Below are 57671 nucleotides of genomic sequence, written 5' to 3' on the forward strand. Positions count from 1 at the left end.
GTTCCAGCCTAGTCTCCACTTTGCTCACAAACAGCTTGTTTCGGTGAAATTGAACGCTGGTGCCGAGTTCAAGCCATCTATGGCTCACAACGGAATAGCTGATACTACTTTGCTCGTTGATACCGTCTATCCCGTTCTCGGATTTGACCTTGTAATCTCGCAAGTCTTTTTGAATCGCATAGTTGTACTCTTGCAACTCCAATGGATCGCCGAAGTCGGGCACACCAATATAGAGCTTGGTCCCTTCGGTGGAGCTTACGGGAATCAACGGTGCATGGAAATGAGAGGCCAACCGCCTCATAAACCCCCAATCCGTTTCCTGGTACTGAACGAGCAAGCTGCCGATCGCTTTGCCGTCCGTTGCTTCATCGATCAGGTCCGATGCCGGATACGCCTTGAGAATATTTCTGAACAATTGATTGTAAGTCATGTGTTCATCTTGAAAAGATCGGCTCTCTTTGCGAATATCCATCCCAACTGAGGAGCTATGAGCTTCAATCGTAATACTCCGCACATCCCGGATCGCTTGAACCGACATATTCGTAATGATGCCCTGGAACAAATAAATCGTTCTGTCTTTATCCTTAACCGTAACCTGGAGGACCTCGTCCGCCTCAACTTGTTCCACATACTTGTCCAGCACTTCCTCGGATACGATCCCGGTAACCGAAAGCTTGGCATGATCATTCACTTGTTTGACCATCCGAAGATCGGTAATCCGATCGAACGGATACTGGGAAACCGAAATATCTGCCGATGAAATGATCGTCTGATTCATGTTTCATCCTCCTCTTCCTTAGCGACAGTGATCGTCCGAATGGCCTGATACGCTACATCCCTCCAGTCTGGATACACCTTGTAGTCACAGCAGAATGTGCCCATAAGCACCTGACCTTCAAACTCCAGGAAATACATAATATTGAACAAATATCCTTCGATAACCGTACTTTTAAACTCAAAGAAACCTACAGTCTTCCCACCGATCGCTTCAATACCACTCTCATAAAATATGTGGGTTGGATTAACCCTCTGAATCATGGCCTTCATACCGTTAGTCAGTTCCTCTACCAGCTCATCCTCGAGCTCGTGGTCGATTCTCTTGAATGTAAAGTCGACACTGCCCATTTCATCACTTCGGATAATTTCCGGCCGCTGCTCATAAGGATATTTAATTGAGCTGTACTTTAGCGGCATTTCCCCGAACTCTTGCGGTAGGTATATGAATAACTTGTTGTCGAAGAACGACTGCCTTGTAAATTCGAAATACCGTTGACCGATTCTTACGGGACCTGAAACAATGGAGCGGGGATGCAGGGATTGCTCCGCCTCATTCATCATTCGTGCAATTTTTTCGTCCATGAATGACATAATAAGCCTCCTCCTCTTCCTACTAATTCTCCGTAATCATCCGCAAGCCACAGGCCGCCACTTCGGGTGTTCCCCTTGGATACGAGGGCAGGTGGTTGCGGAATTTACAATTGTGAAATTACACCATCTATCCCTATATTTCGGATGTAAAATCGGATAAATTAACCCACTCCCCATACAAATCGCCCCATTTCCCACAAAAAAACCTGACCTCGGAGCTTCCTCCTAGTCAGGGTCGGGACGGCATGGGTCTGGATAGCACAAAAATCTCCTCCAGGCCTACAGTATTATGTTCATGATGGCAGCGGCCGTTAGTCCGGACATCGCAGTGCATATCACAATAGCCTTGCGGTAACCCATCCGATCGCCAAATTTGCCCAGATAAGGACCTGAAAATGAGGATACCCGCAAGGGCATCGTCGGAGTCTACACACTAACGGGAAAACCTCCCGTTAATGTACCCGCTCTTGGCCCTTGGATCGGATTTAGCTGGAAAAGCTCCATCTATTTTGCGGCCCAATTGCCGATATACACCATTTCAGGCGAATTAGCAGGAGGTTTTCCAGCTAATTCGCCTCTGTAGCCGTATAGGCGCCAAATTAACGGGAGGAATTCCCCTTAATTTGAACCAAAGAATTAGCTGTAGGACAAGAGGGTGAAGAGAACTCTCGCCTTCTGTCCCAACAAAAAAAGGCCGCCCGTTAAAGGCGACCTCTTGTGTCTACTCCACTTATTTCCCCAGATAAGCGTTCAGCATCCAGGAATGTTTCTCCAGCGCCGACAGGATTCCGAGCAGCAAGTCCCCAGTCGCTTCGTCCCCGGCTTCCTCGGCCGCTTGCATGCCTTGTTTCAGCTCGTCCGAAACTACGGCAAAGTCGCTCACGATCGCAGACACCATAGCCTCCGGTGTTTCGCCTCCTTTGGCTTCGGACAAGGTGGCAAGTTCCAGCGATTCGCGCAGGGTGGCCACGGGTTTGCCGCCGATAGACAACAGGCGTTCGGCCAGTTCATCGATATATTCGGCTGCTTCATTATACAGTTCTTCAAATTTCGCATGAAGGGTGAAGAAGTTCGGCCCTTTCACAAACCAGTGGAAATTGTGCAGCTTTGTGTACAGCAAAGTCCAGTTTGCGATTTGCAGGTTCAATTGTTTCTCCAGCGCCAGTTCGTTTTGCGTCATACTTTGTTGGGACATGATCATTTCCTCCATTCAAATATAGTGATAAAGTAAAAGAAACAACTTCAATTCAGATATCTTAAATTTAGACTTATTCTAAATCTAAATCATGTATTTATCTTACCACTGTCCTCCAATTTCCGCAAGCTTTTTATACATAAATTTCCCGTGAAAAACTGCTCAATCTACAGTCTGTGCACATCGTAACCCGGTTATGCAAAAAAAGAAGCCGCCCCCTCCGGGTCCGCGGCTCCTTCTCTAATCCCGAATATGCAATTTAAGCTGTTCCAGGGTTCGTTCCAACTGGCGAATTCCGTCTTCGACCACCCGCCGGTCCACCGAGTTGACGGTGTCGATCTGCGGCTGCTTCCGCAGGGCGGCAATGGTTTTTTTCTCCTCTTCCCAGTACGCTTGGCGGCGCTGGATTTCTTTATATTTATCCAGTAAGTCCGTAATAATATCGTAAAAGCGTTCGTAATCCACGATAACGTCGTCGAGAAAGCGGTCAACCTCCTCTTTTTCATAACCGCGCATTTTCACATCAAAATCCTTCTCATGAATGGCGAGCGCATTCAGCTTAATACCAAGCTGTTTAAACAGGCCCTTCTGGTCCTCCAGCTTGCGTCCGTAATCATCCTGCATTCGGTATCCCTCCGTACCTTCGCTTGCATAATTTTCGAAATTCACATTATATAATGTACCATACTTGCTGTCATTTTTCGACGAATGCCCGCCGAGTAATCCTCCCCACCTCATGATATAATACAGGAAGCAAGGATATTCCAGTAATTCTATATTCCAATTACATAAGCGAAATGGGGTTCAATCAACTTGTCTCAACTATCCAACCCGAAGGGCCAAGCCTCCCGGTGGACCAATCCCTGGGTGATCCTCGGCAACGTTTCGGTCGGGACCTTTATGTCGACGTTGGACGGCAGCATCGCCAATGTGGCGCTGCCCACGATTGCGGGCGCATTGCATGCCGAGCTTCATGTCGTTCAGTGGGTGCTTACCGCTTATCTGCTGACCATTTGCGCCACCCTGCCCGTGATGGGCAAAATCTCCGACATGTTCGGACGCAGCCGGATTTATAACATCGGCTTTTTGATCTTTGCCGTCGGCTCCGCCCTCTGCGGTCTCTCCGATACCCTGGGGCTGTTGATCGGTTCCCGGATTCTGCAAGCGCTGGGAGCCGCCTGCCTTATGTCCAACAGCCAGGCGATTATCGCCGAAGTCTTCTCCAGCAAAGGGCGGGGCCGGGCCATGGGCATCACGGGCACCATGGTCTCGCTCGGTTCCTTGACCGGCCCGGGAATCGGCGGGATCCTCGTCGAGCATCTGGGCTGGACTTCGATCTTCTGGATCAACGTCCCGATCGGCCTGATCGGCTTTATCGCCGGCTGGTTCATTTTGCCGAAGGACCGGGATCGTAAAGCCGCCCAGCCGTTTGACTATACGGGATCTGTTCTTTTTATGCTGGGGATGGTGGCGTTTCTCTTCGTCATCTCGGGCGGACAGGACTGGGGCTGGCTGTCTCCGGCCGTTATCCTGGGGGGCGGGCTGTCTCTGCTCGTGCTGGTGTTATTTTATTTATGGGAAAAACGCTCCCGCCATCCGATGCTCGACTTTAGCCTGTACAAGATTCCCGCTTTTGCCATCGGCAATGTGACCGCGCTTCTGTCTTTTGTGGCCCTGTTCTTTACCAATGTGCTGATGCCTTTTTACATGCAGGATGTACTCGGCTTCACCCCCGCCAAAACCGGATATACCATGATGGTATATCCGCTCGTCATGGCTGTCGTCGCCCCTGTTTCCGGGTGGCTGTCCGACCGGATCGGTTCCTTTGCCCTGACGACGGCCGGCCTGATCATCAACGCGCTGGCGTTCGGGCTGCTGAACACCTTGTCGGCGGATGAAACCGCCTGGATGGTCGGCCTGCATCTCGGGCTGTTCGGCCTGGGAGGTGGGTTGTTCCAATCGCCGAACAACTCCAGCGTGATGGGCTCCGTCCCCCGGGATCGGCTCGGCACCGCGGGAGGACTAAACGCACTGGTCCGAAATATCGGGATGGTGCTCGGCACCTCCTTGTCCATCTCCTTGTATTCTTCGCGTCTCAGCGCAGTACGCCCCTATGCTCCGGGAGAGCAGGGAGCCTTGAGCGCGCTGCATACGGTGTTTTGGACAGCGATGGCCATCTGTCTGTTAGCCCTGCTGGTATCCGTGCAGCGCCGGCGAACAAAACCGAAAAAAGATAGTATGCCCGCGTAATTTTTACATTCGACAGAAATCACGTTTCTTTTTATAATAAGATTTAGCGTTGTAAAAAACGGTTTGGTGGTGAGTTCAATTTTATATATCTACACATTGGTGCTCTCGTTTTTGATTGTATATGTTCTGATTCCACCCCTCGGCAAACTCGCCTTCCGCCTGGACTTTGTGGATAAACCCCGTGAGGATGTCGAGCGCAAAATACACCGGAATCCGATTCCGCTGACGGCCAGCTACGCGATCTTCATCGGTTTCTTTACGTCCTATCTTCTGTTTACCAGGGAATTCACCTGGGAGACCGGGGCCCTCTTTCTGGGCGGTATCCTATTGCTGGCCATCGGAACGGTCGACGATTGGTTCAAGACGAAGGGCAAGGATTTTCCGGCGCTTCCCAAGCTGATCGTTCAGGTATCCGCGGCCGTGCTGGTGTTTACCTCCGGCATCGCATTCAGCGGATTCGTGAATCCTTTCAATGGGGAATACGTCCTGCTGCCTACCTGGCTGCAATTTATCCTGACGATCCTGTGGATTTTCGGAGTCACCACGGTCATCAATTTTTCGGACGGGCTTGACGGTCTGGCCGGGGGATTGGCCGCGATTTCCGCCGTCACCCTGTTTGTGGTCGCGTTAGCCAAAGGGCAGACTACTTCGGCGATGCTGTCGATGACGCTGATCGGCGTCACCCTGGCCTATCTGCGGTACAATAAACCGCCGGCCAGAGTATTTATGGGCGACGCGGGCGCTACGTTCCTGGGTTTCATCTTGGCCGTTATCGCTCTGGACGGGGCTTTCAAGCAAGCGACCGTACTCTCGCTGTTCATCCCCGTGCTGGCTTTGGGCGTGCCGATTTTTGACAACCTGTTCGTCGTCATCAAACGCTTTCTGCAAGGAAAATCCATCTATCAGGCCGATGCGAGCCAGGTGCACTACCGCTTGCTCCGTGCCGGATTGAATCATAAACAAGCCGTGATGTTTCTGTATCTGATCAGCACGTGCCTGGGTTTGTCCTCGATTATCCTGCTGCTGCTGCAGGGATAGAAAAAAAGCCGATCTCCCATGTGAATGTGGAGATCGGCTTTTTTTGTGAACCACGCAGAGATGCCCGTTGGCAAATCAATCCTTCGGCTGATCGGTTTGTTTTTTGTAAGATTGATTCAACATGAACTGCCCTTCCGATTGAAGCTTTTGCAAGGCTTCCTCCAGGGAAATTTTTGTCTCCAGCACGCTCTGCAACTCCTTCTGCATGAGCTCCTGAAATCCGGCGTAAAACTCGGCCGGAGTATCGTCAGCCGTCACGGAGCTGGTCACCAAGGGCCGAAGCGCATAGAACGCGTCCAGATCAATCTCCCCTTGTTCGTAATGCCCCATTCTCGCCAAAATATTGCCGTCCATCGACTTGCCTTTCACTTTGGCGTACTCATCCCCGCTTACATATTTAATGAACTCCCAAGCCGCGTCCGCATTCGGCGAACCGTTCCGGATGGCAAAGATCTCCTTGAGCCGAATATCATTCGACGAATCTGGTCCTTGGATCTACCGGCCCGGCCACGACGCCCAGAGGAAAGGCGCTAGACTTGGGATCTCGGTTTTTCGCCCGTTTCAGATCATTAAGCAAATACAAGTCGTCCACCGTCATCGCCATGTTCCCTTGGATGAACGGGTCGGTTTCGGACTCGGCTTGTCCCGGCTTGCCCGTTGCCGCACTCTTCGAATACACGTGACCGGAGCCGCAAGCATCCACCGCCAACCGCATGATTTGTTTCCAAGCGTCCGATGCAATGACGACCTTCTTTTGGTTTGGATTCACCGTGGTTAAACCTTCCGTTGAAGCCATGCGATCCGCCAAAGCGTCTACCGTAGCCCCATCTCTCAAGCCGAATCCGTAAATACGTTTGCCGTCATTGTTTTTTAAAGGAAAGCGTCCGGCCAATTCCAAAAGTTCGTCCCATGTCATTTTCTCCCGGGGCAAGGCGATCCCGTTCTGTTCAAATAATGCCTGATTATAAAAAACAGCCGTTCCGTAGAACCTCGGACTTAATCCGTACATTTTTCCTTGTCCCTTCTCCTGGAGCAGCTCCGTAATCGTAGGATAAACACTTTGGAGGTCATAGTGATCCCTTTGAATAAGCGGATCGAGTTCCATAAGCAAACCTTTCCCGATATATTTCTCGTACTGCTCGGCTTCAAGCAACAGCACATCCGGTTGTTCTCTCTCGATAAAATCCATCTCCGCTAATGATAACGATACCATTTCTTTTGAACATATGAACCGGTGCCTCCAGTCTGTTATTACTTGGATACCCGCGAATGTTTTAATGATCCAAGCAGCTCAGACATGATGTTACCATAAAAGTAATAAAATTCTATGGCAAAACTCTCACGGAACTTAAGGAATAACGGCGGAATAAAAAAAGACAAAGAAAAAAGGCACCTTAAGGTACCCATATATTTAAAAGTTATGATGTTTTGTTCGTTTCCCCGGCGGTCCCGATTTCCTTCGGCTTTTCCTCTTCAAAATCGCCGCGGGCGCCCTTTTTAAATTCCTTGAGCATCGTTCCGAAGCTGCGGCCCAGTTCCGGCAGTTTGCTCGGACCGAATAATATTAACGCGGCGATAACCAGCAACAGCAAATGAGTTGGCCGCAACAAATTTTCAAGCACAATTATCACCTCTTTAGGCTGTCTTTTTTAAAATTATACTACTTTATACAGGATAAAGGAAAACTATTTCTGCAAAAATCCGATTAAAATCTGCCAATCCTCATAGAAAGTCCGCCGAAAGAAACCAAAAGCCGCTGACGGGCATATGCTGAGACATCAATGTATGCAAAGGAGCGAGCACCATGAACATGTACAGTCTGTGGGCTGTCATCGCCATCGGATTGGCCTCCAACCTGGACAATGCGGGCGTCGGAATCGCCTACGGTGTCCGAAAAATTCATATTCCCTGGTATTCCAATCTCGCCATCGCGGTTATTTCCTTTCTCGCTACCCTGCTTTCGGGCTTGTTCGGAAACTGGATGACCCTGTGGGTTCACCCCGGGATCGGCCAATGGGTCGGAACGATCGTGATCGTCACCGTCGGGGTCTGGGTCCTGCTTCAACCTTTTGTGGAAAAGAAAGCGGTCCCCCAGGACGAGGAGCCCCCGATTCTGACCCGGCTGCTCCGCAATCCCGAAGAGGCGGACCGGGACAGCTCGAAATCGCTCAGCATCGGGGAATCCGTGCTGCTCGGCGTGGCGCTGGCCATGAATGCGCTGGCCGGGGGATTCAACGCGGGCATCACCCACTTGAATGTGTTCTACACCTCGCTGTCCGTCGGGCTTTTCAGCTTCATCCTGCTGGCCGTTTGCTCCGGATTCGGAGAGAAATACGCCGCCGAGAAGCTCGGCAATCGGGCCACCGTCATCTCCGGGCTCCTGCTTATTTTTATAGGAATCCATCAAATTTTATAGAGGTTCCCGGATCCGGCGCCAGCCTCATTCGCACCGCCATGAGCGGCCTATTGGGGCGATGCAGCCGCGGTGGCGGGCCATTGCGGCTTTCTCGTCCGTGAAAGAAGCCATTAAGAGGGGGCTAGTGCCCCAGCAGACATCATTATAGGAGCTGGCCGGAATTAAGCGGGCCCCCAATTCGGAATTTGGGCCGCCATCTCCCGCAAATAAAATACCGAAAGTAAGTAACCGAAAGTCCGCTATTCCCTGCCTTCCGGGAGGCTTTTTTTGCCCATTTAGCTGGGGAAAGCTCGCGCTAATGGGCACTCCAAGTTGGCTCTACTCCTCCAGCAACCTAGTCCTTTCCTCCCGTCATGACCTCCACCCCACGCTCCTGCAGCCCCTTCACCCATACCTGAGGACAGGAGGCATCGGTAAGCAGCACGGAGATCTCCTCCAGCGGGCAAATCTTGGCAAATGTCGTCACGCCAAATTTGGTGTGATCGGCCACGATGAGGGACTCCTCCGCCCGCTGCATCATTTTGCGGGACACCGCGGCTTCTTCAAGATCATAGTCGGTAACGCCGTCGGTCAGCGAAACGCCTCCCACCGAAATAAATGCCTTATTGGCCTTGAATTCGTCCAAAATCCGGTGAACAACGGGGCCGGTAGCCGCTTGAACCCGAGGATCGATCTCCCCGCCGGCGAATAGGATCCTTCCCCGAAACTCATTTAAGGCGCAGTTCAAAATGGGTACCGAATTGGTAATGACGGTCACCTGAGCCCGATCTTTGATCGCCCGCATAATTTCGAGAGTTGTGGTGCCATTATCAAGCAAAACCGTTTCCCCGTCCTTGATCAAAGCGGCCGCAAGTGCGCCGATTTCCCGTTTTTCCCGCTGCTGCATCAGCGATCGCTTAAGGAAGGGGGGTTCCGTTTGCTCGGCGCGCATCTGAACGGCTCCGCCGTACACTTTCCTCAAATGTCCCTCTTTCTCCAGCCTTTCCAAATCACGGCGCACGGTTTCCGTGGATACTTTGAGCTGTTTGGCCAGCATATGTACATGAACCTTTCCCTCCTTGTCCAATTGGCCGAGGATGGTGGTCCTTCTATCCTCAAAAGTTAATGACATCGCTCTCCCACTGCTCCTTTTGCCTATATGACTTCGCGCTTGAAATTGTTATGTTGTGGTTTTCTGTTGTTTTTAATCAGTTTATTCTCCGTTTCAGATCTTGTCAAACGGCGTTGAGCGGTATTCACGGCTAAGAAATTCATTGACAGGTTTTCCGTCCGGCGATAAAATCTCTTAAAACAACAAAAAACAACAAGATACAACATCATTACAAGTATAAATGATTGGGAGGATCAACGGATGAATCAGCGTTTGACTTTTGGGGAAGACGGCACATTTACCATCGTACAGTTCACGGATTTACATTGGAAGAACGGCAATGAAATAGATCGGCAGAGCCGGGCTCTTATGGAGCTCGTCCTGGACAAAGAGCGGCCGGATCTCGTTGTGTTTACGGGAGACGTCATATATACCGGTCCCGTTCCGGACGGAGTAGCCGAGTGCGAAGATCCGGCCGGGGCGCTGCGGGAGGCGGTTGCCGCGGTCGATGAACGCCAAATTCCATGGGCCCTCGTGTTCGGCAATCACGATACCGAGCAAGGGATCACCCGGGAGGAACTGATGCGAGTCGTCATGGAGCATCCCCACGCCTTGGCGGTGCCCGGGCCGAAGACCCTTCCCGGCGTGGGAAACTATGTGATGGAGTTAGTGGATGCGAAAGGACAGCCGGCGGCCAATCTCTATTTTTTGGATTCGGGGAGCTATTCCGCTCACCCGCATATTCCCGGCTACGGCTGGATCACCCGGGAGCAGATTCAATGGCTGACCGCGGAATCGTCCCGGCTGAACCCTCCCGAAGCGGCGGATAAAACGCCGGCGCTGGCCTTTTTTCATATCCCGATCCCGGAGTATAAGGAAGTGTGGGAAACCCAGGTGTGCTATGGTGATAAGCATGAACCGGTTTGCTGTTCGCAGGTCAATTCGGGGCTTTTCGCGGCTTTCGTGGAAATGGGCGATGTAATGGGGACCTTTTGCGGACACGACCATGTCAACGATTATTGGGGGACTCTCCACGGGATTCGACTGTGTTATGGCCGGGCGAGCGGCTATCATACCTATGGCAAGGAAGGTTTTCCGCGCGGGGCGAGGGTCATAAAATTGACTGCGGGCACCAATAGCTTTGAGACTTGGCTGCGGCTTGACGATGGCAGCGCTGTCCGCGAACAATCCGTTCATCAGCCGGAAGCACCTCACCGATAGGATGTGGGCAACCTGCTGGCTGTTCCTCTTCCTCGAGCACATTTTCTTCTTATTGGCGCTTCACTTATAATAGAAAATATAATATAAATTCGCCAATCGTTGGATGGAGGAGGATTGGGCTTGATTTGGTTGCATGCCTATGAAGCGGAATTAAAGCTGGTCTTTGATGAGGCAGAAAAGAGGCTCTCCGTTCTACCCGAATCATTGCGGCAGCCGGCCTTAGAGTTTCTTGATAAATTTCATGTTCTAAAAGAAAAGTCCTCAAAAAATTATATCTGCTACCTTCTGCCTTTCTGGCTGGAAAAGCCGGCGGGGATCAGTACGGCGGACAGTCGCCGGATGGCAGTGGCAAATATTTTCGGCATGATGTATTACCATCTGTTAGATGCGGCCATGGATAAACCCGATTCCGCCATGACCGGGCGATTACCGATGGCCCAGTTGGTTCATTTGGAGTTCATACAGATATACAGCCGTTATTTTCCGGGAGATTCCCCGTTCTGGAATTATCATCGAAAATACGTAACCGAATGGGCTGAATCCGTATCCAGAGAAGCCATATCCGATTACTTTCATGACGATCCGGTGCGGATGGCGCACAAAGCCGCTCCCGTCAAACTTTCCATCGCCGGAGCGCTGCTGCTGACCGAGCGCGGCGAACTGATCCCGCGAATCGAACAAGCAGTGGATACCGTTTTGATGACCCTTCAGCTACTGGATGACTGGGACGATTGGGAGAAAGACCTCCGGGAGAACAGTTACAACGCTTTGGTATCGGTGATTCAAACCGAACTGAGTATCCCCCGGGAACGCCGCCCCACTGTCGAAGAAATGAGACAGGGTATAACGGTTCATGGGGGGTTGTCCCGGCTTGCGGAACAGGGAAACCGGAATCATGATTCCTTAACGGACATTCAGGACGTGGTGCCCGATCTGTTCACTTTCCATGCTGATCTCCGAGCCAATCTTAATGACGGAGCCGTAGAGATTGAGCAGGAGCGAAACGCTTTGCTCCGAGCGGGAGGATTGAGATACTGGCTGGACAAAAATATGAGTTGAAAGTAGATTTCATGATAGATACATGATATACTTACTAGGAAAATATAACCATTTTTTTCATGAGAAAGGGTGATCTTATGACATCAGGAGCTCTCCTTCAAAACAAGATTATTGAAAAAGCATGGCATGACCCGAGTTTTAAAGCAAAACTTCTCGCAGATCCTAAAGCCGCAATCCAGGAGGCACTCGGTGTAATTCTCCCGGATCATATCAAGGTAAAGACTGTAGAAGAGAATTCCAATGAATTCTATCTTGTACTGCCTCCAAATCCTTCTAATGTTATTAAGTCTGAAGTTAAGCCTAATGCGGTTTGGGGATAATTTCCCTATTTTTTAATTCCTGACCTGGAGTAGCGACAAGAGGACATCATACCGGACCCAATGCATTTTTTATTGCTGGAAACCGGACAATGGCCTCGGTCCCTACTCCTTTTTCACTTGTAAAGCTGATCTTCCCGTTCATGATTTCGATGATGCGGAAGGTCACCATAAGTCCCAAGCCTGTCCCTTTGGTCTTGTTGGAGAAATAAGGCTCACCCAACCGGGACAGCACTTCTTCATCCATTCCCTCTCCGGTGTCCTTAATGTGGATACTAACCTCCCCATCCTTTTCATAAGCCCAAATTTGAATCTCGCCTTCTCCGTGAAGAGATTCGATACTATTTTTGATAATATTAATAAAGGCTTGCTTGAATTTTGAGGAATTCCCTTTAATGTACAAATCCTGCGGAATGTGGACGGAAATTTTGCCTCCTTGAAGATTGGCCATCGGAACCAAAATACCTTCGATATGAATAAACTCATTTAGCACATTTAACTCGGTTACCTTACCGACCTCCGGCTTTGCGAATGTCAAAAAGTCGGTAATTATACCGGAAGCACGGTCCAATTCCTCCAGAGCCATACTCAAATAAACCTTGTCCGCAGAGTTCTGCTTCGCCACCAGCAACTGCAAGAATCCCCGGGTTACTTGCAGCGGGTTACGCACTTCATGGGCGACAGAAGCGGCCAGTTCACTGATAATTTCCATCTTTTCGGAACGTTGAAGCTCGTTGTTGAACATTTCCAATTGTTTCGAGTATTCCACTACTTGCTCGTGGTTTCGTACAAACCGCTTTCCAATAATAATAATTAGCGATATGACAAAACAAACCAGACCCCACTTCCAAAGAAAAAGATCATAGTATGTGGATTTAAAGAAAAACCAGGAAATTTCTATCAGCCCAAGGACCGCAAAAACAACAAAGCCAATCGAAAATATAATAGCCTCCTGATTCCCGCGAATCATATAAATGGTAGATACGGTAATTAGAAGGATAAACTGTACAATCATTATTGCACCAAGTACATTCATGGAGGCGAATTTGTAAAAATTGTAGAATTTATTATGGCTCAACATATTAATCAACATAAAAAGTAGACAAAACAGGGAATAACCCACTTGAAACTTTCTGTATTTGGTAATGATCGCTTTATATCCCCGTCCAATGATACTTTCAAAGAAACTGGTGAACGATGGCAGTAGGGCTAAAAGCGAGATGTCGAATAATGCAACATAAATATTACCGAACTTGCCGTATAGAGAATATAGAAATGAAGAGTACGTTATTACCAAAATTCCACTGGATAGGATGATAATACATAGCGAAAACCAGCTGGAAATGTGCTCATTCCTTAAAAACAAGGAACAGATCAGCATGACTACAGCAATAAATATCAAGGCACAACCGATGATAAAATCCGTCATGTTATTCTTGATATATGAGGTTTGCATCTCTCCAAAATCGCCTAAAAGCACTTCGCCTTGCAGCCCGATGCGCGATCCGGAATTTATCCCCACAAAAATAGAATCACCTTCAACTGAGCGATCCAAAGGCAGAAGAATTGTATTGGTTTCATATTTGTATTTGCGCTTTGACTCATAGATCATTCCGTCCCTAGACAAAATAACCACATGGGAACCGTAAAGTTTATTGAAAAGAAGTGCCGGCGTCCCCGACTTATACTGCGGTATTTTAAATTTCACCCACATTACCATAGTCCCGTCCGGCGCTTGAGGAGTGAGGTCGTCCTTTTGCACTCTCGTCCAGCCCGGCAGGGACTCCAATTCCTCCACGCTCATATTCGGATCAAATCGATCCGCCCAGGTGACTTCCCATTCTTTGATCGCCCGGTCGCTTCCATGTTTGGAATCCGGCACTTCCAATAAAAACGCGCAAAAAGCCATCACAACCAGCACAAAAATGATGGCTATCGCTTTAAAAAAAGCTTTCATTCCAGCACCCCTGCTAATGAAATAAAGAGCTACTTCCTACTCAATTCGATACGTCAAATCCGCAAACCTTCAATTATATGGAAAATTAAGAACTTTTTTAAATCTGACAAGCATTAAAATTATTGTACCTTTAATGATGCGTTTAATCTACGAATACTTTTGTAGTGATGCAAATAACTTCCATTTTACTAGGAAACACGAAAAACGGCTCCAGCAAAAATAGGCCCTGGATATCCGTAGGTAATGGATCCCAGAGCCTAAAGAAAGATTTATGATTTTGACATGGATGTCTTCCGCGTTATTTAGGCCATCTCGATTTCGATTCGCTTTGCCCCTCCGCTGCGGATGTCCTCCGCCAGACAACCGGAGATGACGGAACCCTCGAGGTTCAGCGTCGATCCGTCGGCTTTATGCACGGCGATGCTGCGGATCACTGCCGCGTCGCTGCCATAGGTGTCCTTTTTCCCGGGATTTCGGTAGGTCACCTGCGTCTTGCCCAAGAAGGTGAAGGTCACCTCGCCACGTTCGTCAAACAGCCAGCCCGGCAAAGCGGGGTTGAAGCAAAGCTGAAGTTCGCCGCCGCCCGAAATGCGGAACACCCGCTTGCCCGCCATCATCGTGATCCACATGCTGATAAACTCCGCGGTGGAGCCGCTTAGACGGGCGACAAAGCCCCGCCCGTGCACCTGGGGATCGGGATTGACGCTGGAAGCGATGAACGAGGAATTCTCCAGCGTACTGCGCCCGTAAACCTCCGGATCCAGGAACGGGATGAGCGAGGTTTGGATTTCCTCGAAGAACTGTTCCTTCAGCCCCGCTTTCAGCAACGCCAACAAATATTTGTAGCTCATGTGCAGGAAGACCGATTCCCGTTCCAACCATCCCGGCGTAAACGCGCGAATCCGGCCGATTTCATGCGATTCCCCGTCCAGGCTGACCGAGGTTTTGTACATGCGCAGCTTGTCGTCAAACAGGTCGCTGCCGCGAATCAATTCGTAAGCGCGCTCCGCTTCCGCCGGGTCCTCCAGCGTCTTCATCCAGCGGGCCGGCCCCTCCAGGAAATGAGGCAGCGGGCGGACGGCAAATTTCTTCACCACCGCTTTAGGCAGCCCGTAGCCGCTAATCACGGGGTTCCCCTGGCCGTCCAGCACTGGTTCGTACGCTACGGCCTCAAAGGCGAAGTAGGTCGGCGCGAGCCCGTTCCCCAGCGATACGGCTGCCGCGATCCCGGCGTCGATTTTGTCCAGCATTTGGCGGACAGCCGGAAGGAGATTCGCAAGCCGAAGCACGCGCTCCTCCCCGGTGATCCCGTAACGGATGCTCTCCCGGTAATGCTCGCGGGCCGAGGCCGCCTGGTCCCAATAAGAGAAGGAGTCCAGTTCGCCGTTTAGATGACGAGAGAGCAGGGCGGTCACGGTCTGCAACAGGTCCGCGATTTCCTCAGGTACGGCGATCTCCCGCAAGGCGGCTTCTTCCGCGGATTCCGACACGAACTTCAGCATCCGCTTCAGCTCGAAAGTTTCACTCATGCCGGAACCGAAGAGGCCCGGCAGCCCGTTCATGGCATCGTTCCAGCCCGGCTTGTTCCCCTCCATCTCGATCCCCATGCCGAAGGGATCAAGGGTCGCAAATTTGACCAGGGAAAGGGACAGCAGCTTCACGAACAAGTTGGTACGGTAGATTTCCCCGCTGCCGTTGTTCGTTTTCAGCCAGTTCGTGCTCTTCACCGTCAATCCCTGCCGCTGCATTTTTTCCTCATCCGGCACCATGGCGCCGTACTGCCGGACTTGCCCCCCGCTAAGTACGTACTTTTCGCTCCGCGGTAGAACCCGGGCAGGGCTGTCAAAGTACATATAATCTTTCTCCTCGTACAGCAACGCGGCTTTCCGGTCGGGGAATATATCGAGATAACTGTCGATTAAATCCATATTGTAAGTCCAGTGATCGGACCAGTAACCTTCCCCGAAGGTCGCTTCGATTTCCTGTTCGGCCAGGGACAAGATTCCGGTCAAAAACGCCTCTTCCTCCACTTGCAGAGAAACCTGGTGCTGCGCCACATAGGAAATCAGCTTGCCCGGCGTAAATTTGCCGAGACAGAGCGCCCGGAGCTCCTTCCGGGTATTGCCGGCGGCTTTGGCCAGCCATTGTTCCAGTTCCGAAGAACGGCTTTCCGGTACGCGGAAGCTCGTTCCCTCGACACCGAGCGGATTGTATCCGTCAGCCTGCATCAGGCTGAAAAACGTTTTGATATTGAAGGTACCGACGCGCGGATTGAAATAAATATCGCTGCGGCGGTTTTGGTTGGCGTCCCGGAAGTTGCCGTTGCCTTGGGAATAATACTCGGGCGCGATCGAGAAAAAGTTGTAATCCCGTTCCAGATCCCCGTGCTTGCGGGAATACAGGTGGATAACAAAGCCCTCTCTGCCATTCTCGAAAATAAACGGGTAACCTCCGCGGAGAAAATTGTCCAAATAGCTCTGCTTGACATAAGCGTCGAACAGCGGCATGGCTGTTCTGGTGGTCACGTCGGCCGTCAAGGTTTCCGTCAACTCCCGGGCTTCCTTCCGCTTCTGCTCGATATAGGCCGGTACCGCGATCAGAGGCGCCTTTTCATTCAGCCGTTCCACACTGTCAATATGACCGACCAGGGTGAAAATGCGTTTGGACGCCCCCGGCGCCAGTTCCACGGCTACACCGGAAAAACCGCACGGTACTTTGTTCGTGCAGTACTGCGTCTGTTTCGCCAGCTCGGCAAGCGGCATCCCGGCAAAACGCTCGGGATAAGCAAGCGACGTATTGCTGCCGAAAATCAGCTCAAAATCGGCGAACGGTCGGATCAGATTGCCCTGTTCATCGAAAGACAGGTAAAAGTGGCCGCTGCGGATTTCGCTCACTTCCGCTTCGTCGTGCGTACTGGAGCGGTTCCGGTAGTAGGGAATCCCGTTCTCCAGATTATCGACCTCCATCCAGCTCCGCAGCAGATTGCCGATTTCTTTGTATCCCGCATTTTCCACACCATAGGGCAGAATTTCCGGCAACCCGTCAAGCACCTCAAGGCGCAGCGGCCGATCCGAATCATTGGTAATTTCCACTTGCCGCACCAATGCCGCGTAATCGTCGTTCGGGATATGGAAATAGGCGACTTTCGTGCTTAGTCCCTTGCCCTCATGCTTCTCTTCAATGCCTACCTCATTGGCTAAAATCCGCATGCTGCGCTTCGCCAAAGGATCGGGAGCCATGCTTTGAAACGGCTCGTAAATCTCCGAGCTCCCCGTCTCCTTGATAAAGGTTCTGAATCCTTTCATCGAAACGGATTGATAGGTGATGCTCGCCGGGGAGAATTCCATGATCGGGCTGTTCTTGTCCCGAATCCCTAAGCTGCATACCGCCTGCCCCCGGTTTACGTAGAAGGTCCACATCGGAATCCCTTTGAGTCCCGCCAGCCCCGGCAGGAAGCTGGAAAACGGCTTGGCCTTATCGAACTGATGAATGACAAACGCATCCTGCTCAAACTTGTAATTTGACATCCGTACTCCTCCATACTTTTGTTTTCAAATCGCTTTTCAACCTTTTGTGTGCGTCTCGAAGAATCGCGTGGCGAGAGGGCCGAAACCGGTTTCGATTTCTTTCGAAAAAAATCAGGGGCCCGCGTTAAAGGAAGCGGCAAGACTCCCTGATTACAAGCTCTACCGGCAACATTGCGGTTTGTACTTCATTCCCGCCTTCTATCGTATAGATTAACATGTCGGCCGCTTTGCTGCCAAGTGCATAAGTATTCTGCCGGACGGTGGTTAATGAGGGCGTCAAAAATTTGACCATTTCAATGTCGTCGAACCCGATCAACGAGATGTCGTCCGGTACGCGGAGCCCCCGTTTTTTCAGGGTCATCATAGCTCCGACCGCCAGGTTGTCCCCGGCGGCAAACACCGCCGTGGGGAGCCGATCCGTCAGCAGCAGCTCCTCCATCGCAGCCTGGCCGCTCTCCATCGTATAATCATAGCTGCCTTGAATCACATACTGCGGTTCGACGGGCAAACTTAAGTTTTCCATCGCGCGAAGGTAACCCTGAAGCCGCTTCTCGCCCGCAAAACTATGCCCGCCGCCGATATGGGCGATCCGCCGGTGGCCGAGCCGATGCAGGTACTCCACAGCCTGCATGGCGCCTGCGATATTATCGGAACAGATCGTGCTCTTTGTGTCCGACTCCTGATCCAGAAGCACGCACGGAATGTTGGAATCCAGCAGTTCCTGAAAATACGGATCCCCGTAATCCGGCAGGATGACCACGACGCCGTCCACACCGCGAATTTTGCAGTGCTCCACGTACCCGCTTTTTTTCCCGCCGATATCCTTGGTAACGAACATCAAATCATAGCCCTTCGAGGTGGACACCTTCTTGAAGCCTTCGATGACCCCGGCGAAATAAGGGTGTAATATCCCCGCTCCCGAAGGCTCGTTAAAAAGCACTCCAATCGTCCAGGAGCGCTTGGTCGTGAGCGAACGGGCATGCGCATTCGGGAGATAACCCAGCTGCTCCGCCGTCTCCAATATTTTGCGCCGCGTTTTGGGACTGACATCGGAATAATCGTTAAACACTTTCGACACCGTGGTCGGGGAGAAGCCGGTGATTTTGGCTATATCGTAAATGGTTACCACTTGAGTTTTCATCTCCTGCCTCAGGCTCGGAATACCGCTTTCGAGGGTTCTTGTGAAATTGTATCCGATCCTGTTGCGAAAAAGCAACCGCAATTACGTCTCCCGTTGAGGCCCGGTTTCCCTTGTTTCATCAAGGCGACGAGCGTTTAAGAATAGGCAAACAGACCAATGCGAAAAAGGAGGAAATTTCCGTGTACGAGCCTCGCGAACGTAAAGAAGTCAACAGTGTCGATGTGGAGCGCAGGGACGTCCAGGAAAGATCGGAGCCCAGCATGGTTGCCGCAACCTTTATTAAATATGCGGCATATCTTATTATCTTTTTCGGATTCCTTTATTTTCTGGTCAAATATGTATTTCCAAAGTTTTAAAGCGGATACCGGACTGTATAAAAAAGAGGCTGAGCGACATCCTTCAGGATGACGGGCAGCCTCTTTGCCGTGGTTTATCGGTACAGTCCAGTTGGACGGATTCACTTCAAAGCCGATCGAACGACTGCCCGCCGAGTCATCGGGTGGTTGCGGTTCATCATTCCCTGGTGAATCAACGCGAAATCCACCTACGCTTATATATTGTACCAGTCGATCTCCCTTAGATACGACTTGGCTTTTCCCGGATCGACCTTGCTATAGTAGTTCTTCCATCCCTGGATTTTCGGGTTGAGTTCCTTCACCAGATCGTTCAGCGTCTTGACCAATTTGTTTCTTGGCGCCGTCTCTTTCTTAACCTTCTCTCGCATCTTCTTCATCGCTTTATTGGATGGAAAGCAGCGCAGAATGCGCGCGGTTCCCCCATCTTTGCTTATGACCGGAAGCCGTCAGAAGTGATGCCCCAGAAAATCGAACCCTGGGTCATCTTCCCAGATGTTCACTTGTAAGAAAGGCGAGAATTACGCTAACGGTCGCCACAGCCGTTATTTGTCCTGAAAACGCCGACTTCCCATTCTAACGGTCGCCACAGCGCTTATTTCGCAAAAACAGGCTGTTAGGGCGGGAATCCGGGGAAATAACGGCACTCACGACCGTTAAAATTTCGAAAGGGCTACTTTTCGTTAAATAGCGGCTGCTACAGCCGTTAGACTTCCCTCAGGCCTAGTACCCGCCGGAAAGCCTGACCTTTTGCAGGAATTCATTCTCGATTACATCAATGCAGGTAAAGTCTGTCTCAGATCGTGTGCGGATTAGTGCAATGCAAGTACTAGCGTTGCATTAACCCGAGGGGCTAATGGCTGTAACAGCCTCCCTTTAAAGCCGGGCGGGTGGATAAGGGCCTTTTGCGCCGCTATTTTGTCGAATTCGTCCCTTCAGCGTGAAATAGAGGTCCTTTAGGGCCTTATTCTTGGGACAAGCGGGCCGAAATAACGGCCCAAAACGCCGCTATTATAGTGGGCGGCAAGAGAGATTGTGGATAGGCAGCACCATGTCAGGTTTAAAACCTGATATGAAATAATCGATTCATATATACCCAATTATGGGATAAATCGATGTAAACACCTGTTGATTTGTTCGCGATGCAATGGCTTAACGCGACACTAGTGAAAAGAAAGCAGATGAAGGCTCTCCTTTCCCCCGGATCAATACGGTGATTTACGAAAATTCACGAGTAAGGCCGCTCGTTTGAAATTCAGGAATTGGGGTAAACTCCAAGTAGATGACAGAATCCAGGAGGCGAACAAGGATGCCGAATGAACCGAGCACAAATCCGGGGGAACAAGCCTATGAAAGATATAATTTGCTGAAAGAACACCGGGCCGAGAATGATATTCCCGGCGATGATCTGCTTCCCCACGATACGCGGATTACCCAAAGCTTAAGCGAATCCGGCGACGAGTCGGCCGGAGACGCGGAGTATGGCGCCGGAGCATTGGATCCGCTGCCGGATGTTCCGGATGCCGACGCCATCCAGCAGGACAGCCCCGTCGACCCGTCGGCGCCCGATCCGGACGCCATGCACGGTACGGATCTGCTCAACGGCTACGATGGTGACGATAGCCAGTGACTTCTCCCCATCCCGGACGTGCGGGATGGGGTTTTTCTTTTATGGCTTTTTAAAGCACTTTACATAACCACCGCCGGAAACGGAAATCATTAGTATTATGGCTAGGTGAGAGGCGGTTCTTTTGATGGATAATTTTCGAAATCAACACCGCAGCCGGCGGTATCAGGCACATGTGAGCATGTTCGGCACAACGCAACTTCATTTCAGAAACCCTTATATAGTCGCTTGCTGGTCCTTGGCCTTTCCGGGCTTCGGTCATCTGCTGCTGAACAAATACCTCCGCGGATACGCTCTGGTCATCTGGGAAATGTTCATTAACCAGAAAATTCATTTGAATCTGGCCATGGTTTATTCCTTTAACGGCCAGTTTCAGGCAGCCAAAGAAGTATTGGACCCCAAATTCACGATCATGTACATTCCCGTATATCTATTCGCCATATGGGATAGTTATCGGACGGCTGTAGACCTTAATAAAGTTTATGTACTTGCCCACCGTGAGAATGCTCCCTTCAGTACGTTCAGCATAGGAGTTCTTGAAATCAATTACCTTGATGAACGCAAACCCTGGTTGGCCGCCTTTTGGTCTGCGTGCATTCCGAGTATGGGCCAGCTCTATCTGCATCGAATTGTGTTGGCTGTTTTCGTGTTGATCTTTACCATTCTTATCATTGACAGATCGAATTTTATTTGGTCACTGCATTTCTTAATTCTCGGAGATCTGCGGCAATCATCCGCTGTGCTGGATACCCAATGGCTGCTGTATATTCCTTCGTTTTATTTGTTCAACATCTACGAGGCCTATATAAACGCCGTAGAGAACAACAAATTATTCAACACGGACTTAAAAAACTATCTGCGACGCAACTACCAGCCAAAAGGCCGATTTTTTCAGTACAAGGAGTAGAGTGGGTTGATACAGATTTTTGCCACATTCCAGTATTCGGTGTTCACGGAAATCCTGATCTCAGAGCTTGAAGAGAAGGGGGTTACCGATATTTATGCCGTTCCGCTCGATTCACGCAAGCAAGCTCCGAGATTGATGGATACCCTCCACCGTAGTGACGGGGTGTCCTTCCTGGATAAAGCCTTTGTCTTTGCTTTTCTGTTCTCCACTATTGGAGCGAGCAAAGGATTTGTATGGGCATGGGGGCCCGTTATGTGGGGCTTAATCGGGGCGGCGGCCGGTTTTATCCTCGGGCTGCTGATCAGTGTGTTGACCTATTGGTTAAAACAACGCAAGCATAGAAACAAGCGAACGGACAAAAGAAAGAGTGAGATCATCCTGATAGTAACCTGTGAGGAGAGCCAATCAAAACTGGTGGAGGATCTTCTTTGGGACCATATGGCTCTAGGATTAGCCAAAACAAAATAAGAAGGCGGAATCGGGTTGATATCTTTCGAAGAAATCGAACGTTTAAGGAAACAACTTGCGGATTTGGAGCAGCAATTCTGGCTGAACCATGTCTTGTTTTCGATGCAGTGGTGGATTTTACTTGCCACCTTTATTGTCCCCTGGGTCATTTGGTGGATGGCCGTCGATAAGCGGAATATTAGAACGATCTTGTTGTACGGGCTGGTTATTATGACTTTGATTAATATCATGGATCATACCGGTCTTCAATTGATGTTATGGTCATACGAATACAAATTGACCCCATTAATACCTATCTTGTCTCCGGCAAATCTTTCGCTCCTGCCGGTGCTCTATATGTTGATGTACCAGTACTTCAGAAGCTGGAGATCGTTTATAACCGCACATATCGCGAGTGCCGCCGTCATCAGTTTTGTGGGAGAACCGATGTTTGTTGAACTGGGCATCTATCACATGTTGAACTGGGAGCATTACTACTCCTTTCCTATCTATATCGCTATGGCAGCCCTTATACGCTGGTTTCTCGAATGGCTGCTAAAAAAGTGCCTACCCAATCCGGAAAATAGGCTCGAACTGTAAAAAGCCTGCGCATTTGCAGGCTTTTTGCTCGTCAACGTCCAGCTAAACTTATTGAATCATCCCCGTATATTTAATCTTCACATCCGCCTTGACCTGGAATTCGGCTTCCGGATAAAGCTGCTGCCATTGCTTGAGCTCGGTGTCATTGTTCCAATGTCTCGAGATATAGCGCAAGCCCCACCCGAAAGGATCAACGCCGATGGACTGGACTTTTTTCAACAGCTTCATGCTCTCTTCTTCCCACTGCTTGCCGGCGACCTTCGATATTGCACGCATTTCGGGACCGCCAATCACCATGCCTTCTTCGTTGGACTCAAGCATCGCTTTGCCGGTCAGGCTGTACTCAATGACAGCCTTTCCGTTTTTCCCGGTGCAGATGCGGTATTTGGGCCTGGAGCTCTCCAGATTGTAGTCGATTTTATTTCCCGCGGTCTCTACGTGAAAGCTCGAACGCAAATTCCGGGTCCGTAGCAAATTCAGGATTCTTGTCTCTTGCGGAGACAACATCGCTACCATTTTCTTTTTATCAAAAAGCGCGACCTTGTCGATCACCAGCATATCCGGCTTTTTCGCTTCAACGACCGGCATTAGAGGATCCATCCCGTTTTCCGTGATCCTGCGATGCAGGTCAAAGGAATACACCGTCGTTATAAACGGTGATTCCGTCCCTTCCGTCCCCAGGCTTAAAATAAGGGCATTGCCGGGAAGGCGTTCGCTTTTGGTCTGCATATTGACCACCTCTTTGGCCGAAGGCTTGCCGACCGCGACGTACATGATCAATTGGATGTCCCGGCGTCTGGCGGACCAGTCGGTCATCGGAACGATATTATCCCGCGCAAAAGATTCACCGTAAATCAACGCCTTGCAATGACTGAAATCCGGTTCTTTATCGATCTTGGATTTGATTAAGCGGATGGCTTCCGGTACGCTTTCGGCGACTTCCGTAATGACTACTGCTTCCTGGGTCCGCTTTGTCGGGTCTCCCTCCGGAATCGCCATTTTCAGCGTCACTTCAAACTGGTCTCTTTTCCGAGGGTCCTCGGGACGGTCGACGCCAATGGCCAGCACGAAGGACCGTTTGTCGATATCTTTGAACTGGCAGCCCGTCAGCACCCCGCCGAGCAGAATCACGACCAGGAAACAGATTCCCTTTCTCATGTTCGTTTCGCACTCCTTCTATGGGCGATAAACAGGAAAAGCAGCAGCAAAAATTCATTGGCAAAACGAATATTCAAAAACCACTGCCCCATTTGAGCCAGGCGGACCTGGTTCATGAATGTCATGAGCAGCAGCGTCACCAGGCAGACGGGACCCAGAATCCACCAGTCGCCTTTCTTGCTTCCTTCTTCCGCCTCCTTTGACCTGAACACCCCTTTAAACAGCTCAAGCCCGACATGCCAATGAATCGACATGCTTATAAGGGACAGCGACAAGTAAGTCGTATAGAACAAAAACAGCAACCGCTCGATGATAAACAGTTCCATCCGGATCGAATCCGCCGTGGAAAACCAGCTGTAAACATGGTCTTCCACTCCGATCGTTCCGTGATAGCCGACCGGAACAAGAAAGGTGACCAGCAGAATGACAAAGGAGGTGACCGGAATCACCCATAATAAACGGGTGTTTAGATTGCGAAAGTTCCGGTTGAACACCACCAGATTCATATAGCCGGAAAAGATAAAGGTAGCCCCGGCCACCGCGGAATAATTCGGCCGGGTCCATAAATGGGTGACGATCTGCATTACGGCGTCCCAACTGAATCCCGGACTGGTTAACGATTTGACCAGAATATAAACGATCAGCGGTGTGACAAGCAGCAGGATCGTCTCCAGCGCATACAGAATCGATTCCGACGAAAGCCGCGCACAGAAAGAGGAAAGGAGCAGAAAACCGATCATGACAGCATACGGGGAAATGTCCGGGCTGATAAAGCGGAGCGTAATATCCACGAAAGAAAGCATCGTGATGATCGCCGCGCCAAACCAGAATATTGAATAAAGGAGCAGCAGCGGGGCCGAAAAAAAACGCGGGAGATGCCGGTTAAATATTTCCGGGAGCCCCTTCCCCTGAAAACGGGACATTAACCGCGTAAATACATACAGAATCACCGTTCCCACAGCGGTTGCGATAAATATGGCGATCAAGGCCCCCCGAAATCGCGCCGAAATAAGAATACGGGGCACAAAGTTGATGATATTGATCAACGCGTTCATCAGAAACAAATAGTAAATATATTTTCCGTTAACCATTTCTCCGCTCACCCTTTGACTTGAATTCCAATACGGTCATTTTGAGATAGGGCCGACCGAAGCTGCGGATCCCCGAAAGATACAAGACCAGGCCGACCAACGCTACGACAATCCCGACCAGCCCGAATGTGATGGCGAACAGGACGATAATATATTTGATCACGCGAATGGTGTACCCCATCATACTTAATGGGATAATGAAATTCGAGATCGCGACGGCCGAGACGAGAATAATCATGATATTGCTGACCAGCCCGGCTTGGGTGGCCGCTTGGCCGAGAATCAGCCCTCCTACCGTCGTGGCCGTTGGACCGATCGCCTTGGGCAGCCGTAAACTCGCCTCCGTCAAAAACTCCATCATCAGAAGCATCAGGAAGACTTCCATAAAAGACGGATAAGGAACCGCCGCCCGGCTACCCGCGATCAGCAGCGAAATTTGTACTTTCAGAATCTCCGGATTGTAAGAGGCAAAGGTGACATAGAGCCCGGGCAATGTCAGCGTCATAAACAACCCGATGTAACGGATCATCTTCAAGAACCATCCCACCAAAGGCACCTGGATTTTATCATCCATCGCCGTGAAGAAATCGGTGAAGATCGTCGGAGCCAAAATGGCAAATCCGGTCGTATTCATCAGTACGGCGACCTTGCCTTCGGCGATGTTGAACACAACCCGGTCGGGGCGCTCGGTGACCACCATAGCCGGGAACACGCGAAATTTCTGCGTGCTTATATATTTCTCCAGTTCGCCGGCCGACTGCAAAATATCCACCTTGACCCCTTCGATCTTCTCCCGCATTTCCCGGAGGACCTGCTGATCCACCCGGTCGGTGTCATAAAGAATCGCTACCGAGGTTTTGGACACATTTCCGACCGTGAGCATCTCGATTTTTAAAGCGGAGGACTGATATCTTCGGCGAATGAGGTTGATGTTCGTTTCAATGTTTTCGCTGAGGGCATCCCGCGGTCCCTGGACGATCGACTCGTTGACCGCTTCGCTGACCCCGCTTGACTCCGTTTTCATCGCTTCGAACAGATAGCATTCGGATTCGATCGTGATGGCAATGTAACCTTTAAGCACGTACTCCATCAGTTGCTCCAAATCCTTCGGCCTAACGGTACCGGGAAAGGAGGCGATATAATTTTTAAAGGCCTGGACGTCGGCCATCTCATAGCTGGGTGTCACAATAAACCGAAAGATGGTGTCCGAATTCGTCAGAGTCCGCAAATATTGCACGCGAAACTCATCGCCCGGCCCCAGCCGCCGCTCCTCAAAATCGACCTGCCCCGACATTTTTTCCCACAGCCACGTGTCCGCCGGCTCCTTCGTTTTCGAACTCACGCCCGGTTCCCTCCTCTTCTGTTGGCGTTAGGTTTCAAGCTAAGCCTTATTTTGCTAGCCTCAGCCGATTTTCATACTACCAAGGGACTTTCTTTCCCACTTGAGGAAAATAAAAAAAGCCCCGCAAAATGCGAAGCTTGTCAAGTGTCCATGGGTTGTCCGAAACGGTACGGCGAGGGAAGCGTTGCCCGGCATACCCGGTTTCTGCCCGAAGCTTTGGCTTCGTACAATGCCCGGTCCGCTCTATCCACCAACAGATGGCTGTCGATATCGGGGTATGTCGCACTTCCCGCGGAAACGGTAATCTTCAATTCCGTCCCGTCGGGTACCCGGAACCCATGATTTTCTACGTTTCTTCGGAGACGCTCGGCGATAATCCGGATTTGTTCGGAATCGCACGCATCGACGATCACGGCGAACTCCTCGCCGCCTTTGCGGGCAATCTGGTCTCCCGGCCGGAAGGTTTCGCGGAGCACGTCCGCGATCTGCGCCAGCACGGCATCGCCCGCGGGATGCCCGTAGGTGTCATTGACCTTTTTAAAATAATCGATGTCCAGCATAAGCAATGTAAACGGAACGCGATAACGATTGGAGGTTTCTATTTTCTGCTCCAACATCAAGTCGAAGGCTCTTGCATTATACAGGCCGGTCAAAAAGTCGCGGTGCGCCGCCTCCCGCATAATGCGCAGCAATTCATCCGAGCGCTTCAAATAGGTCAGCATGGAGAAGGAAAACAGCCCGCTGGTGTAAAAGATCAGAATAAAGACGGCAATGGCCAGCCATTTCCCCCTGTCCTCCAATAGAATAAAAAAAACCACCACGGTAACCAAAGTAGACAGACCGACGGCCCAGTTCCATCTCCGAAGGGACAAACGGTATTCCCTCAAGATGGCTATGGCGATCAAGTAGGTCAACAGCGCGTCGATCGCGCCCAGAATAGAGGCGAAATTAAAACCGCTCAAAAACAATAAACGATAAATTAAAATAATGAAAGTCGTGATTCCCCCTCCGGCCCATCCACCAATGAATACGGAAATAAGGATAGGGAGCTGCCGAAGATCGGTGAAGACCGAGGAATTTAGGGGAAAAGCGATGTACATTAGAGAAACGCCGAAAAGGCCGAGAGCCGTCCCGAGCAGGAGTTGTATTTTTATAGTTTTGTACTTACCCATCTCGCCGGAGGAACGCCATTTTCCCCAGACGATATAACCGAAAAAAAGGAAAGTGGTCAGAAAAGTGAAGTTGCTGATCAAACTTTGAAGCATAGGCTATACCCCCACTTGTAAAACCCGTTATAGCGAAATTCAAACGGACAAAGTAAGCATAACATATAAATCTGGAAAAAACCCGTTAAAAATACAATAAAATTTAACATAATTCGATAATATTCGACAAATTACCTATAAAATTCGACATGATTCTTAGGGTCTCTTCATTCGCCGGTCACCCATGCTATAATGGCAGCAACAGGATTTAAGGAGGAAGAAAATGGAGGAAAGAGGATTGGGGCGGGAGGAGCAGGAGCCGATCGAAGTTTGCCTGCTGGCCGGAAAAATTATGCTGCAAAGCGGTGCGGAGACCTACCGGGTGGAGGATACGATGACGCGGATTGCCGAAGCTTTAGGATTGACCGGCTCGCACAGCTATGTCACGCCAACGGGAATTATGTTTCAGTCCGACGACATGCGATGGGCCAAACTGGTCCGCATTATGGAAAGAACGACCGACCTTCAGAAGGTCGCCGAAGTGAACGACATCTCCCGTAAATTGGCAAATCGCGATCTGACGGCGGCGGAGGCCCGGAAACGGCTGGCGGCCGTCGAATCGTCCGGCCATGCCTATTCCGTTCCCCTGCGGATTGGAGCCGCCGCCATCTCCAGCGGTTGCTTTACCCTGATGTTTGAGGGCGGCCTTCCCGACTTCCTTCCGGGGATCGTTTGCGGCGGACTTGGATTCTCGGCTTTGATTCTGCTGCATCGCCTGGTGAAGGTCAAATTTTTCGCGGAATTTACGGCCTCCTTCCTGATCGGCATCTTTGCGTATCTGCTGATTCGGGCGGGAATCGGCGCCGATCCGGGTAAGATCATTATCGGCTCGGTTATGCCGCTCGTGCCCGGCCTGCTTATAACCAACGCCGTGCGCGACCTGATGGCCGGACATCTGGTTTCCGGCTTGTCCCGGGGCGCCGAGGCCTTTCTGACCGCCTTTGCGATCGGAGCGGGCATCGCGGTCGTCTTTACGATTTTATAATGGAGAAAAGAGGATTGTGCTGGTGATGAATTTGGCGCTACACCTGGTTACAAGCTTTATCGCGTCAGCCGCCTTCGGCATTATATTCAACGCCCCCAGACGCACCCTTCTGCAATGCGGCGCGTCCGGCATGCTGGGCTGGGCTGTCTATGTGCTGCTGGACGAACGTCTGGATACCGTTTTGGCCACCGTCGCCGCGACTTTTATTGTCGGCGTCGTCAGCCAAATTTTCGCCCGGACGCACAAAAAACCGGTCATTCTGTTTAGCGTCTCGGGAATTATTCCGCTTGTGCCCGGGGGGTTGGCCTACGACGCGATGCGGAATTTTGTCGAGAACGACTATAATACGGCGGTTCAATTGGCGGCCCAGGCCTTTTTGATCTCCGGTTCGATCGCCATCGGCCTGGTCCTCTCCGAGGTATTGAACCAAACCTGGCGTAGGCTGTCCGGCAGGTGAAACCTCTATGAATCATCGAATTATAACTTACATCCAATTACAGAAAGAAGATGAACCGAAGCGATGATCGCCGATATTTTACTGGACGTCGTGCTGCCCATTTTCGTGCTGATCGGGCTGGGTGCCTTGATGCAGCGGGCATTTCGGCTGGACCTGTACACCCTGGCCAAAATTAATTTCTACTATATCACTCCCGCCGTCGTGTTTCTCAGTATGTACCATTCGGAGATGTCCCCCGAACTGCTCGGGAATGTCACCGTTTTCTATATCTTGTACGTGCTCCTGCTTTATGCGGTAAGCGCCCTTGTCAGCCGTCGGCTGAAATTCAGCCGCGGGTTGAAAGCGGCATTTACCAACAGCCTGATTCTCGACAATTCCGGCAACTATGGACTGCCGATCAACCAACTGGCTTTTAAGGGAGACGCCCTGGCTACCTCGCTCCAGGCGCTGATCATGACTTTCCAAAGCCTTGTGACCTTTACATATGGCGTCATGTCGGTCCAGCGGGCGAAATCCGGCGGAACGTTGAAGGCCTCCTTGATCGGCTTTCTTAAAATGCCGGTACCTTACGCTCTTGTGCTGGGGCTTGCTTTTCACGTGCTGCATCTGCCGCTGCCGGAATTTATCGGCAAGCCGCTATCCTATGTGTCCGACTCGATGGTCAGCGTCGCGCTGCTGACCCTGGGGGCGCAAATCGTCAAATACCCGCTGCGGCTGGACAGGTTCGAGGTTTATCTCAGCGTAGCCTTGCGCCTTCTGATCGGCCCCGCCATCGGATTGCTGCTCATTTGGCTGCTCGGTCTTCACGGCGTTCCCGCCCAGGCCCTGCTGATCGCTTCCGGTATGCCGACGGGGGTCAACAGCACAATTTTGGCGGAAGAATACAATAACGAACCCGATTTCGCTTCCCAAACGGTACTGATCTCCACCCTATTAAACATCATCACCATCACCGCGCTCATTTCCCTATCCCAGTATGTGGCCTGACGAACAAGGGCCGATATCGCGCCTTACGCACGATATCGGCCCTCCTCCGCATGGCAGACTTGCGTTTCACGCTCCATCCCCCGTCTGCACGCTCTTTACGCTTCGGCTTTCGCATTCATTTCATAAGCGGTTTGATGCAATTCTCTGATCATTCTCCGCAAAAATTGACCCTCTTGTTTTCCCAATCCATATTGGTTTTCTTTGGCGATCATCGCGCCAATCCGTTTCTTCAGCATCTCGCTCCGGCGTACCAACATTTCATCATAAGCCAAGTCAAGTCATCTCCTATCCGTTTTTTGTAACGGTTTTTTATAACACAACTATTAGTATAGAGATTGCTGCTCCGGAGGGAAAACCGATTCAGCACCGCTAAAATTGGATTATTTTTAATGCCGTTGGTTTCCCGCGCGCTCCCCGGACCTATTCTTATTTATCCTCCAAGATCCTGCCGGATGGTCGTATTTCCTTCATTCTGGCTGCAAATCGCCAGGCCCGGGACTTCCCAAAAACCAGGATTCGGGAAATGGCTTTTTGGGACTCAGCCATAAGCCGACAATGCCATGGGTTTAGTTTCCTTGCATAGGGTGCAGGGTAAAAAGTTAAGTAATAACAGCAGAGGAATAAAACCATGCTGCACCCATCAAGGAGGTCACCTATGAATTTTCTTAAAGGTAAAGGCTGCCTGGTCCCATTGATTGCCCTCGCGGTGATCGTCGTTATCCTAATCGCTTTGTTCGCCGGCAACTATAATAAGTTTGTCGCGGCTGACGAGAATGTGAATCGGGAATGGAGCAAAATCGACGTCCAACTGCAGCGGAGATACGACCTCATCCCAAACCTGGTCAATACGGTCAAAGGCTATGCCGCCCATGAAAAGGATGTCATTCAGGCGGTTGCCGACGCCCGGGCTGCCCTAGGCGGTGCACGAACACCGGATGAGCTGGCCCAAGCCGATCAGCAATTGTCCGGCGCGTTAAGCCGGTTGCTGGTCGTGGTCGAGAATTATCCGACTCTTAAAGCGGACGCACAGTTCCAACAGCTGATGGATGAACTGGCCGGAACGGAGAATCGGATCGCGGTGGCCCGGAACGACTACAATGCCGCCGTCGCCAGCTACAACAACATGCGGAGAAGGTTTCCCGGCAACTTGCTGGCGGGGTTGATGGGTTTTGATGCGCGGGCGTACTTCGAAACAACGCCGGAATCCCGGACCAACCCGGAGGTTGATTTCGGAACGGATGCCGGTACCTCCTCCGTGCCCTTCCCTAAACTTACGGCCATAACGGGTACGGGAGCATGAGACATTTCGCGGGATTGCCCGGGCTAAAACCGGGGTCCGTTCTATATGGCCTGACCTGCGCGGTTATGCTCTTCACTAGTTTGCTCTGGGGATCCGGCTTCTCGTCAAGCGCGGCAGCCGCCCCAGCCCCGGACATCCCCGAACCGCGCGGGGACATTTACATCCAGGATTTCGAAGGTCTGCTGGCCGAGGATCAGGTGCGGCTATTAACCGCGCTGGGACGGGCGCTGGAGGACCGGACCGGCGCGCAGATTGCCGTACTGACGGTTCCCACTCTACATGGATCCACGGTAGAAGAGTACGCGCTGCAGGCTTTTCGCAAATACGGATTGGGCGGCAAGGAGCAAAATAACGGGGTCCTGCTGCTCCTGTCCATGGGCGGCGGCGAGCCGGGAAATCGGCCGCTCCGGATTGAAGTCGGCTATGGACTTGAAGGCGCGCTTCCCGATGGTAAGGTCGGGCGAATCCTCGATCAGGTGACGATCCCTTACTTGAGAGAGAATCAACCCGGAACCGCGATTGTCGAAACCTACAAAACGCTATATAACGAAGTTGCCCGGGAGTACGGCGTGGAGGACGAACTGGCTCCGCAGGAGGTTGCCGTCCCGCAGACCTCGGCCGGAGAGGCCGGCGGAGGCCGCTTCTCCGCCGGCTGGCTGCTGCTGATCGTCGCTTTTCTCGCGGTGGATTTTATTTTCTTCCGCGGGATGATAACGATGCTGCTGATTTCGATGCTGGGTCGCGGCGGAGGACGCGGCGGCGGGGGTTACGGTGGAGGCGGCGGCTTCGGTGGAGGCGGCTTCCGGGGCGGAGGCGGCGGTACTTCGGGCGGAGGCGGCGCAAGCCGGAGATTTTAGAGACTCTCGTCTTCCGGTATAATATCCTATGGATATGAAACCGACGAAGGGGAGAGAAAACAAAAATCCATGACACAGAGTGAAAATACGAACCAACCGCAACACAAAGCCGTCTTTTTCGATGTTGACGATACGCTGTACGATCACTTGATTCCTTTTCGCCAGGCCCTCCAGGAGGTCCTGGCTACCTCCGCTGAATTCCCCTATCCCGAGGCTTACCATCGCATGCGCTTCTATAGCGATAAGCTGTCGGCGGAAGCCGGCGGCACTCCGACGCATGGGCGGGCCCTCGAAGAAATGCGCACGCAGCGGTTTGTTCTTGCGCTGCGCGAGTTTGGCCTGGAACTGTCCGCAGCCCAAGCGGCCGAAGTGCAAGCAGCCTATTTGCGCAGGCAGTTTGACATCTCGCTGTTTGAGGGAGCTCTCGGTTTGATCACCGCCCTGATGGAGAGAAGCCACACCGTCGGGATTATCACCAACGGACCGCCGGAGCACCAAATGAAAAAGATCACGGCCCTGGGGCTGCGTGATCTCATCCCGCCTGAGCGGATCTTTATTTCGGGCGCCGTCGGCATCACCAAACCGGACCGTCGGCTGTTCGACCATGTGGCGGACAAGCTGGGTCTGTCCCCTGCGGACTGCACGTATATCGGCGACTCCTGGCGGAACGATGTCGTCGGGGCGCTAGATGCCGGATGGAAGGTCCTTTGGTTTAACCACCGGGGCGCGGCGCCGGAATCGGCCCATCGTCTGCCGCCCCGAGTCACCAGTTACGCGGAAATCGAACGGGAATTGCTCCAATCTCTGTAAACCGGCTAAAGGAAGAGCGACCAGCCATCGCTGAGCAAACGGCCGAGCGGGCCAAACAGCAGCTTTCCGAACAAAGCCAGGGTCAAAAGCACGGCCAAATACACGAGCAAGGTTCCCTGGAGCTGATCCGGAAAACCCGGGGTCTGCCCCTCGGCGGAATACCCGGTCAGGATCACAAACGCGGGGACGGCGAACCAGGCCCCGAGCAGGCCAATCAATAGCAGCAGGGACTGCAAGGAATGAATTCCCAGCAACGCCGCCAGCAGGGCGAGCAGAAGCAGCGCCGTAAACGGCACCAGATACACTCCGAAGCGGGCCGCCACCTCACGGTAGTCAGCGGGCCCTTTTCCGTATCTGACCACAGCGTAGCAGTAGGCCGTAATAAGCAGACTCATGATAAGAAAGGCCAGCGTCGGCCGGAGCACCATCCCGACGAAGGGGTTATCCACAAACCCGACCAATCGTTGAAAACCGGTGTAAATGATGAGCGGGACCAGCAATGAAAAAAGGAGGATCGTAATTAATCCGGCTATAAACTGTCCATGATTCACTCTTCGGGCAAAGGCCACAGGATGCCTCAAGGCGGCGGTCACGAATTGGAGATAGGCAAATCCCGCAGCGCCTCGGGTCAGAGGCTTCCCGCAATTTTCGCAGTATCTCGCTTTCTCGGTAAGCTGACGGTGTTGGCATTTCGGACAGATCATTCTGGCACCTTCCTTTCCTCTATTTATATTAATTATGTTGGAAAACCCGAGCGATTATCAAGTTGTCCCGGGCCCGCTCCGTTCCCTGAGTGAACGGGACGGGCCTTTTTGCATGCATCCTCGGCCCGTATATTTTTCCAGCCGCGGAACAAACTACTTTAAAAGTGCTTTGGGAGGGATGCGGCCGTGTCGCTATTTCGGAAAATATCCAAGCTGTTCGGCTCGGGGAGCGGTTCCGGGTCAAAATCTCAGGAAGCTCACCCCCAGGGAACCCCCCAAGCTTCCGGACCGTTGACCTTGGATGTATTTCTTCAGGAGTTCAAGGACTGCGGGGACTTGATAACGTGGCACATGCCGACCATTTCGGCTCATCTCGTTTACTTCGATCATTTGGTCGACATTCCTACCTTTGAGCAGGAAATCCTGCTGCCTTTGCAGCATACCGGACAGGAGGATCTTCAAGAACTGCTTCGCCAGTCGCGCTTCGTCCGAACTTCGGATCCCGTGAAGGCGGTTAAGGGCGTTTTGGATGGAAAGGTGGCCCTCTTTCTGCCCGAAGGCGTTTATCTCGTCAATATATACAACCCCGAAAAGCGCAGCATACAGCAGTCGGAATCCGAAACCGCCATTACGGGCCCGCACGACGCTTTTATTGAAATGCTCGAAACGAACCTGTCGTTGATCCGCCGAAAGCTGAGAAGCAACCGTTTGAAGGTCATCCAGTTAAACGTGGGGGAGCTGACGAAAACAAAGGTGGCTGTTCTGTACGTTGACGGTATCGCCAAAAAGGAATTCGTGGACAAGATGGTGGAACGCATTAAAGCGATCGAATTCAGCAGTCTGTACGACGGCACCATGCTTACACAAATGATCGATGACTTTCCGAATTCGCTGTTCCCGCTATTCCAGACTTCCGAACGTCCGGATGTAACCATTTCCAAGCTGACCGAGGGAAAGATCGTCGTGCTCGCGGATCAAAGCCCGTCCGCCATCATGGCGCCGTCCACCTTTTTTGAGTTTTTCACCACCCCGGACGACTATTACAACCGCTGGGCCGTCGGGACCGCCCTCCGGCTGCTGCGCTACATTGCGTTTATCATTACGATCTCTTTAACGTCTTTATATGTCGCCGTCACGACGTATCATTACGAAATGATTCCCGAGAATCTGCTGGCCTCGCTGACCGAATCGAGAAGCCGCGTCCCGTTCCCACCGATCATCGAAGCACTGATTATGGAAACGACGATCGAAATGCTTCGGGAAGCGGGGGCGCGCCTGCCTACCAAAATCGGGCAGACGATCGGGATCGTCGGCGGGATCGTGATCGGTACGGCTGCTGTCGAGGCGGGGTTTACGAGCAATATCCTCATTATCGCGGTAGCGATGTCCGCAATCGCTTCCTTCGTGATTCCCAGCTATATCATGAGCGGTTCGCTCCGATTGGTGCGGTTTGGACTTATTATTCTTGCCGGTATGCAGGGCAACTTCGGGTTTATGATCGGGGTCGCTCTGATCATCATCCACCTCTCCAAGCTGACCAGCCTGGGTGCCCCTTACACGATCCCGGCCGCTCCGATCAAGCCGGTCGACTGGAAGGATATTTTTATCCGCGCGCCGTTCTGGTCTTTTAACGTGCGTCCGAGCCAGGCGAAATCGCCGAACAAGACGCCAAATAAGATGAAGAAATAGGTGACCGCCTTGTCTATGGAAAAGCTCCATCGTTTTCACATCGCCCTGCTCGTCTTCAACACCCAGTGCGGAGTGACACTCTTCGTCATCCCCCGGGTCGCGGCGATTAACCTCGGAACCAACGGCTGGATCGGAATCGGGATCGGCTACTTGATTGTCTCGATCAACATAATGCTGATTACGCTCCTTTACCGTTTAGGCCGCGGAGCCTCCATCTTTCAAATTCTGGGAAAGGGGCTCCCCCGATTTTTGCTTGTTCCGCTATACCTCTTGATAGCATTAGGCCTGGCGTTGGTCGGCTGTTTTGTCGTCAAGGAATATGTGGTGATTTATCAGATTCTGATCTTTCCGCAAACCCCGGAAATGGTACTGAAGCTGTTCGTGGATGTGTCGGTCTTCCTGATGGTTACCAAAGGGGTTTACAATATGTCGAAGGCCAATCTCTTCTTTGTTGCGTTCCTTCTGGCCCTGGTTCCGCTGAGCTTCACCTTCGTCAATGACTTCGACTTCAACCGGTTGACGCCTTATCTTTTTAAGGAGGCCCACAATCCCGCCGAGGGAATTTTCAGAATGTATGCAGCCTTTTTGGGATACGAGTTGTTCATGTTTTTGTTTCCCTATGCCGAGAACAACAAAAAATGGCTGAAGTATCTGCATCTGGGCAACACCATGACCGCTGCGGTTTATTTGCTGGTCACGCTCGTCTGCTACGGCTTTTTTAATTACAGGGAACTGACCAATCTCGCCTTTCCGATCCTCGAGATGTTCGGTTATTTACAGTTTCCCTTTGTGGAACGGGTTCAGAACTTTTTATACAGCACCTTCCTGCTGTCTATTTTGACCACGGCGTCCATGTATTACTGGTCTGGTCAAATCGTCATCGCCGAAGTCTTTCCCCGCCTCCCCTGGAAAGGCGTCGTGTTTACTTTAATGGCGGGCAGCTTTCTGGTTGCGCTTATTCCCAAAACCCTCCTTGAAGTGGAAAAATGGTTCGGGCTGCTGCTGTATTTTGAGAGTGGAGTAGCTTTCGGGCTTCCCCTGCTGGCGCTTCTGTCCCTACTCATCCAGAAAGGCAGGAAATCCCATGCATAAAAAAAACGCCGGACTCTTGTTGTTTGCCCTGAGCTTGCTGCTGCTCACCGCCTGCAATCAGGACCAGAACATCCTGGAACGGGTCGGCTATATCCGGACCGGAGGCATCGATCCGGCGGAAGAGGGGAAGATTCGCTTAACCATCAACGTTCCGCTCACCATCAATGAGGGCAGCAACACAAAACGGCTGACCGAAACGTTAACCACCGTGGCCACGGGCAGCAAGGAAGCGCGAAACGAGCTTTCCCGCAAATCCAGCCGCAAGCTCGTCAGCGGTCAATTGCGCACGCTTCTGTTCAACACGGAGCTCGCGAAGAAAGGACTTAACCCGTATCTCGACACCTTGTTCCGCGACCCTTCCATCTCCAAGCGCATCGAAATCGTGCTGACGGAAGGCTCCACGCAGGAGATCATCACCAGCCAATATCCAGGGCATCCCGGTGTGTCGCAATACATAGACCAACTGCTCCGGAAAGAATTCGACATGCAAAATACGCCGCGAATTCTGCTGCATCATTTTTTCCGCGATTATTATGATGACGGCAAGGACCCTACGGCCACTATGCTGGTCAAAAAGGGCAACGAACTGGAGCTCGACGGAATTGCCTTGTTCCGGAAAGACAAATACGTCGGAAAGCTGGAGAAAGATGATATATTCTATTTTACAATTCTGAAGCAAGAGCAAAAAAAGGGGGAGTTCACGCTCAACACGGATCGCCCTGAATTAAAATCCATCACCTTCAGCGCAATCAAAAGCAAGCGGAAAATAAAAATCAAAAAAAACGAGGAAGGAAAATATATCGCGGATATCGGCATCCGCGTAGAGGGCGGGGTGCTGGAATATATCGGAAATTTAAACCTGACCAAATCCGATCGCAAAAAACTGGAGGACCTGATCAGCGAGCACATGACCAAAAGAGCGGAACTGGTTCTGAAGAAATTGCGGCAGCACCGGTCGGACCCTATCGGGCTCGGCCAGTACGTCCGCAACAAAATGACCTATTCGGCTTGGAAGGATACCGATTGGAGCGAGATGTACGCCAATATGGAAATTCGCGTCCACAGCCGTTTTTTGATGAAAAACTTCGGAAACCTCTACAATTGATCCGGTTCTCCCATTTCCAGGATCTCCACGCCGTACGGCGCCAATTCCAGCTTCGTCCCTCTCATCTCCGCGTCGAGCAAGCTGTAATACTCCGCGGGAAGGGTAACCCGCCGAACCTCACGGCTCAGGTTCAAGAGAAAAAGAATCTCCCTGTCCGCAGCGGTGCGGATCGTAACTTGTACGCCGTCGGGAAGATCCGGAAAAGCCGGGATTTCAAGGCGGGCGGCAATTTCGCCGAACAAACGCTTGAGCCAGGCCTCTTCCGGATGGGTTCCCAAATAGTAGACCTCCCCTTGACCAAAACGGTTGACGGTCACGGCCGGCTGCCCGGCATAGAAATCGCTAGCGTACCGAAGCAGCACTTCCGCACCCAAAGGAGCCAGAATATCGCACCAATGCCGGCATGTAAAAGTCTGACCCTTGTCGTCCACCAATTCGTGAACATCTTGGCCGATCGGATCGTATTCCGTCACCATGACGCCCGAACAGGAAGAAAGAAGGCCGGGCAGCGGGCTCATGATGCACAGGTTGTTCATGTCCTTGACGCCGGTACGGCTCGTCAGGACCAAGGTGCCTCCTTCGGCCGCAAAACGTTCCAGCCGGTAGGCCGTCTCCGCATCCAACAAGTAAAGACTCGGGGCAACCACCAATTTGTAGCCGTCCAAAGGCTCGCTCCACTCGATCACATCGCAGCCGATACCAAGCTTGGTCAGCGCCCGGTGGTAATCCTTGATGCTTTCGTAATAGTCCATCCCTTCCGCCTGCGGCTGAATCCTTAAAGCCTCCAATTGTTCGATGGATAGCAGGATGGCCGCCTCGTGCTCAAGCACCGTGCCCTTGATTTTCTTGGACAACATATTCACTTCGGAGCACAGGGAAGCAAACTCGTCGAACTTGCGGCCCGGTATATTGCTGTGATCGATCAGACCATGCCAGAACTGCTCGGCTCCCGCTACGGCGCTTCTCCAGCGGAAGTGCATCACCGCATCGGCTCCCCGGGCGATCGCCTGCCAGGCATGGGCGCGGATAAATCCGGGATAAGGGGTTCGCCACATCGGAAACCAACAGCCCGGAGGACCGCTGAGCTGTTCCATGATCCAGAAATTCTTCCGCTTAATGCCACGGGTGACATCCAGGGATAAGGCGCCGCTGTACGGTCCGGTCGATTGTTTGCCGGGGGACGTGTTCGGATAGTAGTCGAAAGCGGCGAAGTCGAGGTCCTTTCCGACCCGGTACAAGTCCAGCCGTTGAGGATAACTGTGAAAATTATGCGTGACGAAATGATGCGGGCAATGCTTCTGAATGATCTTGATCTGGCTCCGCTGAAAAGACGCCAAGGTATCCCACTGGAAACGGGCGAAATCCAGCAGGTAAGACGGATTTTGGTGTGGGGATCCGCCAAGCGGTGTGCCGATTTGACACCAATCGCTGTATTCCCCGCTCCAGACGACCGTTCCCCAGGCGCGGTTCACCGCGCCAATCGAACCGTACTTCTGCTTGACCCACTCGCAGAACTTTGTGTTGCAACTCGGGCAATTACAATCAAGCATGCCGAACTCGTTATCGGTCTGCCATCCGATGACAGCGGGATGTTTGCCGAAATGTTCTGCCATCTTTTCGACAATCCGCGAGCCGTACACCAGCATCGATTCACTGTTGAAACAGCGGTGCCCCCGAACGCCCGGTTGAAAGATACGCCCATCGGCAAACACCGGTAAAATATCCGGCCGCAGGTCGGTCAGCCAGCGCGGCGGGGTGTTGGTCGGTGTACCGATCACGACGGAAATGCCATATTTATAGAACAAATCCAGTACCCGATCCAGCCAATCGAAAAGATAGATCCCAGATGAAGGCTCGAGCCGGCTCCAGGCAAATTCGGCAACGCGCGCAATGCGGACGCCCGTCACCTTCATGAGCTGGATATCCTCTTCCCAAACCCCCGGATCCCATTGCTCGGGGTAGTAGTCCACCCCGATTCGCACGGCATTATTCTGCCATGTCTTTCTTCTCACGATCTCTCCCCCGTTTCCAATAGTTCAAGAAGCACAAAATGGCATGACCGCCCGCTCGCCCGAAAGCCGGGCGAAGCGTAGCGGTCTGCCATATGTGTTCTGATCCATATAAGTTGAACTATCGATTCGCATATGAGGCAGCCGTGTGAAATGTTCTTCCGATCGCTGTTGTTCCCAGATTCCTCATCAATTAAATTCAGAAAAGGTAGAAATCCGGTCACAAAGGCGAACGCTACGCTTCTCCAGAATCATTTCACACTCTTGCCTAGAGCAAATTTTTAGTTCAACTTATATACTATTTATTTTTTAAGTTTGTCCCAGGCCGCCTGCATGTTGGTCATCCAGCCGTTCACATCGGTCTTCTCCGCGATCAGCTCCTGAATGACGCTCGCGAATTCTTGGGTTACCCCGTCCGGGAACTTCGAAGATTGTAAACCATAAACTTTGTTCTCGTCTACATATTTTTTCACATCCGCGCCCAACAGCCCAATATCTTCGGCCGCTGCCGGAATCGTCTTCAAGGCAGGGATGAATTTCCATTTCTTGACGATGTATTCTTTACCCAGGTCGGAAGTCGCGAGCCAGTTCAAGAAAATTTTCGCTTCTTCTTTCGAAGCGGATTCCTTGTTCACGACCAGGTTGGCCGGAATCCCAACGGTAAGCTTGTCGTTCTTCTCTGCGTCGTCATCGATCGGCATCGGGAACATGCCGATATTCATTCCAGGCTTAATGTTGTCGATCAAAGTTTGCGCCCAGTTCCCCTCTTGCATCATAGCCACTTCCCCGTTGGCAAACAGGGCCAGATGCGTATTCGCATCCGTCGTCAGCGGATTTTTCTGTCCGTATTGAACGGTCAGCTTAAGCAGATTGCTCCAGTTTTTGAATTGCGGGTTGTCGACGATCGTTTGGGTTCCGTCGTTCAAGCCCTTGATAAATTCATCGACATTGTCCTGTCTGGCGAAAGCCACGCTGATCCCCTGATTGCCCAGCAACCACCATTCCTGATAAGCGTTGCCGAACGGCGTGATGCCGGCAGCTTGCAGTTTCTTGGCCGCTTCTTCCAGCTCGGTGATCGTCTTAGGCGTTTCCGTAATGCCCGCCTTGGCAAACAGGTCCTTGTTGTACACGTACCCGATCCCTTCCAGGTTCATCGGCATACCGTATACTTTTCCGTCTTTGGTCATCGGCTCGGCTGCCAAAGGCACCAGATCCTTGACCCATGGCTGGTCGGACAGGTCTTCGATCTTGTCCTGCCACATGTCGAGCTCGGCAAAGCCCCCGTTGGAGAAAATGTCCGGCGCATCGCCGGAGGCGAATTTCGTCTTCAGTGCAGCCGCGTAGTCCGCGCCGCCGCCGACCGTTTGAATATCGAGCTTGATGTTTGGATATTCTTTTTCAAACTCGACTTTCAGCTCATTCAGGCCTTCCACAATTTCGGTTTTAAATTGAAAAATCTTGACGGTTTTGACTTCGCCTTCCTTAGCTCCGCCGCCGTTTGCGGCCGAACCGGAGTTTGCGGCATTTTTACCGCCGCATGCCGCGAGCAGCATGCTCATCATCAGCAGCACCGACAGAATGACCATGGAACGTTTCTTATTCATGTCTTTCATATCCCCCTGTACATTTGTAAAATGAGTTGCCTCTATATTTGGAACGCCGGACTTCGGTTAGTCTACCCTTTAACCGAGCCCGCCGCGATTCCCTCGACGATATAACGCTGCAGCAGCAGATAGAAGACGACGATCGGCAGAATTCCGATGGCCAGCGCCGGGAGCGCCATATCCCATTGCTTCGTGTACTGGCCGAAGAAGGAATATGTCGCCAGCGGAATCGTCCGCAGCGAAGGATTTTGCAATATCAGCGATGGCAGCAAGTAGTCATTCCAGATGGCCAGCGCATTCAGCACGATAATGGTCATCATCATCGGGCGGAGCAGCGGCATGACGATCCGGAAAAACACGGTGACCGGATTGCAGCCGTCCACGGTGGCGGCCTCTTCAATTTCCAACGGCACGGATTTGACGAAACCGTGGAACAGGAATACCGCCAGCGGAAGACTGAGCCCCAGGTTGGTCAAAAGCAGGCCGGCAATGCTGTTGTTAACACCGAGCGTATTGACCACTTTCAAAACCGGAATCATGATCGTTTGAAACGGCACGACCATCGCCGCGACGAACAAGAGCAGCAACAGCCGGTTAAACCAAGTATTGGACCGGACCATCCGGTAAGCGGCCATCGCGCTGAACAGCGTAATCAGCACGACGCTGATTACCGTGATCACGATGGAGTTACGGAACGCCTCGGAAAACCGGGCCAGCTCCCAGGCCTTGGTATAGTTCTCCCAATTAAATTTTGTAGGCCAACTGGCCGCGTTGGACAAAATTTCACCAAACGATTTGACCGAGTTGACGAACAGAAAATAAAACGGGGCGAGAAAGATCAGCGCCACGAGCGCCATAATGATTTCAAGCAGCACGTTTTTGCCGCGGGATCTGGCTTCCATCACGCTTCAACCTCCTTGCTCTTCGTGACGCGCACTTGAATCAAGGTGATGAGCGCCACGATGACGAAGAACAGTAATGCTTTGGCTGTGCCCAGACCATAGCGGTTATTCAGGAACGCTTCATTGTAAATGTTGAGCGCCACCGATTCCGTCGATTTGAACGGACCGCCTTTGGTCAAGGACAGGTTCAGGTCGAACATTTTGAAGGACCACGAGATCGCCAGGAAGAGGCTGACCGTCACCGCCGGCATGATCAGCGGAGCGATGATGCTGCGCAGAATCTGAAAGTGGGTGGCCCCGTCGATTTCCGCGGCTTCGAGCACTTCCTTGGACACATTGCTGAGCGAAGCGATATAAATCACCATCAGATAACCGGAATACTGCCAGACGAAGACCATGACGATCGCCCAGAATCCGGTGGTGGCGTCCCCGAGCCAAGGAAGTTCAAAGAAGGACCAGCCGGTCATTTCCCCCATGGTGGAGAAGCCTTTGATAAAAATAAACTGCCAGATAAACCCGAGCAGCAGGCCCCCGATGACGTTTGGCATAAAAAATATCGTCCGCATCACACTGCGTGTTTTCAAGGGCTTGGTTAAAAAATAGGCCAGGAAAAAGCCCACCAGATTCGTCAGAATCACGCCGAGGAGCGTAAAACGGACCGTAAACCCGAACGATTTCCAGAAATCCGGATCCCCGGAGAAAATTTGCTTGAAATTATCGAAACCGACCCAGCTCACTTGCCCCGATACCCCGTTCCAGTCCGTAAAGGAATAATACATTCCCATCGCAAACGGAATAATCATGACCAGCGTAAAAAACAACACGGCAGGGCCGACGAAAAACAGCTGCTGCCCAAACTGCGATAACTTTCGGTTACGCATGTATGGCCCCCTCCATTCTCTCTTTGTCGTATTTCGTCTACAAGTGTTATTATGTATTTATTTTAATCCCCCCGAAACCGACGCAGGTGAACTTAAAGGTGTAAAATATTGATCGGATGTGGCTGAATGAGATGGAATAGTATTCGTACAAAATTGATTGTCTTTCTGCTGCTCCCCATTATCGTTACGATGGCGGCCGCGGTGGCGGTCAGCTACTCGCATACCACGGCATCGCTCCGGGAACGCGCGGTGGAGGAGAACCGCAACTTGCTCTATCAGGGATACCGCAACATCGACAGCTTGCTGCAGAACATAAACCGCATCTCCCTGAGCGTGTACTCGGACTCCGAATTTTACAGGCTGCTCGACGCCGGTTATGACGACATGTCCGCCAATATCGGGATCTATGCCTCCCTGAACTACATTTACAAGGCGGCTCCCGATATATTTCAGGTTTATTTGTACGGCGTCGAGGATCAGAAAGCGACCCTCATTACGCAGGATACGCCCAAGCGCTGGCAGGATTCCGCCCCTTTTCCGGTCTCCGATCTGCCGGAGCATGAACCGCTGCGCATCCAGACAACCCATGAAAGCCACCATTACGGGCTGTTGACGCCCTTTTTTCCGAAAGCGACGACGGAGCAGGTATTCACCTTGCACCGCCGCATTGAGAAAATACCGTCCAATCAAGCCATCGGCTACTTGTCGATCGATGTGAAGCTGTCGGCGCTTAGCGAAATTGTCGATCAATTATATGACAGGGCTCAAGAGAACCTGTTCATCCTTGATGCGGACGGCCAGTTGGTCTACGCCAATCAGCCCGAGCTGATCGGACAGCCGATCACAGCCGATTGGTACTCGGGACGGGGTTCTCTTTTCGAAGGGAAGCAGGGCTATTTTGAACAGGACCATTCGGTATTCGTTTATCAGGAAATCGACAGCGCGGGGGCCAAGTGGATGCTGGTCAAGCAGATTCCGGTGTCCCACCTGCTCAGCGAAGCCAACCAGGCCGCAAAAATCAACGGATTGCTGTTCGGTTTGGCGCTCCTTGTGATCGTCACGGCGACGGTGCTGATCTCGATCCGCATCACCTCCCCGATCAAGCGGCTTTCACAATACATGAGCCAGGTGAAGATCGGGAATCTCCAGGTGGATATCGCCTCCGCCGGCAACGATGAGATCGGCGTTTTGACGGAACGGTTCCGGAACATGATGGACACGCTGAACAATTTGATTCTCCGCGAATACAAGCTGGAGTTGTCCAACAAGAACAACCAGCTGCGGGCGCTCCAGGCGCAGATCAATCCGCATTTTCTGAACAATACGCTGCAGATCATCGGTACGCTGGCCCTGGAACTGAAGGTTCCGCAAATTTATACCTTAATCTCGTCGCTGGCCAAAATGATGCGCTACAGTATGCACGACGATGACCGGGGCGTGACGCTGCGGGATGAGCTTGAGCATGTAAAAGCCTATGTCGAGCTGCAAAAGGAGCGTTTTGAGAACCGGTTCGACTTCCAGGTACAAATAGACGAGTCTTTGTTATCGGTGAATATGCCCAAGATGATATTGCAGCCGATTGTGGAAAATTACTTTAAGCACGGCTTGGGACCGGAAGATACCGGTGGAACGCTTGGGCTGACCGCGGCTTACGCGGAAGACGGGAGCATTGTCATAACTGTGGAAAATAACGGTTGCCGCATCCCCGAAGACAAGCTGCGCCGGCTCCAAAGCGGGCTGAGCCACTCCGGGGCCGAACAGATTCGGCCCGGCGAGGACGAAACGGGGGGCGGCTCCGCACCGTCCATCGGGCTGATCAACGTGCTGACCCGGCTTCGCCTGGTTTACGGCGAAGCTGCGGAGTTGAGCGTCAACAATCTGGACCCGTCCGGAGTCCGCATCCAGCTGAGGTTCCGGAACGATGACAAGAACGAGGAGGAAGCATCGGAATGAGAGCATTGATCGTGGACGATGAAGCGAGAGTGCGCAAAGCGGTAAGACTGCTGGTCGATTGGCAGGAACACGGCATCGAAGAAATTGCGGAAGCCGTGGGAGGTTCGGAGGCCATCGGCGTTATCCGCGAATTCAAGCCGGCCATCGTCATCATGGATATGATGATGAATGCCGGCCATGGCATGGAACTGATGGCCTGGGTCAACGAGCACGCCCCGTCTCTCAAATTTATCGTGATCAGCGGGCACGATGACTTTGAATTTGTCCGGGGGACCGTCCGGCACGGCGGGGTTGATTATATTTTGAAGCCGATCGAGCCCGAGGCGATCAACGCCGCGGTAGCCAAGGCGGTCCGCCAGTGGCGGCAGGAGGAACGGGAACGGCTGGAGCAGCAGAACACGAGTATCCGGTTGAACGAATTTAAACCGGTCTACGGCGAGAGGCTCCTCTCCTCGATGATTGACGATCCGGGCTCGGCGGACAACAGTTTAAAACGGCTGCGGATGGAAGGCGTGATTCCCGGGGAGGCGGATCAGGCCAGGCTGCTGCTGATCCAGGTGGATGCTTCGGACACCTCCCTGCTGAAGCGATTCGGAAATGAAGGCGAACTGCTGCAGTTCTCGCTGATCAACATCTGCAACGATTTCCTGACCGCCGAGCAAAGAGGCATCGCCTTCAAGCATTGGGGCGCCGCCATGGAAATCCTGATTCTCCTCTGGAAACTGCCGGAACGGGCCGCCGAGCTCGTGGCCAAAATCAACGATGGCCTGTTTCATACGCTGCAGCGGAGAATTCACGTGGGCCTTGCTTCCACGGGACCGATGCCGTCCAGCCTGCCCGCGCAATATGCGGAAGCGACGGCAGCCATCCGCCGGCGCAATCTGCTTCAGCCCGACCAATACATCCACGAGCTGAAGCAGGGCCAGCCCGCGGCGGAAGAGGAACCCGTCTCCCTGTCGTTTGCCGGCGTCCAAGCGGATTGGAAAACCGCCGTCCTGAGCGGGGATCCGGGGCAAATCGCCTCGTCGGTGCAGCGGTGGATCGACGCCCTTGGCCGGACCGGCTTCGTCTCCCCGGAGATGCTCGACTCCTGGAGGTCCTCCATCTTCTCCTTCCGTTCCGGCTTGCTCCGGGAGATGCTCGGCAGCGACGCGGACCAGGTGCTCTCTGCGCTGGAACAAGGAGATCACGCCGAGGCGCCGCCTATGCCGAACAACTATGTCTTTTCCCCGTTTGCGTGGCGGGATTGGCTTAACCGCTTCTTGACCCGTCTCGCCGGAGAAATCTCCAAACGGCAGCAGCGCGAATCGCGAAAAATCGGCGATATGCTGGCTTATATTGAACAGCATTACCAATCCGAGCTTTCGCTGCAAGACCTCGCCGCCCATTTTCAGGTCAGCCGGGAGTATATCTCCCGCAAGTTCAAACAGGAGTTCGGCGACAATTTCTCCGACTACCTGACGGCCTACCGGATCGACAAGGCGAAGAAGCTGATGCGAAACCCGAACCTGAAAGTCCGGAGGATCGCCGAGATGGTCGGCTTCAATGACGTCAAGTACTTCAGCAAGGTGTTCAAGAAACAGGAGGGCTTGTCCCCGCGGGAATACCGGAGCAAATGGACGGACTAGCATTAAAAAAAGTGCGGACGGCCGAAGAGAGAGAAGAAATCTCCTCTTGCCGTTCGCACTTTTTTTATTAGTGCCTCCTCATCAGACATTAGTCTCACACCCAAAGGCATCTTCAAATCGGATTTAGTATACAGTTCCGGCAGGTATATTCAGGCCAATCCACAATGGATGCGAAAAGATGCAAATCTGCAGGTTTTTAAGCCGAGCCTCGCGGAAATGCGAAAAAAGATGCAAATCCTGCAGGTATTTCTAACGATTTTAAAGAACCGAGCCGGTTTCGTCGAAAATTCCTGCAGAATCGCAGGAATTTTAAAATATTGGCCCCGAACAGGAAAAAAACATGCAGATTTGCAGGAATTCTATGTTACCAAGGTTGTCCGATGGGGCCTTAGCTGGAAAACCTCCCGCTAATATGCCACTCTTGAGCCTTGAATTGGATTTAGCTGAAAAATCCCCTCTTACTCTCTCTCGATTCGTCCGATCCGTTTCCGATCCGGCCGATTTCGGGCTAATTTAGCGGAGGAGTTCCATCCTACGGGCCTTTTCGGATTCCCTCCCTAGACCACGAATTAACGGGAGGAAGTCCCGTTAATCTAATATTAGGGTGATCATCACCTTTCATACCAGGCTAAAAAGGCTTCCGCCACGGCCTTTCCGGCCAAACCGTTCGGGTGCGGATCATTGCCGGGGCTCATAAACTCCGGCCGCAGGCAGTGATCCAGCGGGGCGGGCTGCGACAATACCGCGGCGATGTCGAACACCCGGTCCACGCCGGCTGGAGGAGCGGTCCGCAGCGTCTCGTTCACCCGGCGCCAGACCTGCTCCCGGTCGCCGCTGAAATTGAACGGCGGCACCGTAAACATCACGATATCGACAGCCGGATTGTTCGATTTCAGAATCGAAACGATCCGGGTCAAATCGCCGAGCAGTTGCCCGGCGCTGCGTTCGCCGATATCGATATCGTTCACCCCGAGCGCGATCAGCACCTGGTCGCCCTGTCTCGCTTTGTTCAACCAGGCCGTATCTGTGGCGGCATCGTAGGCCCGCGCCCAGCCCGAACCCAAATTCCAGACGCCGTAGTCCGGTCCGAGCCCGTCGGCAATTCGGGCCACCCAATACTCGTAGCCGTCCACGGCGGTCCGGACACCTTGCGTGATCGAATCCCCGAAGAACACCATCCGGCGTTTTACGGGCTTCCGGTACCCAATCCACGCGGGCATCACGAGCATTTTGTCCGAAAGGGAAAAAAACTCCGCTCCGGCATCCTCCGCGTGCTTCCCGGGCGCATCGAAGGCCGTTACCAGCATCTGCTCGACGTTATAGGGAACCGATCTGCCCGAGCCTGCGGCGATGGTCCAGGAAAAAGCCAGATCATGCCCGTTCGGCAGCGCAAGCTCCACCGGATCGCTCCAAAACGTCTCCCCCGGCCGGACAAGCCGGGACGGGCTGCCGCCAAAGGTGACGGGCACCCGGGAAGCCGGGTTGACGCTGCCGTCCCGCCGGGTGCCTCCATCGGCCACAAAAGCGGCCTCAATCAGCCAGTCTCCGCCGGGTTGCCCTCCGTTCGCCACCTCGCCGCGATCCCAAGTTGAATCGACGCCGTTGCTGAACCAGAAACGAAGCTCCAGGTTTCCTTGTTCCCGCAGCCGGACGTAAGTCCGGTATGTATGCGTAAATGCCTCAGGGCGCTCTATGATATAGTTAGCCGCGGTCGACAGCACCGTAGCGGAAGAATAGTCCCCCAGCATCGGCTCCATCTTGCCGCTTCCCTCTTGATGACCTGCCCTCTCCATTCGCTGTTCCATGCCATATCCACTCCATCTTCATTGGTCTCTCCTCGAACCATTGTACAAAAAAACCGGGGCTGCGACTACAGCACCCGGTTTAAAAATGTTTTGGTCCGTTCCTGCTGAGGATTCCCAAACAGCTGCTCCGGCGTCCCCGACTCGATAAATTCGCCGTCCGCCATGAAGATGACCCGGTCGGCCACCTCCCGGGCAAAGCCCATTTCATGCGTGACGACGACCATCGTCATCCGCTCTTCGGCGAGCTGCCGCATGACCTGCAGCACCTCGCCGGTCAATTCCGGATCGAGCGCGGAGGTCGGCTCGTCAAACAACAGGATCTCCGGGCTCATCATAAGCGCCCGGGCGATCGCGACCCGCTGTTTCTGGCCGCCGGACAGGTTGGCCGGATAGGCGTCGCTCTTTTCGAGCAAGCCGACCTTCTCCAGCAGGGCGGAAGCCCTGTCGCGGATTTCGGCCGCCGGCAGGCGCTTGACCAGCTTCGGCGCCAGCTCCAGATTGCCGCGCACGGTCAGATGCGGAAACAGGTTGAAATGCTGGAACACCATGCCCATCCGGGCCGTGATCTCTTTGATTTTGGGCGGGGATGCGTATTTGCCGTCCCGCACCAGGAAATCATCCCCGATCCGGATGCTGCCCGCATCCACCTGCTCCAGATGAGCCAGACTGCGCAGCATGGTGCTTTTGCCCGAGCCCGATGGGCCGATCACTGCCACAACCTCGTTCAGCGCGATTTGCAGGGAAACCTTTTTTAGCACCTCCAGTGAACCGAAGGATTTCCGCACATCGCTCACATCAATCATCGTATTATTCATCGTCATCCAGGATCCCTTTTAATCGAATTTGAATTTGCGCTCAAGGATTTTGAAAAACAAGGTCAGTATCAGCGTCATCACCAGATAAATAACCCCCGCGATCACGAAAGGCATAATCGTAAAGTCGCGGTTCACCGCGGTTTTCGCGAAATGCAGCAACTCCGGCACGGCGACCGCGTACAACAGCGCGGTGTCCTTGACCAGGGTAATCGCTTCGTTCGATACCGCCGGGAGCGCGATTCGGAACATCTGCGGCAGAATGATCCGGGTCAAGGTGTGAAAGCGCCCCAAGCCAAGCACTTGCGCCGCTTCATACTGCCCCTTGTCGATCGCAAGCAGGCCGCCGCGGAAAATTTCAGCAAAATACGCGGCGTAGTTCAGCGTAAACGCTAGAGCGGCCGCAACAAAGCGGTCAAGCACCAAGTATTCCCCGATCACCGGCAAAACGGGCAGGCCGAAGCAGAAAAACAGCATTTGCAGCAGCAGCGGCGTACCCCGCATCACATAGATAAAGGCATTGGCCAGCCAGGCCAACGGTTTGAATCGGCTGCGGACCACCAGCGTGATGGCAAACCCCAGCGGAATGGACGTTACGATCGCCAGAAAAAACAGCAGCACAGTCGTTTTCGCACCCTCCAGCATCGGTCCCGTAATTTCCCAAAAATAATCCATACTCATAAATGACTCTCCTCTAAATGAAAACTAAAAACCGGATATAAAATCCAATCCGGTTTTTAAAACGCCCCGTCTATTTCAACACCTTATCCTCGCCGAACCAGGTCTCCGAAATCTTGGCGGCGGTTCCGTCCTGATTCAGTTCATCGAGCGCTTTCTGCAGCTTCTCAAGCAGTTCTTCATTGCCTTTCTTCACGCCGATGCCGTATTCCTCGGGGGCAAGGGATTCGTCCAGCAATTTAAAGGTGCCCTCTTCCTTGGACATATAGTAGCGGGCCACTACCTCGTCGATGACCACGGCATCCAGCCGCTTGGTTTTCAAGTCGCTGAGCGCAAGCACATTGTCCGGGAATTCCGTGACCGTCTTGATTTCATCCTTGATCGGATTGGCATTCAAGGCGTCCGCCGCCGAGGACAGCGACTGCAGTCCGACCACTTTGCCGGCCAATTCGCTGATCGCGGAAATCGGGGAGTCCGCCAGCGTAACGATCACCTGACTATTCTTCAGGTACGGTTTGGTGAACAGAACCTTTCCTTTACGTTCGTCAGTAATCGTATACCCGTTCCAGATCAGGTCGATCCGGCCGCTGTTCAGCTCGGACTCTTTGGCCGACCAGTCGATCGGCTGGAAGGTGGCTTCCATGCCCATTTTTTTGGCCGCAGCCTTCGCATAATCAATATCAAAACCGACGATCTCGTTATTTTCATCCCGGAAGCCCATCGGGGCGAATTTATCATCGATGCCGATGACCAGTTTGTTATCATCCTTGCCGGCGCCGGAAGCGGAGCAACCGGACATCACAACCAGCATCATGCCCAAAATCGTCAGCAGAATTGCGCTCTTTTTTCTCATCTGTATCTCTCCCCCATCATGTAGACAAAAGCGCGATGCGCGCGCTTTAGTTCGTTAATACGTTATCAGATTCTCATGATAACATACTACCAGAAAAGAGTCGAGAGAAATGAGAGTTTCCCAAAAAAAGTGAGCCGATTTTATCACAGGATGGCTTCGGCCAACTCCCGATAAATCCCCACGATCTCCTCCATGCTCATTCGCACCAGCCCGCTGGAGGAAGGAGCCACGAAGTCCTGCACGCCATCCACAAGCATATCCGATTGAAAGCCCCAGCCCGCCCGGGAATTTCCGCTATATTCGGTGTACACGCCTTTGCCGACAAAACAGGCGACCTTGGGTCTGTACTCCTGAAGCTTGCCGCGCAGCAGGGTTCGGCCCTGCTTGTACTCCTCGCGCGTGATATCTTCGGCTCCCCGCGTCGGGCGCGCCACAATGTTCGTAAACCCGTATCCGAGCTTGAGCAGCTCGCTGTCTTCCTCCGCCTTGTAGAGCCGAGGCGTCAGGCCGGACCGGTGCAAAATCCGCCAGAAATTGTTGCGGGGATTGGCATAGTGATGTCCCACCTCCCCGGACCGCAAGCTCGGATTAAACCCGATAAATACGATGGACAAACCGTAATCCAGATGATCCTGAACTTCCTGCATCTCCCGCGAAACCTCCTTTTGTTTTGGCAAAAACACGGCAACCGATCGTCCCGGGGCTTAACGTAAATCCGAGCCCGCGCTGCCTTAAGCGAGGACCCGGCTGCGCGGTGGCTCTAGCGCAAGCGCGTTGCGCACTGATCGATGCGAGATCCGAACTGATCGAAGCTGCTGCGCTGCCCTATCGGAGATCCGCGCTGATCGATGCTGCTGCGCTGCCCTTTCGGCGATCCGCGCTGATCGGAGCTGCTGGCGCTGCCCTAACGGAAATGACAGCCGTTATTTCGCGAATATTCGCACTTTCGGATTTCTAACGGATCCAGTAGCGCCTATTTGAGCTCATTCCCGCCGAATTGACCTCATTTTGCCGAAATAGCGGCTGCTGCTTCCGTTAGAATCCGCAATCGGCCTTGATGGACGAAATAGCGGCTGTGGCTGCCGTTAGAAACTGCAGTTAGGAACTTCCGTCAGCAACTTCTGTCAGCAACTTCGGCCCAGACCGGACCGGATATTCGGACTCCGCGAGGCGAGGCTATACCTTTTCCTGATAAATCCTTCCCGCCGCCTTGCGCCTCTTTTTAATATAATCACCCAGCGCAAAGAACAAACCGTAGATTACCACGAAAAGAAACAAGGCGATCGCCTCCTCGGCCAACAGATACAGCGGGTGGGGCCCCAGCCAATCGAGTACCGACGGCGTATCCGGCTTGTGCAGCAAAAACATATAATTGGCTCCGATCGCGGCATTCAACAAACCTACCGCTAACGCCAGGACATTCAGGAAAAGCATCGTTTTGCCGATCGACCTCCAGGTTGGACGGTACCCTTCCACCCATGTCATATACAGCGGAGCAAGAATAATGGCCAAATGGGCGATGAAAAACTGAAAGAAGCGGAAATGCGGAAATCCGTACGCCAGATTCGGCGTTAAAAAAGCCTGCAGCGCTCCCCCAATTCCGGCAAACAGCAAAATTTCGTACAGCCAGCGCGTTCGGGTCCACAGCATCAGAATCGAGAGCAGGAGCGTAATCGTACAGAGCTCAAGGGGCAGCGTGTAACGGATATCCCAAACCTCCTCGGCAAAATACCAGATGTTCAGACTGCCTTCACATAGAATAAGGAGGAAGATCAATCCGCATCTTACGGCCAGGCGCAAGGTCTTTTTTTCACGGATATGTCGTCTGGTCAAAAAGAGCGCCAAAGCGAAAACGAGCAACAGTGCGATCGAAATGAGATGGGGCGCGGAAAACATAAGAAAATCCGGAGCTTCCCGGGAATTAAAAAACGACAAAATCATAAGTTCTCCTTTTTCAATTAAATAAATATGTATCAAATTGGTTGTGACTTATCGTATCATGCGCCGGAGACTTCGTAAAAATCTTTTCTCCTCATCCGGGAATTTGATATAATAAGCTAAGACATTGGAAAACGTTTTCAGACATAAGCGAGCCGTCCTTTTTGTAAGCGCTAGCATGAATGTTGGTTGTGGAGTCATTTTTGTACCGCCATTATTTCTTGAAAAAGAGAGGGATTCACGATGTCCGCAGCAAAACCACGCATCCTTACCGTAAACCAGATCGGCTATCCGGCGGCCGGACTTAAATCATTCCGCTATACCGGGCCCGGCGGAACTTTTGAAGTGATCCGCGCTTCCACCGGAGAGGTGGCCTTCGCGGGGGAAACCGCCCCCGCCCGGCAGGACGAGGCTGCCGGAACTCCGGTTGGTTCGGGGGAATTCTCCGGGCTGTCCGAACCCGGAACCTACCGTATTCGGATGAACGGCGAGGTTTCGGCTCCCTTTAAGATCGATTATGATCCGTACGCCGAACTGCATACCGGCCTGCTTAAAGCCTTTTACTTCTTCCGCTGCGGCTGCGATCTGGCGGAGGAGTTCGCCGGGCCTTGGGCCCACCGGGCTTGCCACCTCGCGGAAGGCATCGTCTACGGCGAGCCCGAGCGGAGACGGGACAGTGCCGGGGGCTGGCACGATGCCGGCGACTACGGCAAATACACCGGCCCGGGGGCCAAGGCGGTCGCCGATCTGCTGCTCGCCTACGAGCTGTACCCGCAGGCCTTCCGCCGCACCGTGCCGCTCCCCGAGAGCGACGGGCGTATGCCGGATGTCCTTCATGAGTGCCGCTACGAGCTGGAATGGCTGCTCAAAATGCAGGATGAGCAGACCGGCGGCGCGTTCCACAAGCTGACGACCAAGCAATTTCCGGGCCTCGATGTCATGCCGGAAGACGATTTGGCCGAGCTGTATTTTCTGCCGATATCGGCTGCGGCTACGGGCTGCTTCGCTGCCGTGATGGCCATGGCTGCCCGCATTTACCGCCTGTTCGACGGTACGTTTGCGGACCGCTGTCTGGATGCGGCCCAACGCGCCTGGCGCTGGCTGCTCGATCACCCCGAAGTCCCCGGCTTCAACAATCCGCCCGATATCGCCACAGGGGAATACGGCGACGCCCAGGATCTTGACGAACGCTATTGGGCGGCGGCGGAGCTCTTCCGCACCACCGGCGACGAGGCTTTTCACGAGAAGTTCAAACGGCTCGCCCTCCAGCAATTCCCGAAATTTGAACTGGGCTGGGCCGATATGGGCGGCTACGGCTCCCTGGCCTATCTGCTCGGCGGCCCGGGAAAGGCCGATCCCGCCCTCTATGCCCGGCTTCAAGACGGACTCCTGGCGGAGGCCGGCAAGCTGCTGGCGATCAGCTCCGGTGACGGCTACGGCATCTCCCTGACGCCGGCGGATTATATATGGGGCAGCAACATGGTCGTCATGAACCGCGCGATGCTTCTGCTTATGGCCTTCCGCTTCGGCGGCAAACCCGAGTACGAACAAGCCGCTCTTGACCATGTCCATTACCTTCTGGGACGCAATGCGCTCGACTTCAGTTATGTGACGGGTTACGGCGACCGCCCGGTCATGCACCCGCACCACCGCCCCTCGGTAGGCGATCGGGTGGCCGATCCGGTACCCGGTATGGTGATCGGCGGACCGAACCGCGGCCTTAACGACGACTGCATGATGGAGCATCTGCAGGGCGAAGCGCCGGCCCGTTGCTTTATCGACGATGAGCTCAGTTACGCGGGGAACGAAGTGACGATCTACTGGAACTCGCCGGCCGTGTTCGCGGTCTCGCATTTCGTTTCATGATGCGAGCAGGAAATTGGCCGCCCGCTAACGGGAAAATCTCCCGTTAAATTACCGCTATGGGCTTTTGAACCGGATTTAGCTGGAAAAGCTCCATCTATTTCGCGGCCCTATTGCCGTTATACACAATTTCAAGCGAATTAGCGGGAGGTTTTCCAGCTAATTCGCCTCTGCAGCCGCATACACACCAAATTAACGGGAAGAATTCCCTTTAATTCAAACCAAACCATTAGTTGTAGATCAAGTAGTTATAGATCAAGGGTGTGAGAAGAACCCTTTACACCGCTGTCTAATATGCAAATTAATAGTTTTACCTATGATAGCAGGAGATTTACCGACTAATTGAGCTCTGCTGCGGGGAGGGATTCTAATTAAAGGGGAAATCTCCCGTTAATTGCGCAACGGCCTAATCGTGCTTCAGCCTAAGTGTTCGAATTTTATCCGTCAAAAAAAAAGCAGGTTCCCAAGGCGTAACTCCCTGGAAACCTGCTTGATTAGTTTTGCCGGCTTACTCCGCCAGCCCCAAAGCGCGCATCGTGCGTTGCAGCACAATGGCGGCCTCCGCCCGCGTTGTATAACCGCCCGGCAAAAATTGCCCCTTCGCGTTCCCTTTCAGGATGTTCTGTTCCGTCAGCTGTGCAACAGACGGCGCCGCCCATGCGGGGATGGCGCCCTGATCCGCAAACCGCGCCAGGCTGGCAATGCCTGACGAAGCGCCGGATGCCGCCGTGCTCTCCTTCCCGTTCTTCGCGAGTTCCCACGCGCGGGAGAGCAGCACGGCCATTTCCGCGCGGGATAGACGCTCACCCGGGGCAAAGGTGCCCCCACCCTCGCCTTCACCGTCGACGAGTCCGAACTTCACCGCCGCCCCGATATCCCCGGCCAGGGAACCGCCCGCGGAAACGTCGGTGAACGGGTTCGCCTCCGCGGCCGAAGGCAAGCCGAGGCTCCTTACGAGCAGAGCGGTAAACTCGCCCCGCGTCACTTGCCGTCCCGGCGTGTAATGGGACGCATCCGTGCCCTTGATGATCAAGCGGGAAGCCATCGCTTCGATTTCTTTCTCCGCCCAGTGGCCGGTCACATCATTGAACTCTTTCTTGTGTTCCACGATCATGAAGACTCCGCTTCCACTTCCGGGCGACTTCAGTTCCAGCGCAGGCTGGCCGTTCCAGGTTACGGACACCGCCGGAACCGGACGGAACTCGCCGGCCGCTTCGTCGAATTGGACGGCAACGCGATTCGCGCCGCCGCCGGAAGCTCCAGCCGGAAGAGGAACGATCCGGCTAAAAAGATCCGCTCCGAATCCATCCAGAGCCTTCGCCGTTCCGCTGTGAATCAGGCTGGACCGGAACTCCAGCGCCGTCCCCTTCACAGCTTGAGCGCCAAGGCTTGCCGCCGCGGTCTCCAGCTTCTCCAGCTGAACCGCGGACACCGGAGCAACGGAAATGGACAGCAAGGACTGCGGGTTCAACCCGCTCCCTGTTCCCAGCGCCTTGTTCACGCTATCGCTTACCGCTTTTAGCGGGAGGCGATAGCCCCCGGCTCCGGTCTCGATCACGACAGCCGGGGTGGAAGAGGCTTTGGCCGCACCCGCGATCAGCGTCTGGACCGGAAGCCGCACCTCTACGCCCCCGTTTACGTCCGGCAAAGAAATCGTCACATGATCAGCGGCGCCGCCGACAACCGCCTGAAGCGCGTTGTCCAACACGGCCGCCGACTTGACGCTAACCACCGTTATCGTTTGACCCGCGGCGTTCACGTTCTGCGTTGTTTGCAGTTGGTCGCCCGAAAGCTTGGCGCCCGGTGTCTGTGCAGCCGGAGGCGTCGAAGGCGCCGGCGTCGTCACGCGCCCCGAGCTGCCGCCAGATTGGCCGCCACCGCTCACAGGTTTGGCCTGCTCCACGATCCGCCCTTCCACTTGGGGCGCAACCGTACCTCCAAGCGACTTCACATGTTCGATAAATATCTCATAATCCGGATACCCGAGATCTTCATAATAGCTCCCCGAAGCAATCGCTGCGGCAAAAGAGGCATAGCCGTCTCCGCCATTCGCCACAAAGCTGTTGGTGGCCATGCGGTAGGTCGCCTGCAAATTCAAGGGAACATAGCCCGATCCCTTCAGAATTTGAACATCATACACCCGGCTCCCAACCGCTTGGGCCGGATCCCATTTTAACTTCATGCCCGCAATCTGCGGGAATTTGCCGGGCAGATCGTTCAGCTTGGCACCGCTGATCCCGTTTTCCAGCCCGTCCTTCAGCTGCTGGCCCGTTACATCCATAACAAACAGCGTATTCCCGAACGGCATCACGGTGCGCAGCTCACCCATTGTAATGTCTCCCTGATCGATCGGAGCGCGGATGCCGCCTCCATTGGTCAGAGCGATGTCCGCGTTTTTCAACTGCTTGGCTTTCGCCAGCATTCCGTCAGCGATCAGATTCCCCAAACTCGTCTCCCTGGAGCGGACATTCTTGCGTTCCCCGTCCAGCGGAACCGCGGCCGTTCCGATCACGGTCTTTTTCAGCTCCTCGAGGTCCGCGTTGAGCGGAGCGAGTATTTCCGCCGCTTTGGAGTCCTCGGGCACCTTGGCATCGACAGTAATGAGTCTTCCCGTCGTTTGTCCCGGGCCCGTCAGTACCGTCCCTTGGCTGTCAAACACCAGATCGACACGGCCGAGGAACTTGCCCCATTCATTGGCCTGCACGATCACCGTAGGCGTCCGGTGCACGTCATCGACGACAATTTCGGGCTGGTCCAACCGCGTATGCGTATGGCCGCCGACGATCAGGTCAATGCCCTCCACGGCCTCCGCGAGCTCCTGATCCCTTCCGTATCCCAAATGCGAGAGGCCGATAATAATATCGATGCCGTCCTGTTCAATCGCTTGGACCGTTTCCTTTGCCGCTTCCGCCGCATTCCGGAACGTGACATCTTTGCCTGGACTGGACGTTTCTTTGGTATCCTCTGTCGTCAGGCCGAATACCGCCACTTTCTGGCCTTCGACGTCAAGTACGACATAAGGGTATACGCCGGCATTATCCAACGTTTTGGGCCCTTTAGGGTCGACCGTGATCGTAGCCTTGAGCAGTGGAGCCATATTGGCGTCCCGCCTTAAGTCGACATTGGAGCTGACAAGCGGAAACTTGGCTTTTTTCACAAAATCGGCCAGAACCTTCGTCCCTTTGTCAAACTCGTGGTTTCCGAACGTCATAGCGTCATAGCCCATATAATTCATAAATTCAAGATCCGCCAATCCCTGCCATTTCGTAAAATACAGATCCCCGGAAAAAACATCTCCCGCATCCAGCAGCAAACTGTTCCCGCCTTCGGCCCGGACCTGCTTCACCAGCGTGGCTCTGCGCGCCACATCGGCTAAATGGGCATGCGTAT

52 protein-coding genes (2 of these 52 cut by a window edge) are annotated in these 57671 nt (G+C 52.9%); 23 read left to right on the forward strand and 29 right to left on the reverse strand.

Going from position 1 to position 57671, the window contains the following annotated elements:
* From V4U84_RS08725 to V4U84_RS08740, 4 genes are all read right to left on the reverse strand, one after another.
* Window positions 1–778, reverse strand: partial view of a phage baseplate assembly protein V gene (locus tag V4U84_RS08725; RefSeq protein ID WP_334073513.1) — the 5' portion only. 632 nt of this gene lie to the left of the window's left edge; the window shows 778 of its 1410 coding nt (coding positions 1–778); its start codon is at window positions 776–778; its stop codon lies beyond the left edge, outside the window.
* On the reverse strand, window positions 775–1368 hold the full coding sequence (locus V4U84_RS08730; protein WP_334073512.1) for a hypothetical protein: 594 nt from the start codon (window positions 1366–1368) through the stop codon (window positions 775–777). The genes V4U84_RS08725 and V4U84_RS08730 overlap by 4 nt, the downstream gene beginning before the upstream one ends.
* A 730-nt stretch (window positions 1369–2098) precedes the next feature.
* On the reverse strand, window positions 2099–2563 hold the full coding sequence (locus V4U84_RS08735; protein ID WP_334073511.1) for a Dps family protein: 465 nt from the start codon (window positions 2561–2563) through the stop codon (window positions 2099–2101).
* 240 nt (window positions 2564–2803) lie between these two features.
* The gene (locus V4U84_RS08740; RefSeq protein ID WP_334073510.1) at window positions 2804–3187 is read right to left on the reverse strand and encodes a DivIVA domain-containing protein; all 384 of its coding nucleotides are present in this window, start codon (window positions 3185–3187) and stop codon (window positions 2804–2806) included.
* Between the two features lie 189 nt (window positions 3188–3376).
* Here V4U84_RS08740 and V4U84_RS08745 point away from each other — a divergent pair, with 189 nt between their 5' ends.
* Both V4U84_RS08745 and V4U84_RS08750 read left to right on the forward strand, forming a co-directional pair.
* Window positions 3377–4813 (forward strand): MFS transporter, encoded by a 1437-nt coding sequence (locus V4U84_RS08745; RefSeq protein WP_334077029.1) that lies wholly within the window; start codon window positions 3377–3379, stop codon window positions 4811–4813.
* A 63-nt stretch (window positions 4814–4876) separates the two neighbouring features.
* Complete coding sequence (locus V4U84_RS08750; RefSeq protein ID WP_416367220.1) at window positions 4877–5851, forward strand: MraY family glycosyltransferase; 975 nt, start codon at window positions 4877–4879, stop codon at window positions 5849–5851.
* Window positions 5852–5926: 75 nt separating this feature from the next.
* On the opposite strand, the gene V4U84_RS08755 is transcribed toward V4U84_RS08750, so the two are convergent.
* The 3 genes from V4U84_RS08755 to tatA form a co-directional block, all read right to left on the reverse strand.
* On the reverse strand, window positions 5927–6220 hold the full coding sequence (locus V4U84_RS08755; protein WP_334073508.1) for a hypothetical protein: 294 nt from the start codon (window positions 6218–6220) through the stop codon (window positions 5927–5929).
* 100 nt (window positions 6221–6320) lie between these two features.
* Complete coding sequence (locus V4U84_RS08760; RefSeq protein WP_334073507.1) at window positions 6321–7040, reverse strand: ABC transporter substrate-binding protein; 720 nt, start codon at window positions 7038–7040, stop codon at window positions 6321–6323.
* A 229-nt stretch (window positions 7041–7269) separates the two neighbouring features.
* The gene (gene tatA, locus V4U84_RS08765) at window positions 7270–7473 is read right to left on the reverse strand and encodes a twin-arginine translocase TatA/TatE family subunit (protein ID WP_334073506.1); all 204 of its coding nucleotides are present in this window, start codon (window positions 7471–7473) and stop codon (window positions 7270–7272) included.
* Window positions 7474–7655: 182 nt separating this feature from the next.
* On the opposite strand from tatA, the gene ytaF reads away from it, so the two are divergent.
* A complete protein-coding gene (ytaF, locus tag V4U84_RS08770) occupies window positions 7656–8267 on the forward strand; it encodes a sporulation membrane protein YtaF (RefSeq protein ID WP_334073505.1) in 612 nt (203 codons plus the stop codon).
* 334 nt (window positions 8268–8601) lie between these two features.
* On the opposite strand, the gene V4U84_RS08775 is transcribed toward ytaF, so the two are convergent.
* Window positions 8602–9378 carry a DeoR/GlpR family DNA-binding transcription regulator gene (locus tag V4U84_RS08775; RefSeq protein WP_334073504.1) on the reverse strand — a complete coding sequence of 259 codons (777 nt, stop codon included), beginning with the start codon at window positions 9376–9378 and terminating at the stop codon, window positions 8602–8604.
* Between the two features lie 240 nt (window positions 9379–9618).
* Between V4U84_RS08775 and V4U84_RS08780 the strand changes: the two genes are divergently transcribed.
* The 3 genes from V4U84_RS08780 to V4U84_RS08790 all read left to right on the forward strand — a co-directional run bounded on the left by V4U84_RS08780 (window position 9619) and on the right by V4U84_RS08790 (window position 11957).
* On the forward strand, window positions 9619–10578 hold the full coding sequence (locus V4U84_RS08780) for a metallophosphoesterase family protein (protein ID WP_334073503.1): 960 nt from the start codon (window positions 9619–9621) through the stop codon (window positions 10576–10578).
* Between the two features lie 120 nt (window positions 10579–10698).
* Window positions 10699–11637 carry a hypothetical protein gene (locus V4U84_RS08785; protein WP_334073502.1) on the forward strand — a complete coding sequence of 313 codons (939 nt, stop codon included), beginning with the start codon at window positions 10699–10701 and terminating at the stop codon, window positions 11635–11637.
* A 77-nt stretch (window positions 11638–11714) separates the two neighbouring features.
* Window positions 11715–11957, forward strand: coding sequence for an NHLP leader peptide family RiPP precursor (locus V4U84_RS08790; protein ID WP_334073957.1), 243 nt, complete (start codon window positions 11715–11717; stop codon window positions 11955–11957).
* 46 nt (window positions 11958–12003) lie between these two features.
* Here the strand turns inward: V4U84_RS08790 and V4U84_RS08795 are convergent, their stop codons facing one another.
* The 3 genes from V4U84_RS08795 to V4U84_RS08805 form a co-directional block, all read right to left on the reverse strand.
* Window positions 12004–13911, reverse strand: coding sequence for an ATP-binding protein (locus V4U84_RS08795; RefSeq protein WP_334077030.1), 1908 nt, complete (start codon window positions 13909–13911; stop codon window positions 12004–12006).
* Between the two features lie 302 nt (window positions 13912–14213).
* Complete coding sequence (locus V4U84_RS08800) at window positions 14214–17438, reverse strand: cellobiose phosphorylase (protein WP_334077031.1); 3225 nt, start codon at window positions 17436–17438, stop codon at window positions 14214–14216.
* A gap of 124 nt (window positions 17439–17562) precedes the next feature.
* On the reverse strand, window positions 17563–18567 hold the full coding sequence (locus tag V4U84_RS08805) for a LacI family DNA-binding transcriptional regulator (protein WP_334073956.1): 1005 nt from the start codon (window positions 18565–18567) through the stop codon (window positions 17563–17565).
* A 191-nt stretch (window positions 18568–18758) separates the two neighbouring features.
* Between V4U84_RS08805 and V4U84_RS08810 the strand changes: the two genes are divergently transcribed.
* On the forward strand, window positions 18759–18935 hold the full coding sequence (locus V4U84_RS08810) for a hypothetical protein (protein WP_334073499.1): 177 nt from the start codon (window positions 18759–18761) through the stop codon (window positions 18933–18935).
* Between the two features lie 194 nt (window positions 18936–19129).
* On the opposite strand, the gene V4U84_RS08815 is transcribed toward V4U84_RS08810, so the two are convergent.
* A complete protein-coding gene (locus V4U84_RS08815) occupies window positions 19130–19303 on the reverse strand; it encodes a group II intron maturase-specific domain-containing protein (protein WP_334077032.1) in 174 nt (57 codons plus the stop codon).
* Between the two features lie 938 nt (window positions 19304–20241).
* Here V4U84_RS08815 and V4U84_RS08820 point away from each other — a divergent pair.
* From V4U84_RS08820 to V4U84_RS08835, 4 genes are all read left to right on the forward strand, one after another.
* Window positions 20242–20562: a hypothetical protein gene (locus V4U84_RS08820; protein WP_334073497.1), complete on the forward strand. Its 321-nt coding sequence runs from the start codon at window positions 20242–20244 to the stop codon at window positions 20560–20562.
* A 124-nt stretch (window positions 20563–20686) separates the two neighbouring features.
* A complete protein-coding gene (locus V4U84_RS08825; RefSeq protein WP_334073496.1) occupies window positions 20687–21466 on the forward strand; it encodes a hypothetical protein in 780 nt (259 codons plus the stop codon).
* A gap of 6 nt (window positions 21467–21472) precedes the next feature.
* Window positions 21473–21934: a hypothetical protein gene (locus V4U84_RS08830; RefSeq protein WP_334073495.1), complete on the forward strand. Its 462-nt coding sequence runs from the start codon at window positions 21473–21475 to the stop codon at window positions 21932–21934.
* 15 nt (window positions 21935–21949) lie between these two features.
* Window positions 21950–22513 carry a CBO0543 family protein gene (locus V4U84_RS08835; protein WP_334073494.1) on the forward strand — a complete coding sequence of 188 codons (564 nt, stop codon included), beginning with the start codon at window positions 21950–21952 and terminating at the stop codon, window positions 22511–22513.
* A 48-nt stretch (window positions 22514–22561) separates the two neighbouring features.
* On the opposite strand, the gene V4U84_RS08840 is transcribed toward V4U84_RS08835, so the two are convergent.
* From V4U84_RS08840 to V4U84_RS08855, 4 genes are all read right to left on the reverse strand, one after another.
* On the reverse strand, window positions 22562–23671 hold the full coding sequence (locus tag V4U84_RS08840; protein ID WP_334073493.1) for a Ger(x)C family spore germination protein: 1110 nt from the start codon (window positions 23669–23671) through the stop codon (window positions 22562–22564).
* The gene (locus tag V4U84_RS08845) at window positions 23668–24762 is read right to left on the reverse strand and encodes a GerAB/ArcD/ProY family transporter (RefSeq protein ID WP_334073492.1); all 1095 of its coding nucleotides are present in this window, start codon (window positions 24760–24762) and stop codon (window positions 23668–23670) included. Before V4U84_RS08845 ends, V4U84_RS08840 begins: the two co-directional genes overlap by 4 nt.
* Window positions 24755–26104 carry a spore germination protein gene (locus V4U84_RS08850; RefSeq protein WP_334073491.1) on the reverse strand — a complete coding sequence of 450 codons (1350 nt, stop codon included), beginning with the start codon at window positions 26102–26104 and terminating at the stop codon, window positions 24755–24757. Before V4U84_RS08850 ends, V4U84_RS08845 begins: the two co-directional genes overlap by 8 nt.
* Window positions 26105–26244: 140 nt before the next feature.
* Window positions 26245–27369, reverse strand: a complete 1125-nt coding sequence (locus tag V4U84_RS08855) for a GGDEF domain-containing protein (protein WP_334073490.1) — start codon at window positions 27367–27369, stop codon at window positions 26245–26247.
* Window positions 27370–27592: 223 nt separating this feature from the next.
* On the opposite strand from V4U84_RS08855, the gene V4U84_RS08860 reads away from it, so the two are divergent.
* The 3 genes from V4U84_RS08860 to V4U84_RS08870 all read left to right on the forward strand — a co-directional run bounded on the left by V4U84_RS08860 (window position 27593) and on the right by V4U84_RS08870 (window position 29798).
* The gene (locus V4U84_RS08860) at window positions 27593–28354 is read left to right on the forward strand and encodes a threonine/serine exporter family protein (RefSeq protein WP_334073489.1); all 762 of its coding nucleotides are present in this window, start codon (window positions 27593–27595) and stop codon (window positions 28352–28354) included.
* 25 nt (window positions 28355–28379) lie between these two features.
* Window positions 28380–28811, forward strand: coding sequence for a threonine/serine exporter family protein (locus V4U84_RS08865; protein WP_334073488.1), 432 nt, complete (start codon window positions 28380–28382; stop codon window positions 28809–28811).
* 63 nt (window positions 28812–28874) lie between these two features.
* Window positions 28875–29798 (forward strand): AEC family transporter, encoded by a 924-nt coding sequence (locus V4U84_RS08870; RefSeq protein WP_334073487.1) that lies wholly within the window; start codon window positions 28875–28877, stop codon window positions 29796–29798.
* 95 nt (window positions 29799–29893) lie between these two features.
* On the opposite strand, the gene V4U84_RS08875 is transcribed toward V4U84_RS08870, so the two are convergent.
* A complete protein-coding gene (locus V4U84_RS08875) occupies window positions 29894–30070 on the reverse strand; it encodes a hypothetical protein (RefSeq protein ID WP_334073486.1) in 177 nt (58 codons plus the stop codon).
* 383 nt (window positions 30071–30453) lie between these two features.
* On the opposite strand from V4U84_RS08875, the gene V4U84_RS08880 reads away from it, so the two are divergent.
* The 3 genes from V4U84_RS08880 (at window position 30454) to V4U84_RS08890 (ending at window position 32765) form a co-directional block, all read left to right on the forward strand.
* Complete coding sequence (locus V4U84_RS08880) at window positions 30454–31098, forward strand: LemA family protein (RefSeq protein WP_334073485.1); 645 nt, start codon at window positions 30454–30456, stop codon at window positions 31096–31098.
* Window positions 31095–31955, forward strand: a complete 861-nt coding sequence (locus V4U84_RS08885; protein ID WP_334073484.1) for a TPM domain-containing protein — start codon at window positions 31095–31097, stop codon at window positions 31953–31955. Before V4U84_RS08880 ends, V4U84_RS08885 begins: the two co-directional genes overlap by 4 nt.
* Window positions 31956–32024: 69 nt before the next feature.
* On the forward strand, window positions 32025–32765 hold the full coding sequence (locus tag V4U84_RS08890) for an HAD family hydrolase (RefSeq protein WP_334073483.1): 741 nt from the start codon (window positions 32025–32027) through the stop codon (window positions 32763–32765).
* Window positions 32766–32770: 5 nt separating this feature from the next.
* Here the strand turns inward: V4U84_RS08890 and V4U84_RS08895 are convergent, their stop codons facing one another.
* A complete protein-coding gene (locus V4U84_RS08895) occupies window positions 32771–33469 on the reverse strand; it encodes a zinc ribbon domain-containing protein (protein ID WP_334073482.1) in 699 nt (232 codons plus the stop codon).
* Between the two features lie 186 nt (window positions 33470–33655).
* On the opposite strand from V4U84_RS08895, the gene V4U84_RS08900 reads away from it, so the two are divergent.
* The 3 genes from V4U84_RS08900 to V4U84_RS08910 are packed head-to-tail and all read left to right on the forward strand — an operon-like array spanning window position 33656 to window position 37355.
* Complete coding sequence (locus tag V4U84_RS08900) at window positions 33656–35158, forward strand: spore germination protein (protein WP_334073481.1); 1503 nt, start codon at window positions 33656–33658, stop codon at window positions 35156–35158.
* Between the two features lie 15 nt (window positions 35159–35173).
* Window positions 35174–36250 carry a GerAB/ArcD/ProY family transporter gene (locus V4U84_RS08905; RefSeq protein WP_334073480.1) on the forward strand — a complete coding sequence of 359 codons (1077 nt, stop codon included), beginning with the start codon at window positions 35174–35176 and terminating at the stop codon, window positions 36248–36250.
* Window positions 36243–37355 (forward strand): Ger(x)C family spore germination protein, encoded by a 1113-nt coding sequence (locus V4U84_RS08910; RefSeq protein WP_334073479.1) that lies wholly within the window; start codon window positions 36243–36245, stop codon window positions 37353–37355. Before V4U84_RS08905 ends, V4U84_RS08910 begins: the two co-directional genes overlap by 8 nt.
* Here V4U84_RS08910 and V4U84_RS08915 read toward each other — a convergent pair.
* From V4U84_RS08915 to V4U84_RS08930, 4 genes are all read right to left on the reverse strand, one after another.
* Window positions 37346–39367 carry a beta-galactosidase gene (locus tag V4U84_RS08915; protein ID WP_334073478.1) on the reverse strand — a complete coding sequence of 674 codons (2022 nt, stop codon included), beginning with the start codon at window positions 39365–39367 and terminating at the stop codon, window positions 37346–37348. The two genes, V4U84_RS08910 and V4U84_RS08915, sit on opposite strands and share 10 nt — an antisense overlap.
* 299 nt (window positions 39368–39666) lie before the next feature.
* Entirely contained in the window at window positions 39667–40968 is a 1302-nt protein-coding gene (locus V4U84_RS08920) for an ABC transporter substrate-binding protein (RefSeq protein WP_334073477.1), read from the reverse strand.
* A 71-nt stretch (window positions 40969–41039) separates the two neighbouring features.
* On the reverse strand, window positions 41040–41870 hold the full coding sequence (locus V4U84_RS08925; RefSeq protein ID WP_334073955.1) for a carbohydrate ABC transporter permease: 831 nt from the start codon (window positions 41868–41870) through the stop codon (window positions 41040–41042).
* Window positions 41870–42751, reverse strand: a complete 882-nt coding sequence (locus V4U84_RS08930) for a carbohydrate ABC transporter permease (protein WP_334077033.1) — start codon at window positions 42749–42751, stop codon at window positions 41870–41872. The genes V4U84_RS08925 and V4U84_RS08930 overlap by 1 nt, the downstream gene beginning before the upstream one ends.
* Before the next feature lie 126 nt (window positions 42752–42877).
* On the opposite strand from V4U84_RS08930, the gene V4U84_RS08935 reads away from it, so the two are divergent.
* Both V4U84_RS08935 and V4U84_RS08940 read left to right on the forward strand, forming a co-directional pair.
* The gene (locus V4U84_RS08935; RefSeq protein ID WP_334077034.1) at window positions 42878–44704 is read left to right on the forward strand and encodes a cache domain-containing sensor histidine kinase; all 1827 of its coding nucleotides are present in this window, start codon (window positions 42878–42880) and stop codon (window positions 44702–44704) included.
* Window positions 44701–46332, forward strand: a complete 1632-nt coding sequence (locus tag V4U84_RS08940; protein ID WP_334073474.1) for a response regulator transcription factor — start codon at window positions 44701–44703, stop codon at window positions 46330–46332. Before V4U84_RS08935 ends, V4U84_RS08940 begins: the two co-directional genes overlap by 4 nt.
* Window positions 46333–46943: 611 nt before the next feature.
* Here V4U84_RS08940 and V4U84_RS08945 read toward each other — a convergent pair.
* From V4U84_RS08945 to V4U84_RS08970, 6 genes are all read right to left on the reverse strand, one after another.
* Window positions 46944–48137: an SGNH/GDSL hydrolase family protein gene (locus tag V4U84_RS08945; protein ID WP_334077035.1), complete on the reverse strand. Its 1194-nt coding sequence runs from the start codon at window positions 48135–48137 to the stop codon at window positions 46944–46946.
* A 65-nt stretch (window positions 48138–48202) separates the two neighbouring features.
* A complete protein-coding gene (locus V4U84_RS08950) occupies window positions 48203–48952 on the reverse strand; it encodes an amino acid ABC transporter ATP-binding protein (RefSeq protein WP_334077053.1) in 750 nt (249 codons plus the stop codon).
* An 18-nt stretch (window positions 48953–48970) separates the two neighbouring features.
* Complete coding sequence (locus V4U84_RS08955) at window positions 48971–49630, reverse strand: amino acid ABC transporter permease (protein WP_334077036.1); 660 nt, start codon at window positions 49628–49630, stop codon at window positions 48971–48973.
* A 70-nt stretch (window positions 49631–49700) separates the two neighbouring features.
* Entirely contained in the window at window positions 49701–50480 is a 780-nt protein-coding gene (locus V4U84_RS08960) for an amino acid ABC transporter substrate-binding protein (protein ID WP_334077037.1), read from the reverse strand.
* 143 nt (window positions 50481–50623) lie between these two features.
* A complete protein-coding gene (locus V4U84_RS08965; protein WP_334073469.1) occupies window positions 50624–51127 on the reverse strand; it encodes a mismatch-specific DNA-glycosylase in 504 nt (167 codons plus the stop codon).
* A gap of 529 nt (window positions 51128–51656) precedes the next feature.
* Window positions 51657–52421, reverse strand: a complete 765-nt coding sequence (locus V4U84_RS08970; protein ID WP_334073468.1) for a YwaF family protein — start codon at window positions 52419–52421, stop codon at window positions 51657–51659.
* Window positions 52422–52661: 240 nt separating this feature from the next.
* On the opposite strand from V4U84_RS08970, the gene V4U84_RS08975 reads away from it, so the two are divergent.
* Window positions 52662–54284 carry a glycoside hydrolase family 9 protein gene (locus V4U84_RS08975; RefSeq protein WP_334073467.1) on the forward strand — a complete coding sequence of 541 codons (1623 nt, stop codon included), beginning with the start codon at window positions 52662–52664 and terminating at the stop codon, window positions 54282–54284.
* Window positions 54285–54789: 505 nt separating this feature from the next.
* Here V4U84_RS08975 and V4U84_RS08980 read toward each other — a convergent pair.
* Window positions 54790–57671: the 3' portion of a choice-of-anchor I family protein gene (locus tag V4U84_RS08980; protein ID WP_334073466.1), read on the reverse strand. The gene runs 2359 nt beyond the window's last position; 2882 of the gene's 5241 nt are visible here — the last part of the coding sequence; the start codon falls outside the window, past its right edge; it ends in the stop codon at window positions 54790–54792.

Origin of the sequence: Paenibacillus sanfengchensis (genome assembly GCF_036864765.1) — a bacterium.
In the GTDB taxonomy this organism is placed as follows: domain Bacteria; phylum Bacillota; class Bacilli; order Paenibacillales; family Paenibacillaceae; genus Fontibacillus; species Fontibacillus sanfengchensis.

What these genes read in the sequence shown, in the direction of transcription:
- V4U84_RS08855 (WP_334073490.1), bottom strand. Translation starts at nt 27,369, where the DNA reads ATGCTTCAAAGTTTGATCAGCAACTTCACTTTTCTGACCACTTTCCTT.
- V4U84_RS08800 (WP_334077031.1), bottom strand. Translation starts at nt 17,438, where the DNA reads ATGTCAAATTACAAGTTTGAGCAGGATGCGTTTGTCATTCATCAGTTC.
- ytaF (WP_334073505.1), top strand. Translation starts at nt 7,656, where the DNA reads ATGAACATGTACAGTCTGTGGGCTGTCATCGCCATCGGATTGGCCTCC.
- V4U84_RS08885 (WP_334073484.1), top strand. Translation starts at nt 31,095, where the DNA reads ATGAGACATTTCGCGGGATTGCCCGGGCTAAAACCGGGGTCCGTTCTA.
- V4U84_RS08940 (WP_334073474.1), top strand. Translation starts at nt 44,701, where the DNA reads ATGAGAGCATTGATCGTGGACGATGAAGCGAGAGTGCGCAAAGCGGTA.
- V4U84_RS08920 (WP_334073477.1), bottom strand. Translation starts at nt 40,968, where the DNA reads ATGAATAAGAAACGTTCCATGGTCATTCTGTCGGTGCTGCTGATGATG.
- V4U84_RS08845 (WP_334073492.1), bottom strand. Translation starts at nt 24,762, where the DNA reads ATGGTTAACGGAAAATATATTTACTATTTGTTTCTGATGAACGCGTTG.
- V4U84_RS08960 (WP_334077037.1), bottom strand. Translation starts at nt 50,480, where the DNA reads ATGAGAAAAAAGAGCGCAATTCTGCTGACGATTTTGGGCATGATGCTG.
- V4U84_RS08775 (WP_334073504.1), bottom strand. Translation starts at nt 9,378, where the DNA reads ATGTCATTAACTTTTGAGGATAGAAGGACCACCATCCTCGGCCAATTG.
- V4U84_RS08955 (WP_334077036.1), bottom strand. Translation starts at nt 49,630, where the DNA reads ATGAGTATGGATTATTTTTGGGAAATTACGGGACCGATGCTGGAGGGT.
- V4U84_RS08840 (WP_334073493.1), bottom strand. Translation starts at nt 23,671, where the DNA reads ATGAGAAAGGGAATCTGTTTCCTGGTCGTGATTCTGCTCGGCGGGGTG.
- V4U84_RS08865 (WP_334073488.1), top strand. Translation starts at nt 28,380, where the DNA reads ATGAATTTGGCGCTACACCTGGTTACAAGCTTTATCGCGTCAGCCGCC.
- V4U84_RS08895 (WP_334073482.1), bottom strand. Translation starts at nt 33,469, where the DNA reads ATGATCTGTCCGAAATGCCAACACCGTCAGCTTACCGAGAAAGCGAGA.
- V4U84_RS08760 (WP_334073507.1), bottom strand. Translation starts at nt 7,040, where the DNA reads ATGGATTTTATCGAGAGAGAACAACCGGATGTGCTGTTGCTTGAAGCC.
- V4U84_RS08945 (WP_334077035.1), bottom strand. Translation starts at nt 48,137, where the DNA reads ATGGAACAGCGAATGGAGAGGGCAGGTCATCAAGAGGGAAGCGGCAAG.
- V4U84_RS08825 (WP_334073496.1), top strand. Translation starts at nt 20,687, where the DNA reads ATGGATAATTTTCGAAATCAACACCGCAGCCGGCGGTATCAGGCACAT.
- V4U84_RS08905 (WP_334073480.1), top strand. Translation starts at nt 35,174, where the DNA reads ATGGAAAAGCTCCATCGTTTTCACATCGCCCTGCTCGTCTTCAACACC.
- V4U84_RS08880 (WP_334073485.1), top strand. Translation starts at nt 30,454, where the DNA reads ATGAATTTTCTTAAAGGTAAAGGCTGCCTGGTCCCATTGATTGCCCTC.
- V4U84_RS08730 (WP_334073512.1), bottom strand. Translation starts at nt 1,368, where the DNA reads ATGTCATTCATGGACGAAAAAATTGCACGAATGATGAATGAGGCGGAG.
- V4U84_RS08965 (WP_334073469.1), bottom strand. Translation starts at nt 51,127, where the DNA reads ATGCAGGAAGTTCAGGATCATCTGGATTACGGTTTGTCCATCGTATTT.
- V4U84_RS08925 (WP_334073955.1), bottom strand. Translation starts at nt 41,870, where the DNA reads ATGGAAGCCAGATCCCGCGGCAAAAACGTGCTGCTTGAAATCATTATG.
- V4U84_RS08780 (WP_334073503.1), top strand. Translation starts at nt 9,619, where the DNA reads ATGAATCAGCGTTTGACTTTTGGGGAAGACGGCACATTTACCATCGTA.
- V4U84_RS08910 (WP_334073479.1), top strand. Translation starts at nt 36,243, where the DNA reads ATGCATAAAAAAAACGCCGGACTCTTGTTGTTTGCCCTGAGCTTGCTG.
- V4U84_RS08815 (WP_334077032.1), bottom strand. Translation starts at nt 19,303, where the DNA reads ATGCGAGAGAAGGTTAAGAAAGAGACGGCGCCAAGAAACAAATTGGTC.
- V4U84_RS08740 (WP_334073510.1), bottom strand. Translation starts at nt 3,187, where the DNA reads ATGCAGGATGATTACGGACGCAAGCTGGAGGACCAGAAGGGCCTGTTT.
- V4U84_RS08890 (WP_334073483.1), top strand. Translation starts at nt 32,025, where the DNA reads ATGACACAGAGTGAAAATACGAACCAACCGCAACACAAAGCCGTCTTT.
- V4U84_RS08975 (WP_334073467.1), top strand. Translation starts at nt 52,662, where the DNA reads ATGTCCGCAGCAAAACCACGCATCCTTACCGTAAACCAGATCGGCTAT.
- V4U84_RS08820 (WP_334073497.1), top strand. Translation starts at nt 20,242, where the DNA reads ATGCCGAATGAACCGAGCACAAATCCGGGGGAACAAGCCTATGAAAGA.
- V4U84_RS08950 (WP_334077053.1), bottom strand. Translation starts at nt 48,952, where the DNA reads ATGAATAATACGATGATTGATGTGAGCGATGTGCGGAAATCCTTCGGT.
- V4U84_RS08935 (WP_334077034.1), top strand. Translation starts at nt 42,878, where the DNA reads ATGAGATGGAATAGTATTCGTACAAAATTGATTGTCTTTCTGCTGCTC.
- V4U84_RS08790 (WP_334073957.1), top strand. Translation starts at nt 11,715, where the DNA reads ATGACATCAGGAGCTCTCCTTCAAAACAAGATTATTGAAAAAGCATGG.
- V4U84_RS08870 (WP_334073487.1), top strand. Translation starts at nt 28,875, where the DNA reads ATGATCGCCGATATTTTACTGGACGTCGTGCTGCCCATTTTCGTGCTG.
- V4U84_RS08735 (WP_334073511.1), bottom strand. Translation starts at nt 2,563, where the DNA reads ATGTCCCAACAAAGTATGACGCAAAACGAACTGGCGCTGGAGAAACAA.
- V4U84_RS08970 (WP_334073468.1), bottom strand. Translation starts at nt 52,421, where the DNA reads ATGATTTTGTCGTTTTTTAATTCCCGGGAAGCTCCGGATTTTCTTATG.
- V4U84_RS08795 (WP_334077030.1), bottom strand. Translation starts at nt 13,911, where the DNA reads ATGAAAGCTTTTTTTAAAGCGATAGCCATCATTTTTGTGCTGGTTGTG.
- V4U84_RS08860 (WP_334073489.1), top strand. Translation starts at nt 27,593, where the DNA reads ATGGAGGAAAGAGGATTGGGGCGGGAGGAGCAGGAGCCGATCGAAGTT.
- V4U84_RS08930 (WP_334077033.1), bottom strand. Translation starts at nt 42,751, where the DNA reads ATGCGTAACCGAAAGTTATCGCAGTTTGGGCAGCAGCTGTTTTTCGTC.